Raw genomic sequence first — 55278 nt, 5'->3', positions numbered from 1 at the left:
CGTTTGCGGTGTCGTTTGCGGAAAATTCACCTGCTCTAAAACATGTTTTGATAGTTGCTTGTTTATAACCGAAACCGTTTGCATTAATAATGACCAATTGAAAATTAAGGTATTTTATTATCTTTATTTTTTATCAGCTAATAACGAGTCCATAAAGCAAGGTATGAAGTCACAACCCATCACCATAAAAGATATCGCCCGAATACTGGGCATCTCACCCTCAACAGTTTCAAGAGCCTTAAAAGACCATCCCGATATCAGCCCGAAAACCAAGCAATTGGTGCAAACTTTTGCCGAAAAGGTAAATTACAGACCCAATGCCTTAGCATTAAGTTTAAGAAGCAGTAAAACAAATACGATCGGTATTGTTATACCCGAGATTGTTCACCACTTTTTTTCAACGGTTATTAGTGGCATCGAAGATGTGGCCTACGGCCGGGGATACAACGCTATTATCTGTCAAACCAACGAAAACTACCAACGTGAAGTGATAGATTTGCAAGCCTTGGTCGATAACCGCGTAGATGGTATTTTAGTATCAATGAGTAAAAACACGCATGAGTTTACGCATTTTGAAAACCTGAAAGAAAATGGTGTTCCTGTAGTCTTCTTCGATCGTATATGCGAACAGATAAATTCTGACCGCGTTATTGCAGATGACTTTGAAGGTGCACGTATAGCCACTAAACACTTAATAGATAAAGGCTGCAAAAAAATAATGCACCTGGCAGCTCCACAACATTTATTAATTGGTAAAAATAGAAAAGAAGGTTTTACCAGTGCCTTAAAAGAGCATAAATTACTTAGTGATGATCGTTATATAATAAAGTGTGACACACGCGAAGCTGTTTTTGCAAAAGCTGACGATATTATTCGTCTGGCACCAGAGGTTGATGGTATTTTTGCCGTGAATGACAGTACGGCCATTGCAGCCATGCAAATCCTTCAGCGCAACGGTTATTCAATACCGAAGGACATAGCAGTTGCAGGCTTTGGTGATGGCCCTAATGCCAACATCGCCTTTCCTCCCCTTACAACGGTTGAACAGAAAGGCTATGATATTGGCCAGGCAGCTATGCGTTTACTAATTGGACATATCGAAGGATCTGTGGAAGATGAAGAATTTGAAACCAAAATATTCACACCGGAATTAGTGGAACGCACATCGTCGCAACTGGGGCATGATGCCAGGTAAACCAATGGAAAACTTAAGTCTTTAATTAGTTTGTGCACTTACCTCATGTCTAACGACATCCGATGTATCTAAATATCAAAAGCTTTTTGAAGTGGCAATATATTCTGCTAGTTACCATTAACGTAGCAACATTGTTCCTGCAATGCAATAAACTCATAGTAAAGTCATATTAAACTCATATTAAATTCGAATTTAATTGAGTCTACTTCGTATTTAATACGAGTCAAATATGATATAAGTTTGGCTTTATCCCAACCTTAGCAATACGAAGGTAGGTAGCTGTTATAGTATTGATTCATAATTTGCTTTCATTTTATCAGTTTCCTCTCAGATGCTAACTTCACCCAATGACTAGCCATTTCAAGACTTTTACAAACACATTTTATATTACTAGGTGAAAATCACCTTTCAAATTAAAACCCACCGAAAACGTTTGCAGAAATCTCATCATAACTTTTTTCACATTTCAACAACACCGCAATAGTATTTCCGCAAACGTTTGCAATAGGTAAAAGCACTGATTTCAATACCAATAGAGACAAACACCGCAACTTAATTGCTTGACAGCATTGTTATTTTTATCTTAAGTTTGCATTGGATTTAATTGAAAAGAGACTTACTGTTATACTATCGTATGACAAAATGGCTTTTCGGCCATTTTGCTCATTACGTGAGATAATGCCGACCTACAATTAAAGGCTTCAATAGCATTTAAAATTGAAGACTCCTTAATTGAATTTTGGTATTAATATCTTTTACAACTGCTTGCACGGTCGTTGCGGGCGTATAGGTGTATTATTTTCCACTATTAAGTTTAGAATATGATTTTGTACACATTGCAATGGTATTGTGAAGCTTTGTACATTTGATATTCTTAATTAAATAAACAGCGTAATATGAAAAAGATGCCTCATCTATCCTTTTGGCAGATCTGGAACGTCAGCTTTGGTTTTCTGGGTATCCAAATGGGTTTTGCACTACAAAGTGCTAATGTTAGTCGTATTTTATCAAACCTCGGGGCTGATTTGCATGCCTTACCACTATTTTGGATTGCTGCACCATTAATGGGGCTGATAGTTCAGCCAATTGTTGGTTCGGCCAGCGACAGAACCTGGAATAGACTAGGGCGCAGAAGCCCTTACATCCTTGCAGGAGCAATTATCGCAGCTCTTTCAATGTTTTTAATGCCTAATGCATCAATTGTAGTGGCCATTATGCCAGTTCTGCTGTTCGGTTTAATAATGTTTGCGCTAATGGATGGGTCATTTAATATTACGATGCAACCGTTTAGAGCATTGGTGGCCGATATGACGCCGCCTGAACAACGCAACCTGGGGTATTCCACTCAAAGCTTTTTGATTAATACGGGCGCCGTTATTGGTTCTATTCTGCCGTTTGTACTAACTAATTCATTGAACATATCTAACACTGCTCCTGCAGGTCAGGTACCACCATCGGTTATCTGGTCATTCTATATTGGAGGAGCCGCCTTGTTAGGGTCTGTGGTATGGACGGTAATCAAAACGAAAGAATACCCACCGGAAGAATATGCTCAATACAAAGGACTTGAAAAAGAGCCAAAAGCAGATCCTCAGTTTAAAGGCATCATTGGCTTCTTCCGCTTAATGAAAATCACACCAAAAACAATGGTTCAATTAGCCGTTGTTCAGTTCTTCAGCTGGTTCGCTTTGTACATTATGTGGGTCTATTTTACCCCGGCAGTTTCGCAGCATGTGTGGGGTTGCGAAATTGGTGATAGCTCGTCTCAGGCAGCACAAGACGCAGGTGACTGGGTTGGAATCCTGTTTGCTGGCTATAGTTTATTCGCCGCCATATTTTCGGTGGTGATGTCAAAACTAGCCACTAAAATTGGTCGTAAAACCGTTTACAGCAGTGCTTTATTTTTAGGTGGATTAGCATACCTGATGACCGTATTACTGCAAGGCGGAGATATCGTTCATTTAAACCTGTTATTTACAGAAGTCAATGTGCCATCCAGCGCCGTTATGTGGATGATTCCAATGATCGGAATTGGTATTGCCTGGGCAGCCATATTGGCGATGCCATACGCTATTTTATCCGAATCATTACCTGCCGACAAAATGGGTGTCTTTATGGGCATCTTCAACTTTACAATTGCCGGACCACAAATCATTAGTGGATTAGTTGCCGGCTCTATTCTAAAACATGTGTTTGAAGGAGAAGCTATTTATATGGTTGTTGTGGCAGGTGTCTGCATGCTTCTTGGAGGCATTTCAGTCTTTTTTGTTAAAACAACATCTCAGGAACAGACTAATTAAAAATCACTTATGGGACAGATTAAAGCTTGCTTATTTGATTTAGATGGTGTTATTGTTGATACAGCAAAGTATCATTACATAGCATGGAGGGAACTGGCCGCGGAGCTTGGCTTTGAGTTTACCGAAGAAGATAATGAACGCTTGAAAGGCGTTAGCCGAATGACTTCACTTAATATTTTGCTCGAAATTGGAGGTGTCACATTAAGCGAAGATGAAAAGCTTCGTTTAGCCGAAAAGAAGAACGAAAACTACAGAACCTTCATCTTAAAGATGCAACCAGATGAGATTTTACCTGGTGCCGAAGCATTTTTAAAAGAGTTAAAAACCAAAGGCATCAAAATAGCCTTAGGTTCTGCCAGTAAAAACGCGATGACCATATTGGATCGTTTGCAATTGACCAACCTGTTCGAAGCCATTATTGACGGCACAAAAGTAACGGAAGCAAAACCTGATCCTGAAGTATTTTTAAAAGGTGCCGAAGCATTAAGTGTTAATCCTGATGAATGTGTGGTATTTGAAGATGCCGAAGCTGGTGTTGAGGCTGCACTAGCCGGCAACATGCGCTGTGTAGGCATAGGTTCACCTGATGTTCTGGGAAAAGCAAACCTGGTTGTTGATGGTTTGCACCAGATGAACTATGAAAAACTAATGGAACTAAACTAATTAGTCGCGTTTTTGATGAGAAGTGGCAATGCCACCAATTGAAAATCTTAAACAAATTACAATGAAGGAGTATTTAAAACACGATGAGTGGTGCATTATAGAAGAGGGCTTCAACCCGGAAAACCATCAATCTTCTGAAAGTATTTTCAGCCTGGGGAATGGTAAAATGGGTCAAAGAGCCAACTTTGAAGAAACCTATTCAGGACCATCATTACAAGGAAGTTATATTGCTGGCATCTACTACCCGGACAAAACACGCGTAGGCTGGTGGAAAAACGGTTACCCTGAGTATTTCGCAAAAGTATTAAACAGTCCAAACTGGATTGGTATTGATGTGCAGGTTGACGGTCATTATTTAGATTTATACACCTGCAAAACAGAGAATTTTAAGCGTACCCTTAATATGAAAGAAGGGTATTTGTTGCGCGAATTCACGGCCACCATGGATGATGGTAAAAAAATTGCCGTTACCGTTAAGCGCTTCTTAAGTATGGCTGATACTGAAAATGGCGCGATTCGCTATTCTGTAACGCCACTTAACTTCGATGGTAAAATTGCTTTTACCGCTTACCTGGATGGTGATGTGGAGAACGAAGATTCGAACTACGATGAAAAGTTTTGGAACATCATCGACATGGAAGCCCACGCTGGTGAAGCTTACCTTGTCACTGAAACAAAAAAACTAGGCTTCCGTGCCGGCTTTGGAATGAAGATAGCCGCCAGCATTGGTGAGTCGAAATTAAATATTACACCTGAAGTTCTGAAAAAAGAAAATTGGGTGGCTAACCGTATCGAACGCACGGTTAAAGAAGAAGAGTGTTTTACAATTGAAAAGATTGCCGGTGTAACAAGCACGCTTAACTATTCAAAAGAAGAACTGCTTGATGCTACCAAAAAAGTAACGGCTGCAGGTTTCAACAAAGGGTTTGATACTCTATTGACTGACCATATTAAAATGTGGGCTGATAAGTGGGTATTAAGTGACATCAAGATTAAAGGTGATGTAGCTGCCCAGCAAGGTATCCGCTTTAACATCTTCCACCTCAACCAGACTTACACCGGAGAAGACGAACGCTTAAATGTAGGTCCTAAAGGCTTTACTGGCGAAAAATATGGTGGCACAACCTACTGGGATACAGAAGCCTACTGTGTACCATTCTTTATTGCCACAGCTCCGTCTGAAGTGACACGTAACCTATTGGTTTACCGTTACAAGCATTTGGAAAATGCCATCAAAAATGCCGCCAAGCTTGGTTTTAAAAATGGCGCTGCTCTTTACCCAATGGTAACCATTAATGGCGAAGAGTGTCATAACGAGTGGGAAATCACTTTTGAAGAAATTCACCGTAATGGGGCTATTGCTTTTGCCATCCACAACTATATCCGCCACACTAATGACGAAGCGTATTTAGCAGAATATGGTTTGGAAGTACTGATGGGTATTTCACGCTTCTGGAGCCAACGTGTTACCTTCTCTGAAGAACGTCAGAAATATGTGATGCTGGGCGTTACCGGACCAAACGAGTACGAAAACAACATCAACAACAACTGGTACACCAACAAAATGGCGGTTTGGTGCCTTAAATATACCACCGAAGCTTTAGCGAAGGTGAAAGCTATGGATGCTGCCCGCTATGACGCAATTATTTCTAAAACATCGTTCAACTACGATGAAGAAGTGAAGCGTTGGAACGACATCATCGAAAACATGCACTTTCCATACAACGAAAAGTTGCAAGTGTTTATGCAGCAAGATGGTTTTATGGATAAAGAGCAAAGACTTGCTTCGGATTTAGACCCGGCTGAACGCCCGATTAACCAATACTGGTCATGGGACCGAATTTTGCGTAGCTGCTATATCAAGCAGGCCGATACACTTCAGGGCATCTATGTGTTTGAAGAAGAATATGACCTGGAAACCATCAAGCGTAATTTCGAGTTCTATGAGCCTCGCACAGTACATGAGTCGTCATTATCACCTTGTGTACACTCTGTTTTAGCTGCTAAAATTGGCGATTACGATAAGGCTTACGAAATGTATCTGCGTACTTCACGCCTGGATATTGATGATTACAACCATGAAGCTCACGAAGGCTTGCACATTACCAGTATGGCAGGTACGTGGATGTCGATTGTTGAAGGGTTCGGCGGTAAACGCGTACATGATGGACAGCTCTTTTTAAACCCAATTATCCCACAACAGTGGCAAGAGTATTCATTCCGTATTTCATTTATGGGCAATGACATGGAAGTAGTTGTTAACAGCAAGCAAATAACGATTATTTCACATGCTCAAAATGAAATTACACTTAAAGTTTACGATCAGGAAGTTAAAGTTGCACCAGCACAATCAAGCACTATAGCAACTAAATAAATTCTATCCAATTATCTTAATACTTAAAGGAGCCTTGGGGCTCCTTTTTTTGTATTTCATTATCATCTACTTGCATTAGTTTAAGACATTCTCTAATTTGTAATGTATCCCTCATGTACATTCACAATTAGACGACTTTCTATGTTTATACGATTATTTATATCGGTTGGTTTACTTATTACAACCTTGTGTCAGGCACAAAAACTTTCTATCTCGCCTGCTAACTGGTGGGTACAAATGAAGACCGATAAACTGGTTCTTGTTGTTGAAAATGCCCCAATAGGCATATCCGATATAAGCATCAACAATTCAGAAATTGAACTAATTAAACATTACCCTGCGGCCAATCCTGCATTTCACTTTATTGAAATTGAAATTCCATATGATATTAAAGCCCATACAGCTAACATCGTTTTCAAAACCGACTTCGCTGCTTCAGTTTCATATCCCTTTAGAATTTACAAGCGAAATGAACGTAATCCTGCTCAAAGCCTGAGTTCGAGCGATGCCATCTATCAGCTTATCCCCGATCGTTTTTGCAATGGCAATAAAAAGAATGACAACATCATGTCCTACTTTGAGAAGAAGGATCGCTTGAATCCTACTGGCATACATGGGGGCGATATTAATGGCATCCTATCGAAGCTGGATTATATAAAGGATTTAGGATGTACAACACTGGAAATTCTACCAGTAACAGAAAGTAATCTGATGATGAATTCGTATAAACGACTGGCGTCAACGAATTTTTACAAAGTTGATGAACGACTGGGTAATATCGGATTATATAAACAACTTATAGACAGCTGCCAGAGTTTAGGACTAAAGTTTATACAATCATTTGTGTTGCACCAAATTGGCAACAAGCATCCTTATTTTCAGCAAATGATTGATACAGATTTTTTCCACGGCACCACATATGATTTCAACAGCCCGCTACCTGACTTTAGCGTTCTGACTGACCCCTATAGCCCTGAATCAGTAAAGAAAGCAAACCGCCAATCCTGGAACAAACCAAACTTTCCCACTCTTAATCAAGAAAACAAACTGGTTCGTCAACTATTGATCCAACAAGTGATTTGGTGGATAGAAACAACCGGCTTGAGAAATTTAAAAATTGAGCAAGCGGCACGAAATACACCTCAGCTTATTAAAGAGTTATACAGTAGTTTAAACCTTGAATACGATGATTTAACGCTTGTAGTTGATAATCAATCGCCAACTAATCAAGGTATTTATTGGGAAAATCTTACGCTGGACCTTCCAACATTTATAGTTAATTATAATTACCCAAGCATACTGTCGAATGCCTTTTCTCCATACGAGGATGCCACAAAGGGTACTGCCGCGCTGCATAAAATGCAACTTCAATTTGCCCCTTCCGACCTTTTGCTAAATATCAATTTACTTGATAATCATCTACTAAACAGAGCATATACCAATGCCGATAGTGATCAAGCTCAATTGGTGATGATGCTTGGTCATTTGCTATGCTCACCTGGCTTACCTTCAATTTATTACGGTACCGAATGGCAGATGAAAGGCTTTAAAAGTAAAGGAATCAGTAACCTGGCTAAAGACTTCCCCGGAGGCTGGATGAATGATAACACCAATGCCTTCACCGGCAAAGGGATGAGTGAATCACAAAAACGCTTTTATTTACAGATGACAAAACTGCTTAACTGGAGAAAAGAAAACCCTGATCTGTTTACTGGTGAGTTCATCCACTTATTGCCTCAAAGCGATATTTATGCCTTTGTTAGAAAAAGCAGTGAACAGACTATATTGGTAATTATCAACAACTCAGCCAATACAACCTATCATTTTCAGGAGGATGATTTTTCAGACATTATTAACAATTATAATCGTTGTACTGATTTAATAACTGACGATATCTACCTCAAGTTTAAGGACATCATCGTTCGCAACAAATCAATTGCGATTCTAACACTTCAAAAATAATAAATACAGCTTGCGCGTCATTGATAGTTTTGACCTTTTAGGGCGCTTGATTGAATCTTTCGGAGCATATTTTTGTTTCAATTATAATGACTTTTGCTGCTGTTACAAACGCAAAAGAACACTAATATGAAGACAAAACGAAACAGTGTATTGAGTAAACAATACCACGAAGATCAATTGGTACATATATTAACTTCATACCGCTTTACGGTTGACCGAATCAGAAAGATAATATCAAATCCCAGTTTCTTAAAGGCCAAATAGTTACAACAGAGCCAACTGGAAATATCAGCCATTCTTTACCAAATGCAAAAACTAGGATGGCATGTGCCAGTTTTAAAAGGCTGACTAGTACCTTATTAATTGGAAGTATTCCAAGGTTTTACGAAATAATAGCGAGTGCTAGAACAGGCTAAATCAGGGATGCTATTTGTCCGAAACACTCGCTATTCACCAGAAAAATAATACTAAATCGAACCAATAATCAATCGAATTAGCAGAACAATTATTGTGATTGCAACTACACCAATCCATGTATTGGAGAAGTGTAATCCATCTTGTTGTTTATTGGTTATTTTTTTTATTGTGTTCATCGTTACTTTTTTGATTTGTTTGAGTTAAAACCACTGCAATTGCAAGTAATACATCAAAGCTCCCATAAGATAGCCGGTAAGAGCAATCCAGGTAATTCGACGCAGGTACCACATAAAGTTTATTTGTTCAAGGCCCATCGCTGCCACACCAGCGGCCGAACCAACTATCAATAAACTTCCGCCTGTTCCGGCACAATACGCGAGAAATGTCCAGAATGTACCATCTTGTATAAAATGGATAGCAGAACCTGTAGCCCCAGCTATTTCAATATTATACATTCCCATTGAAGCCGCTACCAGGGGCACGTTATCTACAACTGATGAAATCGCACCAATTAATAGGTTGATGACATAGATATTGTTAACCGATTCATCGAGCCACTGTGCCAATAAATCAAGATGACCTGCTGATTGCAATGCCGCTACAGCGCTTAACACGCCCAGAAAAAACAATACCGTTGGAATGTCAACTGCCTTAAGCGCCGCTGTAACAGTTAGTGTACGCTTGTCTTCAGCACTGCGTTTTTTCAGGTATCTGTCAGTCATTATCCACATAACCGACAAACCTAAAAGCATACCCATATAAGGAGGAAGGTGAGTTATGGTTTTAAAAATCGGTACAGACACAAGAGCGAGCGTTCCCACTACCAGCATAAACACCTGTTCCTGATGGGTGGTAAAAGCCTGCGTTTCGTTCGATGGAAGTATTGGTTTAATGGTATTGCCTTTCACAATAAACAAGCTAAACAGAGCCGTTGAAACCAACATATTAACAAAACTGGGAATAAACAACGAACCTACAATATGAGCTGCTGTTACCTGACCACCAATCCATAACATAATGGTGGTTACATCACCAATAGGCGACCAGGCTCCTCCAGCGTTGGCCGATAGCACAACTACACTCGCAAAAATCCATCGATTCTCTTGTTTACTTATGATTTTGCGCAAAACCGTAACCAAAACAATGGTGGTAGTCAGGTTATCCAATGCGGCCGACATGAAGAAAGTCAAAAAGCTGATTATCCATAATAAACGGGTAACATTACCACCTCCAATGCGGCTGGTAATAATTCTAAAACCCTGGTATTTGTCCACCAACTCAACAATCGTCATGGCTCCTACTAAAAAGAAGAGAATAGAAGCAATCTCCGACAAGTGATGAAACAATTCATGATGGGTAATGAACGAAAGCATATTAGTTCCGCCCGAAGCTTTAAAATTCACCCATGAAACACTGGCTTCTCGCGCTAAAATAGACTCTCCCCCTAGCGCATAAATCATCCATAGCAATGCACCAATCAACAATGCAGAAGCCGCTTTATTGATATGGTTGACATGCTCAAACACAATTAAGCTGTAGCCTATTACAAAGACTACCAACATTAAAAAAAACATCATGATATGTATAAATTAGATTTTTGTCATATGACCAGATCAGCCTATGACAGATGCAATAATTAATCATTAGAATCATTAACGACCAGACAATTGTCTTTACGTCAAAGCTCCTTTAACAATTACTAATTAAAATAAGCTTATAAACAAAAAGGAGGCGAGTTATCTGACTCGAAAAGAATAAAACTGGCAGACCCCAGCTTTCCTCGACGGCAAGTAATTTTCAAACCTAATTGACCATCAATTTCCGAAAAAAGGAAATTATGAGTCAATCTTAGTTTATTAGAATCGTCTTTTAACTCTTCAGCATTTAAGATTTCTAAATCAGAACTGAAGGTGTTACATTCGGAAATATATTCAATATCACTCTTGTATCCTCTTTCATCACTACTTTGCATAGCAACAGCAGAGGTATTTACAATACCTCCTGCCAAAAGTATGAACAGAATAAAGAATCGCAACATGAAAGATCCGCATTAGATTTTAAGGGCGCAAAAGTAGAACAATTTTATAAATCGATATTCGTTTTGAACTTTATTTTTTAGTGAATTACAAAAAATATAACCTCATCATTTTTCGTTTGAAACTTTTTCGTCGTTATGCTGTTTGGCTTTTGGGAAACAAGCAAAGCAATGAAAGCAAAATACAAGTTCTATCCTTCAAGCAGGCTTTTAGCCGAAGCTTTTTTAGGAACTATTGCCATGAATGATCTTATTCGCATTGTTGAACAACAGATGCAACACCGAGAGTTTAGAGGTATCGACAAATCATTATCCGATATCAGAGACGCAGATTTTACACTTAGCCTCGAAGAACTTAATGCTTATATAGATGAGCTCAAAACACTGATGAAAGAGCAACCATTGAGGTGGGCGATTGTAACCGACAACCCCAATTCAACTGCTTTATCAATGCTTATAAAACAAGATCCTTTCTTCGACAACAGAGTGCAAATATACAATACCGTTAGCTCAGCTCTGCAATTTTTAGGAGTTGACATTGCTCCTAACCATCTCATACGCAACCAATACTTTACGGTAGAATAGTTGTCGTATCAGAACGCCTCTCTCATTAACAAGACTGTTTCTGGAAGATAAAAATTTGCCTAACAATCAATTTCAATTTTATTTTTGTGGTATGCAAGGTAAAACAAATTACATATCATATTTTAAATGGATTGGCTGTTATTGGCTGGTCACCCTTGTTTTTATTAACAACACAAACGGACAGGAACTGGCCGATTCCATCAACCTTGTTTTGCAACATCGGATCATTGAAAACGATACATTACCACATATTAATCTACAGGAAATACCCGTTATTCCACCCTATAAATTTAAAAACAAACGACACAAACGGCGCTATGGCAAAATGGTACGAAACATAAAGAAGGTACTGCCCTACGCCCGAAGCGCCGGCGAAAAAGTAAATGCCATCAATGCTCATTTATCAACCTTAACAACAGAAAAAGAAAAGAAAGAGTATCTGAAACAAGCCGAAAAAGAGCTATTCGATGAATTTGAAGCTCCCCTTCGTAAGTTAACTTTTTCCCAAGGCCGCTTGCTCATTAAACTCATCAATCGCGAAACAGGCGATACAACCTACGACTTAATTAAACAATACAAAGGTGGTTTCACAGCATTTTTCTGGCAAGGTGTTGCCCGCTTGTTTGGCTCCAACTTAAAATCTGAATATTATAAAGATGGTGACGATCAAATGATTGAACACATCATTTTATTAATTGATAATGGCATCATTTAATCTGGTTTTCTAAAAAGTTTGTAGTCGGCAATCTTTACTATCTTTAAAGCCCAAATTGAATTGAATCAATGACAGCATCATCATATCCATCCAAACTATTGGAAAGTGCCGTAAATGAATTTGCCAAGCTTCCGGGCATTGGCAAAAAAACGGCTCTGCGCCTGGTTTTGCATTTGCTTAAACAAGAAAAAGAAATGGTGTTTAAGTTTGCTGATACCATACATCATATGCGCCAGGAAATAATGTATTGCAAGAGTTGCCACAATATATCAGACAGTGAGATTTGTGATATCTGCGCCGACACCAACCGCGACCACAGTGTTATTTGCGTTGTTGAAAGCATCCGCGATGTGATGGCGATTGAAAGCACACAACAATTTTCGGGTATCTACCACGTGCTAGGTGGTGTTATTTCGCCAATGGATGGCATTGGCCCCGATGACCTAACCATAGGACCTCTGCTCGAAAAGATTCAATCGGGAACGGTTAAAGAAGTTATCTTTGCTTTGAGTACCACCATGGAAGGAGATACAACAAATTTTTATCTCTATAAAAAGTTTGAAAAATACGATGTTCAAACCACCACCATTGCGCGTGGTGTATCCATTGGCGATGAACTTGAATATACCGATGAAGTAACGCTTGGCCGCTCTTTAGTTAATCGACTTCCTTTTGAAAAAACATTATAACATGACATCAAAAAAAGCACTAAAACAAATAAAGCTCATCTATTTCATCATCTGTATATTACTGGGTGTTTTTGCTGTGGCATCATTCATTTTTGTGACACTTAATGGCCCTGTATATATCATGGATGCTGCAGGTCAGAATAATTTAAAATCGCTCATCATTATACTTGCATTGGCGGGTATTCCTGCGTCCTATATGTTCCATAATCGAAAAGTGAAACAAATAAATAAAGAACAACAAGCCCACACTAAACTACAACAATTCAGGACGAGCTATTTTATTAAAATAATGACACTTGAAGGTGTAACCTTGTTAAGCCTGTTAAGCTATTTGATGATTGGCAACATTAACCAAATGCTGGTTTTTGGTTTGGTGTATCTTTTCTTGATACTCAACTACCCGAAACAAAGTAGTATTTTGAGTGAATTGGAAATTAACAAATCTGAACTTTAACCTAACCATATATGATAATCGCTGTTGATTTTGACGGAACCATTGTAGACCATAAATACCCGGCCATTGGTAAGGAAAAGATATTTGCCTTTGAAACACTTAAATCGCTCCAGGACAAAGGCCATTTGCTTGTTTTATGGACTATCAGAACAGGCAAACAGCTTGATGAAGCCGTTGAATTCTGCAGAAAAAGAGGCCTTGAGTTTTACGCGGTTAATCGCACACACCCCGAAGAAGAGATGAGTGACGGAATTAGCCGTAAAGTAAATGCTGATATTTTTATTGATGATAGAAATGTTGGTGGTTTTATGGGCTGGGGCGAAATATGGCAGTGGATTAACAAAGAAGCTCCTAACACAGAAAAGGATGCTTTTAAAGAGCAATACCAGAAAGCCCAAAGGCGTACATTGTGTGGTTTTTTGAAATCTATTTTTTGCAGAGAATAACATTTTCAGATAATACGCGTTCATAAATAATGATCATCGGGTATTTATGAACAAGGTAACTTTTGACTTATCAATAATTATTGTCAGCTATAACGCTGTTGACTTTTTAAAACTCACATTAGAATCGGTTGAAAAAGCCATTTCAAATGTTAATGCCGAAGTATTATTGATCGATAACTCAAATGACAATACTTTAAGACGTATCGTTGCTAATAACTATCCCTTTGTTAGGCTTATTGAAAATGAGGAAAACCTTGGTTTCGCAAAGGGAAACAACCTGGCTTTAAAACAAGCCAAAGGTAAACTGGCACTTTTACTCAACCCCGACACTATTGTGCCTGAAGATGCTTTCATAAAAATAATCAATTACTACAGTGAATATCCTGAAACTGGTGGTTTGGGCTTTAAAATGATTGATGGCAATGGTCAATTTTTATTAGAATCTAAGCGTGGGTTTCCCAGTCCGTCAGCATCCTTTTTTAAGCTGTTCCGTTTTCATAAGTTTTTCCCCAACTCTGAAACCATTGCCAAGTATTACGAAGGTCATTTAGATAATAACACCGAACAGAGTGTTGATGTGCTTTCGGGTGCTTGTTTGGTTATTCCGAGAACCAAAAACAATGACTTAACTTGCTTGGATGAACGCTATTTTATGTATGGCGAAGACATCGACCTTTCGTATCGACTAAAACTTGAACACGGAAATAACATTTATCTGCCGCAAATAACCATTATTCACTTTAAAGGTCAAAGTACACAAACTACCCCCAAAATCATCTGGCACTTTTATAATGCTATGTGGTTATTTTATAAAACTCATATTAAAGCCAACAAGTCATTTTTCGCCACAAGCTTTATCAGATTGGGAATAATATTACTGACTCAATACAAAATTTTCTTAACAAAATTTGATCGGTCGAAATCAGGTAGTGCAAGGCTGCCTTACTTTAGTTCTGTTCAATTAATTTCAAAAGATAATAAATACATAAAGATGATTGAGCAACAACTCAAATCGACTATTACAGTTACACATCAGCACAAACAATCATCAAAAAACCAACTTACTATATTCGATTTTAACTACATCACATACAAGCAAGCCATTGAGCTAATGAGTGGAAACGATGGTAGTTATGGCTTTTTAACCAAAAATCAGAAGTCTCTTATTATTTGTCAAAACCCAAGTGAAAAAGGAATAGTCATTCATCTTTAATAATTGACCACTAACCAAAAGCCCACCCCTTTCTTTATTATTCGCTTGCCTGTCCGCAATCATTTTTGCAATTTTATGAAAATATTTTAGCCATTGACAAATAACCTCACCATGGTAAGAAATTTGATTATTATCCTTTTATGCTGTTTTATAAGTGTTGCTGAATTATCAGCAAAAAAACCCAGAAAAAAAGATATTGTCCCAATTGAAAATCAGATGCTAATAGACAATTTCAAAAAAGCATCCGAACTGATTATTCAATTGCAAAAGCGATATCCGGAGGATCCGTATTTACAGTTATTGCAAGGCATCTGCTACCTGAATATTGATGGCAAAACAAAAGACGCCATCAAACCTTTAACAAAAGCTAAGCAACATTATGGTGTATATTCTAAAAGGAATGATAATGCCATTGAAGCCAATTATCACCTTGGCTTGGCTTACCACCTGGATCATCAGTTTGAGCAAGCACTAAAACTTTTTGAGGTATTGAAAGATACAATACCTGTGAAACGTGAAAACATTCACAAACAGTTAAATCAACAAATCAATTATTGCAACAATGCCATTGCGCTTAAACAAAATCCGGTTGACTTTAGAATAACCAATCTTGGACAAGCCATCAATAGTGAGTTTGACGAACATAGCCCTATTATATCAGGCAATGAAGATCTACTTTTATTCACTTCAAATAAACATGGAGTTGCAAAAAAAAGCAAGGCTGATGGCTTATATACCGAAGATATCTACTCCACCCAATGGCGCGAAGGAGCCTGGCTTCCGTCTGTCAATGCAGGTCCAACAATCAATACCGACGGCTATGATGCTACTTGTAGTTTAAGCTCCGACGGCAAAACAATGATAACTTATCGCAACCATGGCAATGGTGACTTATATGTATCAGAACTTAAAGATGATAAATGGAGCACACCTGAAAAACTGCCGAAACCAATCAACAGTTCATATGAAGAATCGCATGCCAGCCTCTCGCTCGATGGTAACACCATTGTATTTACCAGCGACAGGCCTGATGGTATTGAGGGAAAAGATATTTACATTGCTCATAAATTGCCGAATGACGAATGGGGTAAAGTACTTTTACTCAATAGAAATGTTAATACCGAATTAAACGAAGAAAGTCCGTTCTTATCACACGATGGCCAGACCTTATTCTTTGCTTCGGAAGGACATAATTCAATGGGAGGCTTTGACATTTTTAAATCAGTGAGAGATGAAAATGGCCAATGGCAACAACCAATTAATATTGGTTACCCGATTAATACGCCAGGCGATGATTTATTCTATATTCCTACACTTGATGGACAAAGAGTTTATTTTGCTTCTGAGCGACCCGGCGGTTATGGCCGATCGGATATTTATATCATCGAATTTCCGGTAACCGACGAGCGAACGTTGGCAGTGGTTTCAGGCTTTTTATTTACCGAAGATGGACTTCCTTCCGTTAACTCTACAATAACGGTCACTAATAAGAAATCAGGAGAACTAATAGGTAACTACAAACCTCAAACTAACTCGGGCAAGTACACCATGATTATCGCCACTGGCATTACCTATGAGATGACCATCAGCACACCTGGTATGATAAGCATTTCGAAAGAAATTAACATACCCTATCGTGCCGACTATAAAACACGAGCCAACGCCAGTTATTTAGAGCCAATGGTACTGAAAAAAGAGTAAAACTAACAGTCCTCTGCACTCCATCGGTCAATAATAGACGATGGTTCATAAAAAATTAAATCTGAACAAGCGTTAGATGCACATTTTTAACTATTTTGCGAAGTCAAATTAAAACCAAACATTAAGTACATAAGGTATGTTACAACCAAACGCACTAATCGTTGCATTATTACTGTTTATTTCTCAGTTAACCCTGGCTCAATCTGACACTAAAGTTGATAATAAAAAATTCAATCAAGCTGTTAAGTTAGCTGATGATGAAGCCTTTGGTGAAGCCATTAAATTATTCTCTGAAATTCTAAAGGATGATCCGGAGAACGTACCAGCATTATACAACATTGGCAACTGCTACCTCAACACATCTGACGGACCTGATACGGCGATTGTGTACTTTGACAAAGCCTACAGCATACTTGAAGAAGATGAGAGAATTGGGGATATCGGCGTAGATATTCAACTATCAATTGGTAAGTCGCAACAGTATTTATTGCAACATGAAAAAGCCATTACAACATACGAGAAACTCATTGAAATATTACCGGCCGAAGACGACCTGTTGCGCCAGGAAGCCATGCGTGAGATTGAAGTGTGCGAAAACGCTATTGAACTGATGCAATCGCCTGTTGAGTTAAAAGTTAAAAATCTGGGGCCAAACATCAACTCAAAATACGACGACCACAGCCCTATGATTTCGGCTGACCAAACATCTTTGTTTTTTACTTCACGAAGAGCATCCAGCTACAGCGAGTTGTTATTTGACGGGCAGTATGCCGAACGTATCTATTCGGCTAATAAAGAAGAGACAGGCTGGTCAAAAGCAAAATCGTTGCAGGAGCTTTTTAAAAAACCCGGACACGAGGCGGGTGTTGGCTTATCTGCTCAGGCCACCGAATTAGTGATTTATCGTAATGATGTTGACGGAGCTAATCTATATATCAGCAACTACGACGGCTCAAATTGGAGTGAACCAATGCAGATGGTAAGCCCAATTAATTCGAAATATGACGAAACACACATGACTGGTACTGTTGATAAACAAACGGTTTATTTTACCAGTAACCGTCCTGGTGGCATGGGTGGTTTTGACATCTATCGCCTCCGCCGCCTACCTAATGGCGAGTGGGGAAAAGCTGAAAACATGAAAGCATTCAACACGCCATACGATGAAGAAACGCCTATGCTTCACCCTAACGGCAAAGTAATGTACTTCAGCTCAGAAGGTCATAATTCTATGGGACAATTTGATATTTTCTACTGTGTGATGGATGATGATGGCAATTGGGGCCCTGTGCACAATATTGGCTACCCGATTAACACCCCTGACGATGACTTCTTCTTTGTTCCAACAACAACACCAAACATTGCCTATTATGCCTCGGCAAGATATGATGATAACTATGGCGGTTCGGATATTTATTTAATTGAATACCAAGAACCGGAAATCAACCGTTTAGCTGTTTTCAAGGGCTGTATTAACTCAACTAACGATGCCCCGATTGAAAATGTTGAAATTACGGTAACCCGCCAAAGTGATGCTGAAGTTATTGGTAATTACAAACCACACCCCGGAACCGGAAAATACATTTTGATATTGGAAACTGATGAAAAATACAATGTAGAATACTCTGGGCTTGGTTTCGACAAGCAATCAAAAACAATTGATGTAACGCGAGAAATGACTTATAAAAACTCGAGCCAGGCCAGTAATATTGATGATGTGATGATGGTAGCAGTTGCTCAACCTGAACCCGAAACAACAGCGTTGGCAAGTACATCAACACCACCTACTCAATACGATACTTCTGATGGTATTCCATATTACACTATCCAGATGCTGGCACTTAAAAAGCCTGTTGCTGACTACAATGTATTTGTTGATTTGGAGCATGATTTGATTAAAGAATACAAGTGTAATGATGGTTTCTATCGCTACTCATATGGTGCATTCAAAGGCTTTAAAGCAGCTTTAAAAGGCAAAGACAAGGTATTAAACACCGGCCTTTGGTCTGATTGCTTCGTAAGGGACATTAAGCAATACGACGGCTTAACTGAAAACACAACTACAGAATAATGACAACTGATGAAATTGCCTTAAGAGCATTGGAACCAGAAGATATAAACCTGCTTTATGAGTGGGAAAATAACATGAAGATTTGGGAGGTGAGCAATACGCTCACCCCTTTTTCTAAGCACCAGTTGGTAAAATACATTGAACAGGCTCAACTCGATGTTTTTCAAACCAAACAACTTCGATTAATCATTGAATTAGAACTGTCGAAAGAGGTATTGGGCATGATTGACCTCTTTGACTTCGATGGCTTTCATCAGCGTGGTGGGGTTGGTATCATCATCCATGAGAATCATCGCCAGAAGGGATATGCTTTTGAAGCCCTGAAATTATTCTCTGATTATTGCTTCCAACAATTAGGGCTCAACCAGCTTTATGCCAATATATCCATTAACAACAAAGCCAGCATTGCCTTATTCGAAAAAGCTGGATTTAAATTGGCAGGCGTTAAAAAGCGTTGGCGAAAAACAAAAGATGGTTTTATTGACGAGTGTTTATACCAACTTTTAAGATAGATTACACATACACTTCCTCTGCTTTTGGAATGGCCTTCAAAAGCTCATAATTACCCATTTCATCGATTAATTTCGCACAATAGTGCTGCATACCATTTGTTACAATCAGGTAATCAACCTTAAGCTTTGTATTGTAACGAGACGCCTGATTGAATACAGCTCTTGTAACAGCCACCTCAGGAGCTTTACATTCCACTATAATCCTGGCTTTTCCCCGCTTATCATACAATACAATATCAGCCCGCTGACTTAAGCCATTTACCTTCACCAGCATTTCAACAGCTACCAGTCCAGCCGAATAACCCAGTCCTTTTAGCAGGTAGTGAATAAAGTGCTGACGCACCCATTCCTCTGGCGTTAGAGCAACAAACTTCTTTCTCACCTCATCAAACACCTGAGTTTTATTGCCTGCTTGTTTAGTTCGAAACTGCACGGGTGGCAGGTTAAGCTTTTGCATGTACTCCTTTTTTTTCAACAAAATAAATCAATTTAGCCAGAAAAAGTTACCTTAGCGTGAAGAATAAAATTTAGCTTCTCGCACTTTATTCCCACCTGTGCCCGGCTATTATGCTTTTGCACTTAACCTTAAAAAAAATTCCTATGAAGACTAAAAAAGAAATAGTTGATAACTGGCTACCCCGCTATACCGAAAGAAAGCTTGAAGATTTTACTCCATACATCCTTTTAACCAACTTCAACCACTATGTGGAGTTGTTCTCAGAATGGTACGATGCGCCAATTTTAGGCAAAAATGGCAATATGCCCAACTGCAGTGCCAATGGCATCACCATCATCAACTTCGGTATGGGAAGTCCCAATGCAGCTACCATGATGGATTTATTAAGCGCCATCTCCCCTAAAGCGGTGTTATTTTTAGGTAAATGCGGTGGTTTGAAAAAGAAAAATGAATTGGGTGATTTTGTTCTTCCAATTGCAGCTATTCGAAGCGATGGTACATCTGATGATTACCTGCCGCCTGAAATTCCGGCTTTACCAGCCTTTAGTTTGCAGCGTGCTGTTTCAAGTGCTATTCGTGATAACGAGCTGGATTATTGGACAGGAACGGTTTTTACCACCAACAAACGCGTGTGGGAATACGACGAACGTTTTAAAAAATACCTGGAAAAAACGCGTGCCATGGCCATTGATATGGAAACAGCTACTATTTTTACAGTCGGTTTTTATAATCATATACCAACGGGTGCTTTATTGCTTGTATCGGACCAGCCAATGATTTCAACAGGAGTTAAAACATCGGCCAGCGATAAAGTGGTGACTGAAAACTATGTAGAAAAACACATTCAGTTAGGTATTAAAGCCCTGTCGACCATTATGAATGGTGGCAAATCGGTGAAGCACCTAAGGTTTGATAGTTAAGAGAGATAGTCGATGACTTTTGAGCAGATTTTACAAGAACTAAAACAAAAAACATATCGTCCCATTTATTTTTTAATGGGCGATGAAGGTTATTTTATTGATGAAATAACCAACTACATTGCCAATAATGTGCTGACAGAAGAGGAAAAAGGTTTTAACCAAACGGTTCTGTACGGAAAAGATGTGGACACAACCGAAATTATCCATGCAGCGCGTCGTTTTCCTATGATGTCGCAACATCAGGTAATTATTGTAAAAGAAGCTCAAAACATTCCAAAGATTGAGGATCTGGAAGTTTATGCCAACAACCCGCTCACCTCAACCATTTTAGTGATTAACTATCGCTATAAAACACTGGATAAACGAAAAAAATTCTATAAAAGCGTTGCTAAAAACGGCGTTTTATTTGAAGCCAAGAAGCTTTACGACAACCAGGTGCCTCAATGGATAAATGGCTACTTAAAAACAAAAGGTAAGTCTATAGAACCAAAAGCTTCAGCCTTGCTTACTGAGTTTTTGGGCAGTGACTTGTCCAAAATAGCACATGAATTAGACAAACTTGAATTAGCCATAGGCTCATCGGTTCAGACCATAACCTCTGCTCACATTGAAAAAAACATTGGTGTAAGCAAAGATTATAATAATTTTGAATTGCAAAAGGCTGTTCTGAACAAAGACGTAGCCAAAGCCAATAAGATTATCCTGGCCTTTGGTAAAAATCCTAAGGCCTATCCCATTCAGATGACAACAGTAACACTGTTTGGCTATTTTCAAAAGTTACTTGCCTATTACTACTTGCCTGATAAATCAAAAAATTCGGTTGCATCAGCCTTAAAGATTAACCCATTCTTTGTAACTGATTATACTGCCGGAGCACGCAATTATCCCGCTCGAAAAGTGGTTCAAATCATTAGTCTTATCCGAGAATACGATATGAAGTCAAAAGGATTTGGAAGCTCTACAACGGAATCAGGAGAGTTATTAAAAGAGTTGGTTTTTAAAATTATGCACTAAATTTTAATGATTAATTATTAATGGTAAATGATTAATGCAATCAACATTGATAATTAATCATTTACAATTAACCATTAGATATGGATATTTCAATTATTATCATCATCGTTATTAGTTTAATTAGCATTGCGGGTTTTAGCCAGCCCGAGCTGATTTACAAATACCAGTTTAATGCCTGGCAGATTAAAAACCGCAAAGAATATGTGCGATGGATAAGTCATGGGTTCTTTCATGCTGATTGGGTACACTTGTTTGTCAACATGTATGTTTTATTCTTCTTTGGTGGATCTCTACTCTATAGCTTTAAGTGGTCAATTCCTGTCAATAGTAACATTGCATTTCTTATATTGGTTTTTAGTGCTTTCGTAATTTCTAGTTTAAAATCTTATTTAAAAGAACAAAATAATTACAATTATAATGCAATTGGTGCATCAGGAGCTGTCTCTGCTGTGGTTTTCGCGAATATTCTTTACGACCCACTTGCGATGTATGGTTTCTTCTTTATCAGAAAACCTATTCTACCAGCAATACTATTTGGGATTGGGTATCTTATATATTCAGGATATATGAGCAAGAAGAATGTTGACAATATTGGTCACGATGCGCATTTTTGGGGTGCCGTTTATGGCTTTGTGTTCCCCATCTTTCTTAACCCTTCATTATTAGTCCGCTTTTTTAACGAATTACTATCTATTTTATAATCATATGAATAAAGCAGTTTTCATCGACAGAGATGGAGTTATTAACAACGACGAAGGCCATTATTACATTTATAAAGTCAAAGACTTCAAACTGAATCCAGGCATTATTGAAGGGTTAAAACTATTACAGGATGCCGGGTTTAAACTATTTGTTATCACAAACCAGGGAGGTGTTGCCAAAGGCGAATACACCGAAGATGATGTAGAAATGGTGCACGGCCATTTTCTGCAGATGATGTTCGATAACGACATTCGCATTACTGACATCTATTATTGTCCGCATCACGAATCGCTTGAAGCATGTGACTGTCGCAAGCCACAGCCGGGAATGATACTACAAGCTATGGAAGAGCACCAAATAGACAAGAACAATTCCTACCTTATTGGCGATGCTGACAGGGATGTGGAAGCCGGTAATGCAGCCGGGCTTAAACAGAGCTTTAAGATTGAAAAGAACAGCTCCATTATCGATGTTTGTAACACCATCATCAAACTTTAATGGATCAAGAACTGTACATATCGCTCAATGGCATTCAAATGCAGGCCGACAAAGCCGTGCTTAATGTCAATAACCGTTCTTTCAGGTATGGTGATGCCTTGTTTGAAACCATTCGCTGCATTCAGCAAAAACCCATGTGGTTTCACGACCATTACCAACGACTGATTAATGGCATGAGCCTGTTACAGATGGATATTAAAAGTCTTCCTCCGGCCACTGTGCTGGAGGAACACATATGCGCATTGATTCAAAAAAACCGCTTATTTGGTGATGTTCGAGTACGTCTAACTGTTTTTCGCGAAGATGGTGGTTTGTACGCGCCTGCTAATAACAAAGTACAGTGGCTAGTTGAAGCATCTGCTCTTAACACCCATAATTATGAGCTAAATACCAAGGGCTTGTTAATCGATATTTTCGAAGACGAGAAAAAACCACTGAATCGATTTGGGCAATACAAAACAGCTAACGCCCTATTATTTATACTGGCTGGCTTATTTAAACAAGAGCAGGGTAAAGATGATGTCTTAATCATTAATTCCAACAACCAGATTATTGAAGGTCTGGCATCCAATCTGTTTTGGGTCAAAAACAATGAATTTTATACGCCACTGCGTTCATCAGGCTGTGTTAATGGAGTGATGCGCAGACAAATTATTCGCTTGTTGCGAGACAATAACTGGCCAATTCATGAGGTGAGTGGAACTGATTACGATACCTTATTACAAGCCGATGAAATATTCTTAAGCAATGCGATTCAAGGTATTCAATGGGTGGTTGGCTTAAGAGATAAACGGTATTTCTGCAAATTAAGTAAGAAAGTTAACCGCTTACTTGTTGAGGCAGCGACTAGTTATACGAAGGATTTTCAGGAAAATTAGTCCAGGCTTTAAACACATCGCCCAACCCTTCCATAGCCTGTTTCCAGATGTGGTCAATATCATCATCCATTACCATATCATCAGAGGTATCAGCAACAATCCATGATTCTTCTTCAATTTCATTCTCCAACTGTCCGGGCGACCAGCCTGAATAACCTGCAAAAAACTTGACCTGTGTATGATCAGCAATGCCCGTATTAACCAGGTTCTTAATCACTTCGAAATCACCACCCCAATAGAGGGTATCTGTTATTTTTACCGAATCGGGTACTTTATCGCCAAGGGTATGAATAAAATACAAGGTATTGGACGCCACCGGGCCTCCTACATACAGTTCGCCTTTAAAATTGAACAAGTCTTCAATCACCTCATCCGGATATAACTCCGAAGACTTATTCAACACGAAACCCACTGCTCCTTCTTCGCCATGCTCGGTTAAAATAACAATCGATCGACTAAAGTAAGGTCCCTGCAAAAAAGGTTCTGCAATCAAAATGCGTCCTTTTGCTGGTTTTAATCCGGGCTTCTGTCCTTTGAATATGTCAAAATCTAAACTCTTCATGCTGTCAACTTCTAGTTTAAATGTAACACTTTTAATTTAAGTTTGTGAGTATAACAGCAGTCATTCCTCAATAAAAACAGGCCATTCACCAAAGAATGCCAGATTTAAACCACTCATTTACTTACCATTGACTTTTTCGGACCATTTATCTTCATAAGCAAAACTTAATATTAAAACACTTTAAAGTTTATTAATTCAACAACATATTAGGCCTTGTTAGTCAAATATTATTAACTTGTTTCTCATTGTCACATTATCACAAATCAAACCAGATCTAATCGTTCAATTATGATTTCTAAGCGTTGTGCTTTTCACCTCTCATTGCTCCTGTTTCTATTACTATCCTTAACTCATTCAGCATCTGCCAATAATCAGCATAGTCATATAGAGCTACCTCCTGCTGTGATGAAAGGTGTTTCATCCACCATTCGAATTATTGATCCTGATGCATCTGAAATAACGCAACCACAACTTTTGATTAATGGTGTCAGGCGCGAACTCCGAAGCGACGAGCAGGGACTCTATTTTGAATATACTTTCAATGAAGCAACTGAAATACAATTAATACAACAAAACCACGTAGAAAAAAGAGGGGTAACGCCTATTCCTTTGTGGTTATCCATTCTTCCGCCCCTAATTGCCATTCTCATGGCCTTAATTACCAAAGAAGTGTTTTCCTCGCTTTTTATTGGTTTACTTATTGGCACATCCATCATTTATAAATATTCTGGTATAGGCTTGTTTGTAGCACTGTTTAAAGGTGCTTTTGCTATAATAGACACCTACCTAATGCAAGCCTTACTGAGTCATGAGCACTTATCCATTATTATCTTCAGCATGCTAATAGGAGGTATGGTAACACTCATATCATTGAATGGAGGCATGAAAGGCATTGTGAATATACTGTCGAAATATGCCAGAAATCGTCGTTCGGGGCAGATGATTACCTACCTGATGGGCTTATTGATTTTCTTTGATGACTATGCGAATACCCTTGTTGTTGGCAACACCATGCGTCCGGTCACCGATAAACTGAAGATATCGCGCGAGAAACTGGCTTACCTGGTAGATTCCACCTCAGCCCCCATTGCTGCCATTGCTTTTATCACCACCTGGATTGGAGCCGAACTAAGCTATATTCAACAAGGCATCAGTGAAGTTGGGCTTGAGTCATCGGCCTATTCTGTTTTTCTTTATTCTCTAAAGTATTCATTCTACCCAATATTAACTTTACTTTTTGTGCCAATATTAATTTGGCAAAAGCGGGACTTTGGGCCAATGCTTAATGCAGAAAAACAAGCCATACAAACACAACTTGACGATATTAAAAAGAAAGGGCGTTCACCACAGATAATGAAGGAGCTGGAAGTAGCTGAAGACGTGACACCACGATGGTTTAATGCGGTGATTCCTGTGTTAATTGTAGTATTGGGCACACTTGCTGGTTTAATTTATACCGGTTGGGATGTTAGTATATGGGGCGACCAAAGCCTGAGTTTAACCACCAAGCTGTCAAAAACCATTGGTGATTCAGATGTGTTTAATGCCCTCATCTGGTCATCCCTTGCCGGTGTGTTTGCAGCCCTGGTGCTCACTACCTCTCAAAAAATACTTAACCTAAAGGAAAGTATAGAAGGGCTAATTAATGGTTTTAAAACGATGTTTCATGCCATTTTAATACTGGCACTCGCCTGGTCGCTGGCCCTATTGACTGATCATTTACACACAGCCAAATTTATAACAGGCATTCTGACTGCTATTAATATTAGCCCTGAGTTTATCCCGGCACTGACATTTGTTTTTGCAGCAGCTATTGCCTTTAGTACAGGTTCGAGTTGGGGCACCATGGCCATTATCTATCCTCTTATACTACCGGCTATTTGGAAAATTGGACTTGAAGCAGGAATGGATACCGATGAGATTCTACCTTTGTTTTACAATGCCGTATCGTGTGTATTGGCCGGCTCAGTATTGGGTGACCACTGCTCACCCATATCAGACACAACCATCTTAAGCTCGCTGGCTTGCTCATGTCATCATATTTATCACGTAAGAACACAAATGCCTTATGCTCTTTTGGTGGGAGCTATAGCCTTATTAGTTGGCACCTTACCATCAGCTTTTGGAGTGCCAGTACTCGTTTCTTATTTAATGGCCGGAGGCATACTATTTGGATTTATCCGCCTGAAAGGGAAAGTAGTATAAGAAAACCATAGATATAAGATAAAAGACTTTGGACTTAAGAAAATACACTTACATAGTATCTACATTTTGTCTTTCGTCTAATATCTTATGTCTATTATCTATTCGTTAATATATCGCCGGGAAACGCTTCGGATCTGACTCTGCCATTAAAGCATAAATGGCTTCATAAACATCCTCTGCATTCGGATTACTGAAATAGTCACCATCGGTGCCATAAGCAGGACGGTGATCTTTGGCAGTTACTGTTTTTGGCGAAGCATCTAAATGATAAAAAGCACCATGCTCTTCTACTACTTTGTGCATCATAAAAGCCGTTGCTCCACCTGGCACATCTTCATCGAAGAACACAACCCGGTTGGTTTTCTTCACTGACTCTAGTATGACTTTATTGACATCAAATGGCAATAAGGTTTGTACATCAATCAGCTCCACGGACACCCCAATCTCGGCCAACTGCTTCACTGCATCCTGGGCTATACGCACACATGAACCATAGGTAACCAATGTTACATCTTTACCTTCTTCAATGATTTCAGGAACACCCAAAGGCACTTTGAACTCACCTATGTTTGACGGACGCTTTTCGCGCAAACGGTAGCCATTTAAGGGTTCAATAACCAGTGCCGGATCATCTGCCGACAAAAGTGTATTGTAGAAACCTGCCGCTCTGGTCATATCACGGGGCACACAAACATATACACCACGAATGGAATTGATGACCATGCTTAAAGGCGAACCACTGTGCCAGATGCCTTCCAAACGGTGGCCTCTCGTTCGTACAATAACCGGTGCTTTCTGTCCATTTTTAGTTCGGTAACGCGTTGTAGCCAAATCGTCACTCATGGTTTGAAGCGCATACAGTAAATAATCGAAATACTGAATCTCGGCAATTGGACGAAGACCGCGTAATGCCATTCCAATTCCTTTACCTAAGATGGTTGTTTCGCGAATGCCTGTATCGCGAACACGCAAATCACCATATTTCTCCTGCATGCCTTCCAGCGTTTGATTCACTCCTCCCAAAAAGCCTGTGTCTTCACCAAAAGTCACCACCTTAGGATTGTTAGCAAATATATGGTCGAAGTTATCGCGTAAGATTTCACGTCCCGGGACGGTTGGTGCATCTTCATCAAAAGCAGGCAAAACAGTCACTACCTTCAAGGCTGAGTAATCATCTTCGCTATACAACCATTTACTGTAGTTCTCCCATCCCTGGCCAAAATATTTTTTCACCCAAGCCTTCAATTGAGCTTTCATCGAATCTGGCTTTTCGCAAGCTGCACAATAATGGCGTAACACCTTTCGCGCAGCACTCAATATTTCCTTTCGATTAAGCGACAACCCAGACTTTAGCTGTTGAACAATCCCATCAATTTTATCCTGTTTTATTTCATTACAAATACAAGTTTTCCGGGTAATAATATCCAACAGCTCCTGTCGCTCCGTCTTAAAGGCATCATTAAACTCCTTGAAAGCTTCCTTCTGGGCTGCTTTTACTTCAGCCACTGCCTCCTCTTCTATTACATCTAGCTCTTCAATGGTAGCCAGTTTACTCTCAACCATCCACTGACGCATCTGCACCAGTCCATCATAATCTTTTTCCCACTGCAGGCGTTCGGGCGACTTATAGCGCTCATGCGAACCACTTGTTGAGTGACCTACAGGTTGCGTCAGTTCTTCCACATGAAATAACACTGGAACGTGCTCTTCGCGGCATCGCTTAATACCTTCTTCATACATCTGGCACAGGCCGGCATAATCCCAGCCTTTAGCTGTATAAATCAGCATTCCTGTTTTATCTTTTGCACTTTTTTCAAAACCTTTCAGGGCTTTACTGATGCTTTCTTTGGTCGTCTGAAATTTCTTCGGCACCGATATACCATAACCATCATCCCAAACCGAAACAGCCATGGGGATCTGCAGAACACTAGCCGCGTTTAAGGTCTCAAAAAAGTGTCCTTCTGAGGTGCTGGCATCTCCAATCGTTCCAAAAGCCACCTCGTTACCATTAATACTAAACTGGTCGAATTGCTTTAAATCAGGATTATTGCGATATAGTTTTGATGCCATGGCCAAACCGACTAATCGTGGCATTTGGCCTGCCGTTGGTGAAATGTCAGATGACGTACATTTTATATCAGTCAATCGCTTCCAGTCACCTTTTTCATCAATGGTGCGTGTGCCAAAATGGTTGTTAAATGAGCGCCCTCCATTATCAGGGTTCAACTCTGTTCGTGTTTCACCATATAGCTGTGCAAAAAACTCCTTTGGAGTCATCATACCTGCAGCTAAGATAAAGGTTTGATCCCGGTAATAGCCCGACCGCCAATCACCGTTTTTAAATTGCTTGGCCATGGCAATCTGGGGGATTTCTTTACCATCGCCAAATATTCCGAATTTAGCTTTACCTCCCAGCACCTCTTTACGCGCCAGCAAACTCATATTACGGCTAACGCAGGCTACTTTATAGTCGGTAATCACTTCATTCTTAAACTCAGCAAAACTGAGTTCATTGCGTTCAAATGACATATAAATGATTTTTTACTGTTTTTAGTTGCTATGACACAAATCTAGTAAGAATGTGCCATTATTTATTGGGCAACTATCAAACATATGAAGCATGTGCTTTGTTTGCTTATTACCTTAAGAAAGTTTAAATACGAATTAGGGTAATGTAAATTTTAGTAGTTTTGTACCGAATAAAAAAAGGGAAAGATTATGTGGCCAGTTATATTATTAAGCATCGTTTTAATGGGCATTGTTTTTGTGTTGATGGCAATCAGAATTCTTCTGCAGAAGAATGGGAAATTTCCAAATTCGCACATAGGTGGTAACAAAGCATTGAACGAAAAGGGCATTTATTGTGCAACAACGCAAGATAAATTGGCCCGAAAAGAAGCATTGAACATTAAGCCTTTGAAGCTGGATGGTGAATATGAAAGCAGAACAACAAGTTGTTAAAATATTAAAAGAGGTTTTCACATTGAAAACCTCTTTTTTGTATGCTATCAAAAATGATTATCACTAGCATAAGAAAAGAGGCTTCCAACAATGGTAAACCTCTTTTTTCCACTCATTACACCCAAACCCAACACATCATATTTTATCTGTCTTAATCAGAACCTTCACCTTCTTCATCTCCATTGTAATTATTTTCAATATATATCTGCCAGGCCAATCGGTTAATTACCTTTTTTGACAAATAGAGCTCTTTCATCGAGTCAAACAATGAGGACAGTACTTCTTGCGAATCACCGATCAAATCAGAAAGCAGAATGGGTGGTTCATCACTCAGCATTATCTGCAAATCCCTGTTTTTGTTCATAAACAAGCAATTGACACTTGTTGGCGTTTCGCCCTCGGATATAATTACCTGTACAACAGCATCCTCTCGCAATTCATCGTTTTTATATACAACATACACCAGCTGATTCTCTTCATCAAGTGTTTTCACAATACGTACATCTCCCACCTGAATCTCATATTCAAATTGCAAATTAGGATTCCCCCCAAGCAGATTAAGGCTAAAAGCTACCATTTCGCTGAATAAGGTATCCGCTTCTGCATTCTCCAAACGGTATCCAACTTTAATGGTATCACCAAATTGAGTATCGACAACGATAAAATGGTCATCTGTAAACCCAAATTTGGAAGATGTTTTGGCATCAAACAGACCGTTACTTTCTTCATCAACCCATAATTCACCTGCATATTCCTCATCAACATCAAAGCGGGTGGCCAAATGATAATTATGCCATAACAATCTCTTATCTATCTCATAGACAAACTCCGAAGTACTTATCATCAAATTATTAACGAATGCCTCTTCCGAGCTATGTTTAAACAACTGGCTTGGCTCTTTTACCTTTTCGAAAGGCAGGTGAATAATAAACCAGTCACTATCATCAATTCGCTGAAAAAAAGATTGGCAGGCTACATTATTCTGCGCAGGAGCTTCTTCAACTTCCGGTGCATACTCATAAACACCTTTTATGTCGTCGAGGTAGATGTTTATTCCGGGCGCATCATCCTCAACCGCACTTTTATTAGTGGCTTCGCGAACAAACAAACCATAGGCCTTAGAACTTTCAATAGCTTTCACAGCCTCGTCAATTTCATAAGCTCCTACGTCAATAGTCTCAGCCAGACTTAAGGGTTCAATTGTTGAATCTACATTTTCATTGGATTTCTCACAACTCCCCAATAGCACACCCAGAACAAGGAGTATACATCCTACACTTGCATTTCTTTTCATGAGTCAATGGTATTATTTGGTTAAAAATTTCGTTCCGCTTTCTCATTTTGAAACTGCAAGTTATAACGTGAATCACTCGTTGTCAAGAATATATTTTGAAAATCCTTTACTCATTTTCACTTCATATTCATCGTCCTCTCCATCCAATATAAAATAAGCCTCTAGTTCATTGTTTTGCTCAACCAGAGCTAGGCTTTTTTCATATCCGAGAACCATAAAAGCAGTAGCATAAGCATCGGCTGTCATGCAATCGGGAGCTAAAACCGACACACCCAATAGGCGGTGACTAACCGGGTAGCCAGTAAAGGGGCTAATAGTGTGGGCATATTTTTTACCTCCTTTTATATAGAAGTTACGGTAATTGCCCGAAGATGCTAAAGCAACATCGGAGATGCTAATAATTTCTTGCAACTGGCGATTGAGCACCTCTGGGTCGTCAATGGGTTTATCAATGCCAACCCGCCACTTGGTCTGTTTCGGGTTAAAGCCTTTCACGCGCATTTCGCCTCCAATTTCCACCATGTAATTATCAACACCAAAGGATTCCAGCACTTCGGCTACAACATCAACCGCAAAGCCTTTGGCAATGGCACTTCCATCAAGCATAATCTGCGGTTTATCTTTAACAATTTTATTATCAACCAGTCGCACCATATCCATGCCCACATATTGACGAATAGAATCAATGGCAGCATCGGTGACACTATCTTTTTTTGAGAAACCAAAACCCCAGGCATTGACCAATGGTGCTACCGTCATATCAAAAGCGCCATCGGTCGCCTCTGTTATAGCTTGAGCAGCCTCAAACACCTGGCGAAAATAAGTATCTGTCTCAACTGATGTATTGCGGTTGATTTTACTGATCATCGACTCTTCTTTATAGGTCGACATAGACCAATCGAAGGCATTTAAGGTACTTTGTATGGTATCGGATAAATCCTGGTCACTTTCATAGGTCATGTGATAGATTGTACCAAAAATAAGCCCTTCGGTGCGGATATATTCTTTTTGAGGTTGACAGGCAATTACTGAAATGGTTAAGAATGCCAATGAGACGATGTGTTTGAATTGTTTCATGAGGAATTGTTTTTGGCAAAGGTGAGAAATACCTATTCAAATACAATGTTTCAATTTAATTTTCTGGCAGCAATTTAATCAAGTGGCAAATTATAGACTCCGGATAATAGTATCCGCTCATCCGGTTTAATGTTTTTAACTTCAATAAAACCATTGAACTCATCCCCCCGATTAAGCTGCTGCTTCTCCAGATAATAACCTTTATCATTTTGTTCTTTAACAACAAAATAGTAACTATCATTCCCCTCTTTAATAACGGATTGCAAAGGTAATCCAAGTGCTTCCTTATGACGCGTTATAACCTGAGCCTGCACATATGATTTGTAAATTAAGTTTTGCTTTTGCATTGAATCTATTGTTGCCCGACACTCAATTGCTTTTGTATCATCTTGCACGCGCCTGGCAATTGTAACAAGCCTGGCCGAATTAAACTGCTGATTGCTATTGGGCAGGCTAAACTGTACTTGACATCCATTGGCTAACTGTGGAATATCTTTTTCAAAGACTGATAAAACTAGCTGCAAACGACTGGCATCAACAACTTCGGCAATCAACTCCTGTTGCTCCACATATTTCCCCAATACCACGTTAAGTTGTGTCATTTCGCCATTAATGGGCGAAACCAGGGGATAAGTATTGGCTATTTTACCTTCTTCAATTTTAGTAATATCCAAGTTTAAACGTTGTAACTGCTGCCTGTAGGCATTATAATCAGTAACCGCCTGCTGGTACGCACTCTCAACATTCAGAAACTCTTTTTCACTACCAATATTACTCTTATAAAGTTCTTTGGCTCGCTCATAATCAGCGGTAATTTTCTTCATTTGTGCCAGTGTACCAATGTATTGCTGCTGAAGCTCAATAAGACCAGCTGAAGAAATTAAAGCAATTACTTCGCCTTTTTTTACCTTTTGACCTACAATTGCCTGCACTGTTTCAACGTGCCCCGGTAAAAGCGTATTTATCTGAGCCACTCCATTGGGTTGTGCTCCAATATGACCGTAGCAATTAATTCCACTTTGAAATGTCATTAGCTTTGCCTGCCCTATTTGCATATGCTCGGCTTCAAACTGTTCTCTTGTAATATAAACCAAACCATGAGCCTTGTCTTCTCCTTCATCAGATTGCTGAGTTGAAGGAGTACACATCCAGGAACCTGACGCCAACAAAATAATTATTAGCGCTTTGATTATTAATTGTTTCATAATATCATCTATTTAAATAGGTCGTAGTTTTATTGAAGGTAGTTTATTTCCAAAACCAAATGGTTGTATTGATAAATGTTTTCGTAGTAATCCTGCACTAATTCCAAAGCATTCTCCATAGTCATGATAAATTGCATGGCATCCATCTCACCAAGCTCATAACTGCGCTGGGCTGTTTTTATCATGGTTAAACTTAATTCTCGTCCTGTCTCTTCAAAAAAGGTGATGGACTCCTGGTATTTGAGCAATTCTGTTAGAAGATTTTTATACCGACTCGCCAGGTTCCTGCGGTAATATTCCTGCATTTTCTCATTTATATCCAATCCAATTTTACGGGCATTTATCCGTGCCTTTTGTCCTCCAAAAAACAATGGAATTGACACCCCAACATATACACCTGAGTATTGGCCAGCATCTGCATAATTGTTTGTACCGCTGTAATACCCAATAGAAAGATCGGGCAGCAACTTATGTCTTTCGACACGCAACATTGCATTCTGATGTTGTTGCTGCTGCACTATACCTGCCAGCACCATGCTCTGTTCCGGTCGGTAAGCTTTTATTTGCAAGGTGGGAAGAGCCTGAAACGGCACATATAACGCACTGTCAATCATAACTAAATCACTTAGTTGAGTCTCAGCCACAGCCAAATCATAATTTATTTGTTTTAGAAGTAACGACACACGCTGGTGTTTGGCCAAGGCATTGAGTTTTTCAACATTACCGATATCGCCTTGTGCAAAACGTGCTTTGGCATTAGATGAAAAATTGGCATACACACTATCAACTCTCAGTAAAACCTGGCGTTTGTTTTGATAATAAACAACTGCATAATAGGCTTGTGTTACTTCCTTTGTTAGCTGCAAAAATTGTTTTTCGTATTCCTTCTCCACCAACTGCGTTTCAATGTTATTGGCTTTTTTTTGCACCCCATATACGGTGGGAAAACGGAAGCTTTGCTCCACACCCAACACGTATAAAGGATGCCCGTTGGCTGCGATATTATTCTCATCTCTATCGTAATACAGTTGTGTTTTATCTATATCATATGCGGTGGATGCCAACTGTTTACTTTCATCTATTCGCAAACGATAAGCAGATAGTTGTTTGTTATTTTCGATAGCTAAATCAATAGCCATTTGAAGGCTGACTTCGTTTTTTTCTTTATCCTGTGCCATTAAGGAAGTAGTGGCTAATGTCACCAGCAACAGAACCGAAGTACCATTTCGTATTATCCGAAACGGAAACATAGCAATGCGCTTGACATTATAAAACAATTCAAACAACAAGGGCAGGGCCACCATTGTCAACAGCGTAGAGGTCACCAACCCACCAATAACAACCGTGGCCAGTGGACGCTGCACTTCAGCCCCAGCTCCCGACGATATAGCCATAGGCAAGAAACCCATGGCAGCCGCTGAAGCCGTTAGCATTACCGGACGTAACCTGTCTTTTGTTCCCATAATTATCAGTGTTCGTATATCACTTGTGTTTCCGTTGAGTTTTAATTCTTTGAGGTGCTCTATTAAAACGATACCATTTAAAACTGCTATACCAAACAGAGCTATAAAACCAATACCAGCCGAAACACTAAAAGGCATATCGCGCAGCCAAAGCGCCACCACTCCTCCAACTGTTGACAGGGGCACTGCCGTAAAAATCAACAGGGCATCACGTAAGGAGTTAAAAGCAAAATGGAGAAAAATAAAAATGAGAGCCAAAGCCAAGGGCACCGCAATAAATAATCTTTGAGTGGCATTCTTAAGGTTTTCAAACTGTCCGCCAAATTGAATATAATATCCCGGCTGGAGCGATACATATTCATCAATAAGATTTTCTATATCAGCCACTACCGACTTTAGGTCACGGTTACGCACATTTACACTCACAACTACCCTGCGACTGGCATTTTCTCTTGATATTTTTGCAGGTCCCTGTCCGACACTAATCGTTGCCAGCTCTTTCAGAGGTACCAGCTTTCCGTTATTAAGTGGCACCATCAGCTTTTCAATATCAGCCAGCTCCTGCCGGTTTTGTGGAGAAAGACGCACCACCATATCGAAACGCTTTTCACCGTCGAATACAACACCAGTCGACTCGCCACCAAATCCCATGGTTAGATATCTGTTTAAGGTGGCAATATCGGCTCCATAATAGGCTATTTTATTACGGTTGTACACCACGCTCATTTGTGGTAGACCAACTGTTTTTTCGAGGATAATATCTGCCGCTCCCGGCACATCTTCTATCAACCGCTTAATTTCATTGGCTTTTGTATCCAGATAATTCAAATCCTCACCAAAAATCTTAATCGCGATATCGGCCCTCACACCTGTTATGAGCTCATTAAAACGCATTTCAATAGGTTGGGTAAACTCATACTCAACCCCGGGGATAATGCTTAATGCCTCTTTAAACTTGTCGGCCAGTTCCTCTTTTGTATCAGCCGAACTCCAATTGCTCTTGGGATGCAATTTAATTATCATATCAATCTCTTCCATCGACATGGGATCGGTTGGCACTTCTGCAGCCCCTATGCGACACACAATCTGATTAACCTCCGGGAACTTTTCCATTAAAATTTGCTCCATCCTGGTTGTCATCTCAATCGTTTTTGATAAAGAAGTTCCTGTTTTTAATACGGGCTGAATTACAAAGTCACCTTCATCGAGGGTGGGCACAAACTCACCGCCCATTTGCCCAAACAAGACTCCGGTGCCCACTAAAGCCAAAAACGCCATTCCAAGAATTAGCTTTTTATGACCACAAGCCCAGTTTATCACCGGCTCATAAGTTCGATAAGCTGCTGACATTAAAAAAGTCGTCAACTTGTTTTTCTTTGTTTTTTCGGGTTTAAGAAACAGCGAAGCAGCAACCGGTAACCATGTCAGACCCAAAAGCATTGCACCAATTATGGCAAAACTAAATGACAGTGCCATTGGTCGGAACATCTTCCCTTCAACACCAGTAAGTGCCAATATTGGGATAAAAACTATCAGAATAATAACCTGGCCAAAGATGGCTGAATTCATCATTTTTGAAGCTCCTTTATTGGTCAATTCATCCATCAACGATTGCCTGCCTGAACTTTCTCCATTTTCAAAAACCGCTTTTTTACCAGTTACCTGGATGACAATGAACTCAACAATGATAACCGCACCATCGATAATAATACCAAAATCGAGTGCTCCCAGACTCATCAGGTTGGCATCCACACCAAATATGTACATCATCGATAAAGTAAACAATAACGACAACGGAATCATGGAGCCGATAACCAACGCTGAACGAAGATTGCCAAGTATCAAAAAGACGATCAAAATAACAATAATACAACCAAATACCAGGTTCTCAATCACCGTTAAAGTTGTTTTGTTTATTAGCTCACTTCGTTCTAAAACCGGGTTGATAAAAACGCCTTCAGGCAAGCTCGATTGTACTTCTGTCACGCGTTGTTTAACAGCTTTAATAACCTCTTTTGAATTAGCATCTTTGAGCATCATTATCTGCCCCAGAACCTTTTCACCTGTTCCGTTGGCTGTTATTGCTCCATACCGGTTAGCATGCCCCAATCGCACTTCGGCAATATGATTGATAAGAATTGGAACACCTTTGTGAGTGGTCACCACTATCTGCTTTATATCATCTACTGACTTCACCAATCCATCTCCGCGGATAAAATAGCTTTGGTTAGTTTTTTCGATATACGAAGCGCCAGATATACTATTATTTGCTTCCAGGGCATTAAAGACATCCATCAAGGTTAAACCGAGACTGGCTAATTGTGTTGGGTTAACAGCTATCTCAAACTGTTTTAAATAGCCTCCCCAGCTATTAACTTCTACCACTCCTTCTATACCGGAAAGTTGCCGTGCTACAATCCAATCCTGAATAGTACGCAGCTCCATTGCAGAATAGCGCTCTTCGTATCCCGGTTTTAAATCCAGCACATATTGATAGATTTCGCCCAGCCCAGTAGAGATTGGTCCCATTTCGGGCTCACCAAAACCTTGAGGTATATTGGAGGTAGCCGATTTTATTTTCTCAGCTATTAATTGCCGGGGCAAAAACGTGCCCATTTCATCTTTAAATACAATTGTCACCACCGACAAACCAAATTTCGAAACAGAACGTATTTCTTCAACTCCCGGCAGATTAGCCATCTCCAGTTCAACTGGAGCCGTAATAAACTGCTCTATTTCCTGGGTGGATAAGTTGGATGATGTAGTGATAACCTGTACCTGATTATTGGTTATGTCAGGCACTGCACCAATAGGAATATTCATTATTGAATAAAAACCAGCCCCAACAATGGTGAGGGTAAATAATACAACGATCAATTTATTTTTAACGCTGTATGCAATTATTTTACTAAGCATAGTATCCGATTTATACCTTATAACAAGGCCTATTTTGCACTCAAAGCGGCATTAGCTGTTTAGCCAATGTGATAATCAGGCTATATATAGCCAGTACAATGGGCAAGGCGAGCCCCGAAGTGGATAAATCGTATAAAAAGGATGGTAAGAAATCGGGATATTGACAGTATACCCGTTGATGGTCAGTCTTCTTGAACAGACTTTAGGAATACGAGGCAGATTCCCGATTGTGTAACTAATGTAGCTCGCAGCTTTTCCTTCGTTAACTAACTTCTTATCAAACTTATAATCTTCTAAATGATGGCAACCTGTATCACTGGTTATTGCCACTTTCAATAAATCGAAGAAAGAGTAATCGACAGAAGTGCTAAATTGAGACAAAGCAATACTGTTCTGATGCGAATGCGCAAAAGATGAATGTCCCAGAATAATAAGTAATACTGCTGAGAATAGTATTTGTTGTACCAATTTCACTAACAGTATAACAGCAGATGTAGGTTAAAGTTTACTATGATAAAAAAAACAGAGGTTTGTATCCTAAGATGCATGTCCAACAAGAATACAAACCTCTGCTTACCAAGTACAAGAATTACAACCTATCGATTGTAGGTATATCTCACTTTATTCAGCGTTTCACTCTCTTTTACCGGACTCAGACGGAAACTAAATGAATAATTACCGGCTGGCACACGATATTGCGGATGTGCCTGTGCTCGCCAACCCCAAGTCGTATCGCCACCCACACCCATGTGCTTGTGATCGATACAGACCGATATTTCATCGCCCGGCACTATATCTGTACCGTGCGCCATATCGCGCTGTCCTCTGTGTTCTAATTGCTTGAAATCAAACTGCTGCACATTAAATGCTAATGACTGGTCCGCCACAATCAACACTCCTTCGCCAGCTTTATCCGTTAGGCTAAACCAGTTGACATCCTCCTTAAGACCTGTTTCCTGCGAACGCACATAAGAATAGTACTGTTCCCATACTTTTCCATTATACACTCCCTTTTTCATACCTGTTTTGCGATCTGCATAACTTTCAAGCGGACCGCGTCCATACCATTGCAGGTTGTCATAATCAGCTGATAGCTTAAATGCTAAGCCAACACGCGGTAGTTCAGGTAAGGTGTCGTTAATCGCATAATCAGCAGTGATATTTACATCTCCACTTTCGTATATCTCATAACGGGTTGTAACATAGGAGTCAGCTTGACTTAACATCTGCTTTATTTGCACTTCAACACGATCATTCAACTTGTTCACCTTTGTTTCTGTGGCTTTCCAGCTTGTATTTTTCCATGATGCACACTTAATATTCATGCCCCAGGCTAAATCATTTTCGGTTGGTGCACGCCAGAAATTTGGCTGAAGGGGCGCCTTTAACAATGCTTTTTCGTTAACTGTCCACTGTGCTAACTCACCTGTTTGCTTATTAAACACCAACTCATTTTGTGAATTAGAAACAATTATATTCGCCTTCGTCTCTTTGACCTTATAACTATTTTTCGATGTATTAGCTATTTTCTTGTCAAATGATTTGATAACAAACTGGTCCCATCCCATTTCATGTCCTTTATTAACCAAAGCAGAAGCTTGCTTCTGACGAATGTGGAAGGTCAGCAAATATTCGCCACCTATCTGCTTATTCAATGCGCCATAATCAATTGAAAATGCGGCTTTTCCCTGCGGTGCAACCTTAGGCATTGCAACGGATTTCGTTACTACTACATCGTCATAATAACTAATGGTATAGCTTAATTCCCATGCATCAGTACCTATAAAGTTGAAACGGTTCCAAAGCTCAAACTCTCCTTTGGTAGCATCTACTTCCAAAATTTTTAATGGCTGATATACCTTTTTTACTTCGTAGATATGCGGGTTAGGAAGTCGATCACTAGTAACCAGGCCGTTGGCACAAAATGATGAATCGTTGCTTATACCCACATAACCCAAATCACCACCGTAGGCATAATATGGGTTACTTTCATCGTCTTTCACGGTAAAAGTTTGGTCGGCCCAGTCCCATATAAAGCCACCTTGCAAGCTCGGCTCACTATCAATCAAATCCCAGTACCCTTGCAAGTTACCAACCGAATTACCCATGGCATGTGCATATTCGCACAGGATATAAGGCTTTGTGTAATCGCCCTCAATATATTCGCGCATCCAATCAATGGTGGCATACATTGGTGCAGTAATATCAGTATGCTCCTTTGAGCGTGCCTGCTCATACTGAACCGGACGCGATGTATCGCGCGATTTAATCCATGCCGATGTCTTCTGGAAATTAATGCCATCTCCGGCTTCGTTACCCAATGACCAAACAATGATACTCGGATGATTTTTAGTACGCTCCAACATACGTTGTGTACGATTCAAATGCGTGGCCAACCAGGCCGTATCTTTTGCCAATGATTCTTTCCCATAGCCCATGCCATGCGATTCGATATTAGCTTCATCCACCACATACATGCCATATTCGTCGCACAACTCGTACCAGCGAGCCATATTGGGATAGTGCGATGCGCGAACCGCATTAATGTTATGCTCCTGCATAAGACGAATATCTTTAATCATATCTTCTTCTGTTAACACGTTACCATTAACAGCGTGGTGCTCATGACGGTTGACACCACGTATCGTGACAGGCTGTCCATTAACCAACAACTGACGGTCTTTAATCTCAGATGTTCTAAACCCAATACGACGAATAGTTGACTCCAGTACGTTCTTTTTAGCGTCGTATAAAGTAATGCGCAGGTCGTATAAGTTTGGTGTTTCAGCTGTCCATGCTTTTATAGTAGAAATTGGTTGGTCCAAAGCCAGGGTTACATTCTTTTGCGAACCTTTAAGCGTTTGCCTGGCTGAAGCCATTACTGTTTTTCCTTCCAGCAGTTCAAAACCAACTTGTAGTTTTTCATTGTTGGCACGTTGTAGCTCTACCTCCACCTTTAATGTTCCATCCGAATAGTTATTAGTTAAACCAGCGTGCACAAAGAAATCGCGTATATGATTAGGCGTTCGCGCAACTAAATACACATCGCGTTCAATACCGCTCATTTTCCACATATCCTGATCTTCGAGGTAGGAGCCGCTGCAGAAACGATATAACTCAACAGCTAAATCATTCTCCCCCTTTTTCAGATATGGTGTTATATCAAATTCCATAGGCGTTTTAGAACCTTCGCCATAACCTACTTTTTGTCCGTTTATCCACAAATACATAGCCGAATTAACTGCACCAAAATGAATGATCACCTGTTTACCATCCCAGCTTTGAGGTATTTTAAACTGACGCTTGTACGAACCAACCGGGTTGTGATCAACCGGCACAAATGGCGGGTTGGGCTCAAAAGGATAAGGCACATCAGTATATATAGGCGCCGAATAGCCTTGTAATTCAATGTTACCGGGCACTTTTATATCATCCCAGTTACTAACATCGTAATCCGGCTTATAAAAGTTCTTTGGACGTTTGCTAGGAGCAACCGACCAGTTAAATTTCCAGCTACCATTTAATGACTGATAACGTTCTGACTGTTGCCAGCTATTTGCCTGTGTTTCATCCGGATTATCATACACATAAAATATGGCATGCGGCTCCAGCATATTAATAGCAAACACATTCGGGTCTTCCCAATCTTCCATTTTTTGCCCATGACTTATTTGGGTTAAACTAAAAAGTAAAAGTATAGATAGTATTCGATTCATTGAATTATATTTTTAAAGTTTTCCCGCTGATTTCGCTGATTAATGCAGAAATGTATCTATTAAAAAGATTGTCTTTGTCCTAAATGAAACAATTCTTTTCTGCGTACTTCTGCGCCATCTGCGGGAAATAGCATTTTGTATTTGTCTTATTCCTTATTTTAAAACAACATTAAAATGTGTGCAGCACTCCAACTAAAGTGATTGGCATTCAAACCTTCTTTAGTCAAAGGATGATAGTTTTCACGAATGGGTTCCTGCGTATGCGCCAGGCCTAAGGCACTCTCCACCATTTTTTGAGCCATCTGTTGAGCTTCGGCTTCAAACCCATAGTTGTGCATACCAACAATACCAAAGTAAGCCTGATCCAACCAGACAGGACCTCGCCAATATCCTTTCTCCGGATTAAACTTGCTATGAGCAGCACTTAAGGTGGGAAATGGCATAGGCGTATTGAAACGCTTGCTATCCATAATTACTTTTACTACTTCACCAGCCTGTTCTGCTGTAGCAACCTTGTTGTAGAGAGGTGCCCATCCTTCCGGCCCCTGAATCTGTATCTTTTTCTGGCTCTTCAACTCTACGTCGTAATAGTATCCATCTTCGGGGCAATACATCACCTCCTGAATCATTTTAGTTAATTCAGTAGCCTCCTGTCCATATTTTTCTTCATTCTCAACATCGCCCAATACCCTGGCTATTTTCTGGATGTATCGTTTTTCTTGCGCCAGGTAGGCATTTAAATCAACCGACTCCTGATTAATTGAATAGGCACCTTCGTCATTTTCAATGATCACAGCATCGTCAAAACGAACAGCATTATCCATTCCACTCTCCCAGGCAGCTGCTATTCGTGTGCCATCGGTTGAACCATATTCGCACAAGCCGTTTCTATCATGATCGCGGTTGCTATACCACCACGCATGATACTTCAGTAATTTTGGGTATAACTCTTTCAAAAACTCAATATCCTGTGTTTCCTTATATACTTCATAAATACACCAACCAGATAATGGAGCTTTGGTATTTCGCCAGTTAACACCTTCAATACTTAAGTCCCTGAAGAAACAATCGGCAATCATGCCTGCTTCATTCTGGTAATCGTACATGGTACGTATCTGATCTTTGGCTAAGTCGCCTTCGTAAGGGGCTATTGCCACAGCGTGTTTCCACGAATCCCAGGCCCAAAGTCCCTGAAAATAGGGAGCTGAATAAGATGGCACTATGCCCTGATGAAATATATCACCAGCTGCACTTCTCCAATTATGCATTAAGGTTAACAATGCTTTTACGCCAAGTTTGTCATAGGTTTTAATATCCAATAGAGCATTATCCGAGCCTTCTAACAATGTTGTTATATAACCATTCCAGCGTGTCTCATTTTGAATAAATAATGCAGCCGATTTTTCAACAGCTGCCCTATTTAATGCTGTATATTTTCTCAATTCCTCCTGATTAAAAGTATATGAGAAGGCAGCTGAAATGGTCAGCTTCTTATCTTTTTTTAATTTACGCGGAGACTCGTAAACACTATAGGTACTGTCGTCAACCGAAATCTCATCGCCATTAAATAATAATTGTGCTGTTTCGGTATCGTTAATGCCAATTTTTATCGACTGCTTACCTGCATCAAACGACTTAAAAACATTAGAAAAAGCACTTCCCTGCCATCCTAATTGCAATTCTCGATCAGGTCCATTATTGAGTAGGTCTGCTGTTATCAGCGTACTTCGTTCATTGATGTTAAACAAATACAGGTTTACTTCAAGCTCTTTGATTACAAACGACTGTTTTAGCAATCCCGGGTAAAATGTATTAGAAACCAACCTTGCCTGAGACAAATCCCAGACATTACCATTTTTCGCATCTTTTATTTGCAAACCAATAAGCGATGGCCCAAGCCAGAAACTTTGCTGCTGTCTCATCAGATAAGGCCCTACAAAACTTCCAATTTGTTCTTTATTGTCATCTTTTATAAGGCTAAACGAATGCCAGGTACCCAAATCGGAAAAGGAAGAGACGCCGTATTGCTGAGGCACTTTGATGTTACCTTTTACATCCAGCACATCAGGATAAGAGTAGCGATTAGGTGTTGATTTTGGTTGACTTTGACACGATAGCAAAACAATAGCCATAAAAAGGCCAGTGATTATTTTTTTCATTACTGATTGTATTGATGTTGATAGATTTTCACAGTGCTAAATAGCGGAGTTAATGTGAAAAAGTAAAACCATAAGCCTATACCCAATCTATACAAAATAACAAACAGCCATTATTTATTATACAACAAGTAGTTACAACACACAAATCTTTCGCAATGAGTACTAAAATATAAGATTTGTAGAGGCAAAACTCTACATCATTCAAGATGGTTTAAAAGAAGCATCTAAAAACGAGACGCATGACAATGTAGTTACGCAAATCCTTTTCTCGAATAAATTCCCTTCTCTCCTCTCATCGGTCTTGTATCAAAATACCTAGAGCTTCATTATAAAATCCTTGAGTTGAGTTCCTTTTTCGATGTTGAGTTTTTTACGCAGTCGATAGCGACTCATCTCAATTGATTTCACTTCGACGTGGTATTTGTCAGCCAGCTCTTTTGATGTTAAGTTATTGCGGATATCAAGCACCAACTGAACATCTTTATCTGTTAATGCCGGATACTTCGATTGAAGACGATACACCAACTCCTTCACCAGATCTTGTGATAAATTGGTTGAGTCAGAATATTGATTAAAGGCCTGTTCAAACTTCAGCCAGGCATTTTTCACCTCCTGCGACGATGTTTTTCCCACATCATCTCCCATCTTTTTCACCAATTCGTTACGTTTCGAAATGGTCAGGGCTAAAGATTCTAAGGCCTCATCTTTATAAGCCAGCTTATTACTCAACACTGCCTGTTGAGCCTCTTTCTTTTCCAGCTCCTGGCTTAAAAGTTTTTGACGTAATAAGGAACGTTCGGCTTTCGACCTGAATACATAGTAAAAAACACCTATAATAATAACTGATAAACTAATACCCACAATAATCAGTACTTGCCTGTTAAAGGCAATCTGTTGCGCTTGTGCAATAATGAGTTCATCCTGTTTAATCTTTTCATTCTGCACTTCAATAAGGTGGTTCATCACGTCCTGAACACCTTTATTATTTATCTTTTTATACAGCTGAATGTATTTATCCTGATAGTGATAGGCCATTTCCAAACTGCCGGCAACGCGTTCATATTCGTAACGAACCTGGTAATACTCAACCAAACTAAAACTATAAGCTGTCTGATGACTAATCAATTCGGCTTTATCCAGATACTCTGAACACAGGTTATATTGATGAGTTCTCAGATATACTTTTGCCAAAAGTGAATAATTCTCCAAAAGTCCGGCAGCCTCACCAGAACTGTTATCGATGGCATTTAAAAGAAAGGCTTCCGCCTTCTTCCAATCTTCGTAGTTAATATAAACGATGGCCATGTTGTTTTGCACTGTCGACAAGAGTGACTTATCCGCATCAGGATTCATAGCAAGAGTATGCACCGCTTTCTGAAAAAAACTTAATGCTTTTTGATACTGACCGGAGCTTAAAGCATCTAAACCCAGGGCATTGGTATAAACCACTTCATTATGTATATCGTCCCTTTGCTGTGCTATATCCAGGGCTCTCTGATGATAAGGTACAGCGTGCTGATAATTCCCAATATCGAAATATATCCATGCAATGGTAGCCAGTATATCCTGATGTAATCGACTGGTATCAGCAGCTTCAAATAACTCTTTTCCTTTTAACCCATAAAATAAGGCCGTATGGTACTCGTGCTTGTACAAATAAGCCTGTGCCAGATTCCAGAAAACCTGTGCCTTCTGCTCTATATCATTGTCCGTTATTTCAGTCAATACTTTTTGAGCGATAAGAATGCTGCTATCCGGCTTAATCTCCTGCAGTTTTTTTGCCTTAAGAAGGTTTTGCTGCACAGTTTGTCCATTGAGTGTTGAGAGTAGCCCTAAATAGATTAAAATGGACAAATATACCTTCATAGCCTCGTTTTAAATTGAAAACGCAATTTAACGAATAGTGGTTATAAAAACGCAAAGGATGTCATCTTTACTTATAGCGTGTAAATATAGATGCCATCCATAGAAAGTTAGTTTATCTTAAATAAAACTCTGCGTCTCTGCTTTCAAACAAAAAAATGGCGTGAATTCCTCCACGCCATTGTTCTATTATTTATGATCCAAAATCATCAAAGTCAACCATCTCATCCGGCACTCCTAAATCGTACAGCATTTTGGTTACTGCATCGTTCATCATCGGAGGTCCACATAAATAGTATTCGATATCTTCCGGCTCTTCATGCTTGCTTAAGTACTCGTCATGAATTACCTGGTGGATAAAGCCTGTAGCACCTTCCCAATTATCTTCTGGCAATGGCTCAGAAAGAGCAATTGTAAACTTGAAGTTCGGGAACTCTTTCTCAATCTTACGGAAGTGATCTTCGTAGAAGATTTCTTTACGCGAGCGTGCTCCGTACCAGAAAGTAGCCTTGCGACCTGTTTTCAAGGTGTGGAACAAGTGGAAGATGTGCGAACGCATTGGCGCCATACCAGCACCGCCACCAATAAACATCATTTCACGCTCTGTTTCTTTAATAAAGAACTCACCGTAAGGACCTGAAACGGTTACTTTATCACCTGGCTTGCGCGAGAAGATAAATGAAGAACAAACCCCTGGGTTAACCTTTTGGAAGCCTCCTGCTACGCGATCCCATGGAGGAGTAGCAATACGGATGTTCAACATCACAATGTTACCTTCTGCAGGGTGGTTAGCCATTGAGTAGGCACGATACGTTGGCTCCGGGTTTTTCATCTTCAAATCGAACATGCCAAATTTCTCCCATTCGCCGCGGTATTCTTCTTCGATATCCATGTCTTTGAAGTCCACATCAATCTTAGGCACATCAATCTGGATGTAACCACCCGATTTAAAGTCTAAGATTTCACCTTCTGGCAACTTCACTACAAACTCCTTAATAAAGGTAGCCTGACCATCGTTAGATACCACTTCACACTCCCACTTTTTGATACCCATCACTTCGGCAGGGATCTGCATGGTCATGTCTTCTTTTACTTTTACCTGACAAGCTAAACGCCAGTTATTGGCCTGCTCTTTACGGGTGAAATAACCGGTTTCGGTTGGTAAAATAGAACCTGCACCACTATCCACCTGACAGCGACACATGGCACATGTACCACCTCCACCACATGCTGATGGTAAGAAGATTTTATTGCTTCCTAATGCCGAAAGTAAGGTCTGACCTGGCTCTACAACCAACTCTTTCTCTCCATCGTTAATATTGATGGTTACTTCACCTGATGGCATCAGTTTTTTCTTAGCGTACAACAGAATAGATACCAAAGCAAGGATTACCAAAAGGAAAATCGCAACACTGGTAAAAATAACCATCGTACTATTTACTGCTAATAATGTCATTTTTAATTCGTTTTACTTTTTTACAACTGAATTCCCATGAAACTCATAAATGCGACACCCATCAATCCGGTTACAATAAAAGTAATACCTAAGCCACGCAATGGAGCAGGTATGTCTGAATACTGAATCTTTTCGCGGATGGCAGCAATACCAACGATGGCCAATAACCAACCAATACCCGAACCAACGCCAAATACGGTTGCTTCGCCAAGGTTGGCATACTCGCGCTCCTGCATAAATAATGAACCACCTAAGATGGCACAGTTTACAGCAATAAGCGGTAAGAAGATACCCAGTTGTGAGTAAAGAGCAGGTGCGAACTTCTCAACAATCATCTCTACCAACTGCACCATCGATGCGATAACAGCAATAAACATGATAAAGCTTAAGAAGCTCAGGTCAAACTCCGCAAAAAGCGGTTCCTGAACACCTAATAAATTATCTAACCATACCAAAGCACCTTCACTTAATACATAGTCGTTAAGCAGGTAGTTAACCGGCACGGTAATACTTAGAACAAAAGTCACAGCCAATCCAAGACCGAAAGACGTATTCACGGTTTTTGATACTGCCAGGTATGAACACATTCCGAAGAAATATGCAAATACCATGTTATCAATAAAGATTGACCGGATAAATATATTTATATAATCCATTTTTCTTCTTTTTTACAATTACGATTCTATCAAATCTTTATTACGTGAACGCTGTACCCAGATGATGATACCTACCACAACCAAAGCCATTGGAGGCAAAATCATAAAACCGTTGTTGGCATATCCCCATTCATAGAAAACATCAGGTATAATCTGCATAGCGCCAATACCTGGTAAAGTCAGGAAGCCTGTTCCTAACAATTCGCGGAAGAAAGCGACTACAATCAGAATAAAACCATAACCGGCTCCATTACCAATACCATCCAATACTGAAGGCCACGGTTTGTTACCCAAAGCAAAAGCTTCGAGGCGTCCCATGATGATACAGTTGGTAATAATGAGCCCTACAAACACCGAGAGCTGCAAACTCACCTCATAGGCAAAGGCTTTTAATACCTGGTCAACAATAATTACCAACGATGCTACAACCACCAACTGCACAATAATACGAATACGTGAAGGAATGGTATTACGCAACAACGATATAATTAGGTTTGAGAATACTGTTACAAACGTTACAGAGATGGACAATACAATTGCCGGCTCCAATTTAACTGTCACCGCCAAAGCAGAACAGATACCCAGCACCTGTATGGTAATGGGGTTTTGTGCTCCCAGAGGAGTTGTTATCAGCTTCAAATTCTTAGCTGAAAACAATGCTTCTTTTTCACTACTCATCGTCACAATATTTTAGTTCTTTAAAAACTTTTCATAACCTGTCAGGCAGTCTTTCAACATAGTACCTACACCCACACTGGTAATCGTACCACCTGAGATACCGTCTACTTTGTGAAGGTCGCCCTGCGACTGTCCTTTTTTCACCACTTCAATAGAGGAGAAAGCACCGCTTTGGTCAAATAATTGCTTGCCGGTAAAAGGCTTTTGGAACATGTCAGTTGTAATTTCAGCCCCTAACCCTGGCGTTTCACCTTTATGACCAAAAGTAGCACCATAAACGGTGTTCTTGTCCTCGTCTAAAGACACATAACCCCAAATTGGGCCCCAAAGTCCCTTTCCACGCAATGGAATAATGTACTTGGTTTGACCATTATCCAACTTACACATATAAATAGGGTAAGCTCGATCCAAACCGGTTTTCTTAACTTCTTTTGCCATGTCAACAGTAAAGGCATCACCTTCCACCTTTTCTCCATTAACGTTAATGACAAAAGCATTTTCACCAATGTAATTCTCATATTTCTCTTCAGCATCAGCTGCTGTACTCTCAATCTGTACCGACTTCAGGATGTCCATTTTTTTGGCAACAGCCGCATTTTCATCTTGAAAAGGTTTTAACGATTGTGCTAAGAAAGCCAAAATGGCCGCTACCACAATCACCATAACAGATGCGTACAGAAACGTATATGTATTTCCTTGTCTATCCATTTTACTAATTATTTAGGCAGCTACTTTAGCTCTTTTTAAACGACGTTTGATATTTCCTTGTACCACATAGTGGTCAATCAGTGGTGCAAATGTGTTCATCAATAAGATGGCCAACATAACACCTTCCGGGTAAGCCGGGTTAAATACACGAACCATGATGGCTAACATACCAATCAGGAATCCGTAAATCCACTTACCTTTTTCAGTACGGGTAGCCGACACCGGGTCAGTAGCCATAAACACAGCACCAAAGGCAAAACCACCTAATAATAAGTGATGAACGGCATCTACCTGCATTAATTCGTTGGCCCCCCACAGGTTGAATAATAATCCCATAATGTAACCACCTGCAAATACAGAAGTCATAATTTTCCAGTTTCCAATACCTGTATAGATAAGGATGATGGCACCAATTAAGATAGCCAAGGTTGATGTTTCACCTATTGAGCCAGGAATCATACCAACAAAGCTATGCCAAATATCGAAGGCACCACCGTCGGCAAATTTTGCCATGTTACCGCTGGCTGCATCACCAAGAGCAGTCGCTCCCGAGAAACCATCTACAATGCCTTCGCCTTTAGATAAACCTGACACCCACACTTTGTCACCCGACATTTTTGAAGGGTAAGCAAAGAATAGAAAGGCACGTGCTACCAAGGCCGGGTTCCAGATGTTCATACCAGTTCCACCGAATACCTCTTTACCGATTACTACGGCAAAAGCAGTTGCAACAGCAACCATCCAAAGTGGAATATCAACTGGTAATACCAAAGGAATTAACATACCCGATACAAGAAAACCTTCCTGCACCTCGTGGCCACGTATTTGAGCAAACATAAACTCAATACCCAAACCAACACCGTATGATACAATAACGATAGGCAATACTTTTAAGGCTCCGTGTCCAATCATTTCCCAGAATGATGCATCAACACCTAAAGATAAAAAGTGCTGATAGCCTGTATTCCAAATACCAAATAGCAATGCCGGAATTAATGCCTTCACAACAATTGCCATGGTACGCTTCAAATCAACCGCGTCACGCACGTGAACCCCGTTTTTGTTCGTTGTATTCGGAACAAAGAATAAGGTTTCCAGCGCATCGTAGGTCGAATGAAGTTTCTCAAACTTCGCGCCCTTCTGAACGTGAGGTTTGATGTTATCAAATAAATTTCTTAACGCTTTCAATGTACTATAGTTTTATAGTTATTAGTCAGTGGTCAGTAATATTTAACTACTCACTACTGTCTTTCGACTACCGACTAGCTTAACTCTTTAATCATTAAATCAATACCCTTACGCAATATTGCCTGAAGTGGCTGCTTTGAAGTACATGCAAACTCACAAAGAGCGATGTCTTCTTCGGCCAATTCATAAATACCCAATTGCTCCATCTTATCGATATCTTCAACTAAAATAGCTCTGAATAAAAATTCAGGGAGGATATCCATTGGTAATACTTTATCGTATTCACCTGATACAACAAAAGAACGCAGGCCTCCATGCATGTTAGCATCTAAGCGGTATTCTTTCTTTTTACACATCCAGCTATAGAATGAACGTGACAGACTGAATTTACCGAAACCAGGCATTGCCCATCCCATAAACTCATAATAATCACCTTCAGGGATAACGGTTACTTGTGAATGGTAAGCACCCAAGTAACCATCTTCTTCAATGTGTGTTCCGGTTAGTACATTACCACTGATATAACGTAGGTTATCGTCTGTTTTAACATTGTTTTTCACCAATGTAGAGATGCTGGCGCCAACTTTTGTGCGGTAATACCCTTTCTTTTCCACTTCGCTACCGGCCAATACTGCAATGCGGTTAGCATCATAAATACCTTCAGTAAATAATTTACCAATAGCAACAATTTCCTGCGGCTGAGCAACCCAAACTACCTCGCCTTTGTTAATAGGCATGGTGTGGTGAATTTGAATACCAACATTACCAGCCGGGTGTGGGCCATTGAATGCGTGTACTGTTACACCATTTAAGTTGTTGAAAACTTTTGAAGCAGCATCGTGCTGAACTCCTACATGCACATTGTCGCACAATTGTCTGATCGCATCAATACCAGCTTGTAAAGCTTCCTCCTGACCCGAAAGGACAAAATCCATATCCGGTGCTAAAGGAGCAGTATCGAAACCAGAGATGAAGAAGGCTTTGGGCGTTTCATTAGCATCTGCAATCACGTCATAAGGACGCTTGCGAATGAACGGCCACAAACCTGCTGCCTGCAATTTTTCAACAATTTGTTCTTTTGATAGGTCTGCTGGCTTAGCGGTTTCAAACGACTCTTTCTCATCTGAACCATCAGCCTTTACGACTACTTCAAGGATTTTACGGCGCTCGCCACGGTTAACCGCAGCCAACTCTCCACTTACCGGAGACACAAATTTTACTTCAGGACGATTCTTGTCGAAAAATAAAACTGTACCCGCTTTCACCTTGTCCCCAACTTTTGCAACCATTTTAGGTACCACACCATGAAAATCGGTTGGTTTCACTGCAAATAGCTCGGGTAATTCAGCCTGTCCAAAAACTTTGTCGGCTTTGCCGGCAAGTTGGATATCAAGACCTTTTTTGATTTTTATTACCTCTGACATGTTTGAAAAACGGTTTTTTTATTTTTACGCGCAAAAGTACATAAATTTATCACTAATCCATATATATTGCGTTTGCAAAACTTGAAAAGACATGCTTTATTTTAATAAATTTAACTATCTAGATATTTCACAAGAACATATACAATCACATATTGCTCGTAAAACGCTTAAGTTTCAAGTGCTTTTCATGCTATTCATCAGCTATTCGGTATTAATTATTGCTAATAATCCTGTACAAACAGCATCAAGCATTAAAACCGTTCAACTTTATAAAAAGGGGTGGAACATGTCCTACCCTATCATTAACCTTTATCCGCAAGAGCAACTGACATTGGAGTTTGATGACTTTGCCTATGATTCCAAAAATTATCAATACAGCATTATTCATTGCAATTCGAACTGGGAAGAATCTAATTTGATGCAAACCGAATATGTGGATGGTTTTATGCCCAATGCCATACAAGACTACCAGTATTCGTTTAACACCACTTTCGACTATATTCATTACACGCTGGATTTTCCCAACGACGATATTCGCTTAAAACTATCGGGCAATTACCTTATTAAAGTGTTTGAATTGGGCGATGAAGATAACCCGGTTTTGGTGCGTCCATTTTATGTGACTGAGCAGATGGTGAGCATTTTTCCACGTATTAAGTACACGTCCAACGCTAATTTCAGGGAGTCGATGCAAGAGGTGAATTTTACCGTTCAGCACCCTAACTTCAGAATTAACAACCCACGCGATGAGTTAAAAGTGGTGTTACAACAAAATGGCCGCTGGGATAACCAGATTGATGACTTAAAACCGTTGTTTATCCGTAACGAAGAATTGGAATACTCTTATAACCGCGAAAACCTGTTCGACGGTGGCAACGAATATCGCTGGCTCGACATCAGAAGCACACGCTTTGCCCCGGAGCATGTGCAATCCATCAACTTTTTTGATCCGCATTATCATTTTACCTTATTCCCCGATAAATTACTCAGCCGGAAACCCTATTTCTACCGCGAAGATTTTAATGGTAAATATTACATCGAAGTAAAAGAAAATCGCGACCCGATTATTGAAGCCGATTATGTATATGTTCATTTTAAATTACCAGTGCAGGCGCCATATGTAGACGGCCATATCTATGTCACTGGCGGTTTAAACGACTGGCAGCTGAACGACAACAACCGCATGGAATATAATTTTAACACCCACACCTACGAATTAACCATGCTATTGAAACAGGGCTTTTACAATTACCAATATCATTTTTTGGAAAACAACTATCAACAAGCCGAAGTGGAGCGCTTTGAAGGTAATTTTGGACAAAGCGAAAACGACTATATCATCTATGTGTATTACCAAAGCGTGAGTGACAACTACGAGCGATTGATAGGAGTAAACATCTCTAATTCACTGAAGTATGCCGTAAGCGGAAAATAAAAGCTTATGTCTGGAGCTTAGTGGAAGGGCACATAATTTACTTTTAACATATTGCTTAGAAAAACCAAGAAACAAACTGCTCTCCCCTTTCCTTTGTCTGGTATACCCTTTTTTGAAAGGTGAAAAAGCATTTGCAGTTTAGCACAAAAAAAAAACAAATTAAGAGTTGTTATAAAATACCTAAGAATCAAGTCCACCACCTTTGTTCTGTACCATACGTGAAAATTTTCAACTCCGAATCCCGGTGATTATTATTCAAATTCATTTCAAACCCTGACATATTTCATGTACATCGGCTTTTTTATTTCATAGATTTGTTTTTATCAGATGATTTGGATGAATATCCAATAACTAAAGTCAGGTTTGACTAAGTAATAAACCAAAAAAAATAAAATCTATGCCAAAAGGAATTTTTAATGTGCCGCCGGCTGTTAATGAGCCAATTAAAAGCTACGCACCAGGAACACCTGAACGTGCCGAGCTAAAGGAAATGTTAAATAAGCTTCGTTCTGAAGAGCTGGACATCCCCATGTTTATTGGTGGTGAAGAAATCAGAACCGGTAATAAAAAGCGAATTCATCCGCCTCACGAAATCGCACATACATTAGGTCATTACCACCAAGGTGATGAAACGCACGTACACATGGCTATTGACGCTGCTTTGAAAGCACGTGAGCAATGGGTTAACCTTAGTTGGGAGCACCGTGCCTCTATTTTCTTGAAAGCAGCTGATTTATTAGCTGGCCCTTATCGCCAGTTAATTAACGCCGCCACCATGTTAGGTCAGTCAAAGAATGCTTTCCAGGCCGAGATTGATTCAGCTTGTGAGTTAGCTGATTTCTTCCGTTTCAACGTACAGTACATGACCGAAATCTATGCTGGTCAGCCTGAGTCAGCTCCTGGTATCTGGGATCGTGTAGAATATCGTCCGCTAGAAGGATTCGTATTTGCCTTAACGCCATTTAACTTCACTTCTATCGCGGGTAACCTTCAAACAGCACCTGCCATGATGGGTAACGTTACTGTTTGGAAACCATCGAAAACAGCTGTTTACTCTGCTTATTTCTTGATGAAATTATTTAAAGAAGCTGGTGTACCTGATGGTGTTATCAACTTAGTTTATGCTTCGGGTCCTGTGGCAGCTAAAGAAATTTTCTCTCACCCTGATTTTGCAGGTTTCCACTTTACCGGTTCTACAGGTGTATTCCAAAGCACATGGAAAGCCATTGGTGATAATATTGAAAAATATAAGACGTATCCACGTATCGTTGGTGAAACTGGCGGTAAAGATTACATTTTGGCACACAAATCATGTGATGCCAAAGGTGTGGCTACCGCTATTGTTCGCGGTGCTTTTGAATACCAGGGACAAAAGTGTTCTGCTGCTTCGCGCGCTTATATGCCAGCTAATCGCTGGGACGAAATATTTGGCTATGTAAAAGAGCAGATGAAAGAAGTGAAAATGGGGCCTCCTGAAGATTTCAGCAACTTTGTAAATGCTGTTATCGACGAGACTTCATTCGACTTATTAGCGGGTGCTATTGACGAAGCTAAAGAAAGTAAAGAAGCAGAAGTGATTATAGGTGGTGGACACGATAAGTCGGTAGGTTATTTTATTGAGCCAACCATTATCCAAACAACCAATCCTAAGTATCGCACCATGGAAGAAGAGTTGTTTGGCCCTGTTTTGACTATTTACGTATACGACGATAACAAGTTTGAAGAAGCAATGGATATCCTTGATTCAACTTCGATGTATGCATTAACTGGCTGTATCTTCGCTCAGGATCGTTACATTATTGAGCAGGCGACTAAGCGCTTGGTTGACACAGCTGGTAACTTCTATATCAACGACAAACCAACAGGTGCCGTTGTTGGCCAGCAACCATTTGGTGGTTCGCGCGGTTCGGGCACGAACGATAAAGCAGGTTCGGCAATTAACTTAATGCGCTGGGTTAGCCCACGTACCATTAAGGAAAACTTTGTTCCGCCGCACGATTTCAAATACCCATTCTTAGCGGAATAGGTCTTTAATAACAGAACGATAGCCCCGATAGCTATCGGGGATTAGAATATAAGAAAGGCTTCTCAGATGAGAAGCCTTTTTTTGAATCACTTTTGATTCTTGTAACATTTGTAATTAAGCACTTACATTTGTTGTATAATTAGAGAATAGTTTTGAGAGCGTGTAAAAACTGTTTGGTATAGCGTCGGCGAGTGCTGGATATATACCTCACAAACAATAGCTCATAAATGGTTTCATGCTCATCTTTGTTTTTGTAATTGGCGTAGTATCGGGCCAGTTCAGCCAGATAAATTGGGTTAGAGCTAACCTGTTGCATATTCCGCAAGCCTTTATGATATTGAATTGGCTTGCCAAGTTTAATACGATTTAAATCAACCAAACTATATTCAAAATGCCTATCACCAACCTTTTTTATCAACACGTTAGTTCCATTAAAATCTTTGTGATAAATACCCTGTGAATGCAAACCATTGGTCATAAAATTA

45 protein-coding genes (1 of these 45 cut by a window edge) are annotated in these 55278 nt (G+C 39.8%); 24 read left to right on the top strand and 21 right to left on the bottom strand.

Annotation, left to right across the window (positions count from 1 at the left end; all coding sequences use genetic code 11):
* The 6 genes from J1N10_RS14765 to J1N10_RS14740 all read left to right on the top strand — a co-directional run.
* The coding region (locus J1N10_RS14765) for a substrate-binding domain-containing protein (protein ID WP_262327497.1) at positions 1–1195 on the top strand (1195 nt) is incomplete at its 5' end.
* An 896-nt stretch (positions 1196–2091) separates the two neighbouring features.
* The gene (locus J1N10_RS14760) at positions 2092–3495 is read left to right on the top strand and encodes an MFS transporter (RefSeq protein ID WP_262327496.1); all 1404 of its coding nucleotides are present in this window, start codon (positions 2092–2094) and stop codon (positions 3493–3495) included.
* A 9-nt stretch (positions 3496–3504) separates the two neighbouring features.
* Positions 3505–4158 carry a beta-phosphoglucomutase gene (gene pgmB / locus J1N10_RS14755; RefSeq protein WP_262327495.1) on the top strand — a complete coding sequence of 218 codons (654 nt, stop codon included), beginning with the start codon at positions 3505–3507 and terminating at the stop codon, positions 4156–4158.
* 61 nt (positions 4159–4219) lie between these two features.
* On the top strand, positions 4220–6532 hold the full coding sequence (locus tag J1N10_RS14750; protein ID WP_262327494.1) for a family 65 glycosyl hydrolase domain-containing protein: 2313 nt from the start codon (positions 4220–4222) through the stop codon (positions 6530–6532).
* A 141-nt stretch (positions 6533–6673) separates the two neighbouring features.
* Positions 6674–8494, top strand: coding sequence for an alpha-amylase family glycosyl hydrolase (locus J1N10_RS14745; RefSeq protein ID WP_262327493.1), 1821 nt, complete (start codon positions 6674–6676; stop codon positions 8492–8494).
* A gap of 126 nt (positions 8495–8620) precedes the next feature.
* Entirely contained in the window at positions 8621–8758 is a 138-nt protein-coding gene (locus J1N10_RS14740) for a hypothetical protein (protein ID WP_262327492.1), read from the top strand.
* Positions 8759–8961: 203 nt separating this feature from the next.
* Here J1N10_RS14740 and J1N10_RS14735 read toward each other — a convergent pair whose 3' ends face one another.
* The 3 genes from J1N10_RS14735 to J1N10_RS14725 form a co-directional block, all read right to left on the bottom strand.
* A complete protein-coding gene (locus J1N10_RS14735; RefSeq protein ID WP_262327491.1) occupies positions 8962–9087 on the bottom strand; it encodes a hypothetical protein in 126 nt (41 codons plus the stop codon).
* Between the two features lie 24 nt (positions 9088–9111).
* Positions 9112–10488, bottom strand: a complete 1377-nt coding sequence (nhaD, locus tag J1N10_RS14730; RefSeq protein ID WP_262327490.1) for a sodium:proton antiporter NhaD — start codon at positions 10486–10488, stop codon at positions 9112–9114.
* Between the two features lie 137 nt (positions 10489–10625).
* Positions 10626–10949, bottom strand: coding sequence for a hypothetical protein (locus tag J1N10_RS14725; protein WP_262327489.1), 324 nt, complete (start codon positions 10947–10949; stop codon positions 10626–10628).
* 168 nt (positions 10950–11117) lie between these two features.
* Between J1N10_RS14725 and J1N10_RS14720 the strand changes: the two genes are divergently transcribed.
* The 9 genes from J1N10_RS14720 to J1N10_RS14680 all read left to right on the top strand — a co-directional run bounded on the left by J1N10_RS14720 (position 11118) and on the right by J1N10_RS14680 (position 19332).
* The gene (locus J1N10_RS14720) at positions 11118–11531 is read left to right on the top strand and encodes a hypothetical protein (RefSeq protein WP_262327488.1); all 414 of its coding nucleotides are present in this window, start codon (positions 11118–11120) and stop codon (positions 11529–11531) included.
* A gap of 91 nt (positions 11532–11622) precedes the next feature.
* A complete protein-coding gene (locus J1N10_RS14715; RefSeq protein WP_262327487.1) occupies positions 11623–12246 on the top strand; it encodes a DUF4294 domain-containing protein in 624 nt (207 codons plus the stop codon).
* 68 nt (positions 12247–12314) lie between these two features.
* Complete coding sequence (gene recR, locus J1N10_RS14710) at positions 12315–12935, top strand: recombination mediator RecR (RefSeq protein ID WP_262327486.1); 621 nt, start codon at positions 12315–12317, stop codon at positions 12933–12935.
* Between the two features lies 1 nt (position 12936).
* Positions 12937–13389, top strand: coding sequence for a hypothetical protein (locus J1N10_RS14705; RefSeq protein ID WP_262327485.1), 453 nt, complete (start codon positions 12937–12939; stop codon positions 13387–13389).
* An 11-nt stretch (positions 13390–13400) separates the two neighbouring features.
* On the top strand, positions 13401–13835 hold the full coding sequence (locus J1N10_RS14700) for a BT0820 family HAD-type phosphatase (protein ID WP_262327484.1): 435 nt from the start codon (positions 13401–13403) through the stop codon (positions 13833–13835).
* Between the two features lie 46 nt (positions 13836–13881).
* Positions 13882–15048, top strand: a complete 1167-nt coding sequence (locus J1N10_RS14695; RefSeq protein ID WP_262327483.1) for a glycosyltransferase family 2 protein — start codon at positions 13882–13884, stop codon at positions 15046–15048.
* 216 nt (positions 15049–15264) lie between these two features.
* A complete protein-coding gene (locus J1N10_RS14690) occupies positions 15265–16749 on the top strand; it encodes a hypothetical protein (protein ID WP_262327482.1) in 1485 nt (494 codons plus the stop codon).
* Positions 16750–16885: 136 nt separating this feature from the next.
* The gene (locus J1N10_RS14685) at positions 16886–18820 is read left to right on the top strand and encodes a hypothetical protein (RefSeq protein ID WP_262327481.1); all 1935 of its coding nucleotides are present in this window, start codon (positions 16886–16888) and stop codon (positions 18818–18820) included.
* Positions 18820–19332: a GNAT family N-acetyltransferase gene (locus tag J1N10_RS14680; protein WP_262327480.1), complete on the top strand. Its 513-nt coding sequence runs from the start codon at positions 18820–18822 to the stop codon at positions 19330–19332. The genes J1N10_RS14685 and J1N10_RS14680 overlap by 1 nt, the downstream gene beginning before the upstream one ends.
* 1 nt (position 19333) lies before the next feature.
* Here the strand turns inward: J1N10_RS14680 and J1N10_RS14675 are convergent, their stop codons facing one another.
* Positions 19334–19789, bottom strand: a complete 456-nt coding sequence (locus J1N10_RS14675; RefSeq protein WP_262327479.1) for a type I restriction enzyme HsdR N-terminal domain-containing protein — start codon at positions 19787–19789, stop codon at positions 19334–19336.
* Between the two features lie 143 nt (positions 19790–19932).
* Between J1N10_RS14675 and J1N10_RS14670 the strand changes: the two genes are divergently transcribed.
* The 5 genes from J1N10_RS14670 (at position 19933) to J1N10_RS14650 (ending at position 23801) form a co-directional block, all read left to right on the top strand.
* Positions 19933–20709 carry an AMP nucleosidase gene (locus tag J1N10_RS14670; protein ID WP_262327478.1) on the top strand — a complete coding sequence of 259 codons (777 nt, stop codon included), beginning with the start codon at positions 19933–19935 and terminating at the stop codon, positions 20707–20709.
* Positions 20710–20721: 12 nt separating this feature from the next.
* Positions 20722–21723, top strand: a complete 1002-nt coding sequence (gene holA, locus J1N10_RS14665; protein WP_262327477.1) for a DNA polymerase III subunit delta — start codon at positions 20722–20724, stop codon at positions 21721–21723.
* An 80-nt stretch (positions 21724–21803) separates the two neighbouring features.
* Positions 21804–22424 carry a rhomboid family intramembrane serine protease gene (locus tag J1N10_RS14660; RefSeq protein WP_262327476.1) on the top strand — a complete coding sequence of 207 codons (621 nt, stop codon included), beginning with the start codon at positions 21804–21806 and terminating at the stop codon, positions 22422–22424.
* Positions 22425–22428: 4 nt separating this feature from the next.
* Positions 22429–22923: a D-glycero-alpha-D-manno-heptose-1,7-bisphosphate 7-phosphatase gene (locus J1N10_RS14655; protein WP_262327475.1), complete on the top strand. Its 495-nt coding sequence runs from the start codon at positions 22429–22431 to the stop codon at positions 22921–22923.
* Positions 22923–23801 (top strand): aminotransferase class IV, encoded by an 879-nt coding sequence (locus tag J1N10_RS14650; protein ID WP_262327474.1) that lies wholly within the window; start codon positions 22923–22925, stop codon positions 23799–23801. The genes J1N10_RS14655 and J1N10_RS14650 overlap by 1 nt, the downstream gene beginning before the upstream one ends.
* Here the strand turns inward: J1N10_RS14650 and J1N10_RS14645 are convergent.
* The gene (locus J1N10_RS14645) at positions 23770–24363 is read right to left on the bottom strand and encodes a YqgE/AlgH family protein (RefSeq protein WP_262327473.1); all 594 of its coding nucleotides are present in this window, start codon (positions 24361–24363) and stop codon (positions 23770–23772) included. The genes J1N10_RS14650 and J1N10_RS14645 overlap by 32 nt on opposite strands.
* 288 nt (positions 24364–24651) lie before the next feature.
* Between J1N10_RS14645 and J1N10_RS14640 the strand changes: the two genes are divergently transcribed.
* Positions 24652–26568: a Na+/H+ antiporter NhaC family protein gene (locus tag J1N10_RS14640; protein WP_262327472.1), complete on the top strand. Its 1917-nt coding sequence runs from the start codon at positions 24652–24654 to the stop codon at positions 26566–26568.
* Between the two features lie 105 nt (positions 26569–26673).
* Here J1N10_RS14640 and J1N10_RS14635 read toward each other — a convergent pair whose 3' ends face one another.
* Positions 26674–29097 (bottom strand): alpha-ketoacid dehydrogenase subunit alpha/beta, encoded by a 2424-nt coding sequence (locus J1N10_RS14635; protein ID WP_262327471.1) that lies wholly within the window; start codon positions 29095–29097, stop codon positions 26674–26676.
* Positions 29098–29286: 189 nt separating this feature from the next.
* Here J1N10_RS14635 and J1N10_RS14630 point away from each other — a divergent pair, with 189 nt between their 5' ends.
* Positions 29287–29529 carry a hypothetical protein gene (locus J1N10_RS14630; RefSeq protein ID WP_262327470.1) on the top strand — a complete coding sequence of 81 codons (243 nt, stop codon included), beginning with the start codon at positions 29287–29289 and terminating at the stop codon, positions 29527–29529.
* A gap of 151 nt (positions 29530–29680) precedes the next feature.
* Here J1N10_RS14630 and J1N10_RS14625 read toward each other — a convergent pair whose 3' ends face one another.
* The 14 genes from J1N10_RS14625 to J1N10_RS14560 form a co-directional block, all read right to left on the bottom strand.
* Positions 29681–30823 carry a hypothetical protein gene (locus J1N10_RS14625; RefSeq protein WP_262327469.1) on the bottom strand — a complete coding sequence of 381 codons (1143 nt, stop codon included), beginning with the start codon at positions 30821–30823 and terminating at the stop codon, positions 29681–29683.
* Positions 30824–30895: 72 nt separating this feature from the next.
* Entirely contained in the window at positions 30896–31900 is a 1005-nt protein-coding gene (locus J1N10_RS14620) for an FAD:protein FMN transferase (protein WP_262327468.1), read from the bottom strand.
* Positions 31901–31974: 74 nt separating this feature from the next.
* Positions 31975–33105, bottom strand: a complete 1131-nt coding sequence (locus J1N10_RS14615; protein ID WP_262327467.1) for an efflux RND transporter periplasmic adaptor subunit — start codon at positions 33103–33105, stop codon at positions 31975–31977.
* A 29-nt stretch (positions 33106–33134) separates the two neighbouring features.
* Positions 33135–37484 (bottom strand): CusA/CzcA family heavy metal efflux RND transporter, encoded by a 4350-nt coding sequence (locus tag J1N10_RS14610; protein WP_262327466.1) that lies wholly within the window; start codon positions 37482–37484, stop codon positions 33135–33137.
* Between the two features lie 75 nt (positions 37485–37559).
* Positions 37560–37952, bottom strand: a complete 393-nt coding sequence (locus J1N10_RS14605; protein WP_262327465.1) for a hypothetical protein — start codon at positions 37950–37952, stop codon at positions 37560–37562.
* Positions 37953–38080: 128 nt separating this feature from the next.
* Positions 38081–41200 (bottom strand): glycoside hydrolase family 2 TIM barrel-domain containing protein, encoded by a 3120-nt coding sequence (locus J1N10_RS14600; protein WP_262327464.1) that lies wholly within the window; start codon positions 41198–41200, stop codon positions 38081–38083.
* Positions 41201–41358: 158 nt separating this feature from the next.
* A complete protein-coding gene (locus J1N10_RS14595) occupies positions 41359–43359 on the bottom strand; it encodes an MGH1-like glycoside hydrolase domain-containing protein (RefSeq protein WP_262327463.1) in 2001 nt (666 codons plus the stop codon).
* A 315-nt stretch (positions 43360–43674) separates the two neighbouring features.
* A complete protein-coding gene (locus J1N10_RS14590) occupies positions 43675–45225 on the bottom strand; it encodes a tetratricopeptide repeat protein (protein ID WP_262327462.1) in 1551 nt (516 codons plus the stop codon).
* 190 nt (positions 45226–45415) lie between these two features.
* Entirely contained in the window at positions 45416–46678 is a 1263-nt protein-coding gene (nqrF, locus tag J1N10_RS14585) for an NADH:ubiquinone reductase (Na(+)-transporting) subunit F (RefSeq protein WP_262327461.1), read from the bottom strand.
* A 20-nt stretch (positions 46679–46698) separates the two neighbouring features.
* Positions 46699–47334, bottom strand: coding sequence for an NADH:ubiquinone reductase (Na(+)-transporting) subunit E (gene nqrE, locus J1N10_RS14580; RefSeq protein WP_262327460.1), 636 nt, complete (start codon positions 47332–47334; stop codon positions 46699–46701).
* Positions 47335–47352: 18 nt separating this feature from the next.
* A complete protein-coding gene (locus tag J1N10_RS14575; RefSeq protein ID WP_262327459.1) occupies positions 47353–48012 on the bottom strand; it encodes an NADH:ubiquinone reductase (Na(+)-transporting) subunit D in 660 nt (219 codons plus the stop codon).
* A 12-nt stretch (positions 48013–48024) separates the two neighbouring features.
* Positions 48025–48720 carry an NADH:ubiquinone reductase (Na(+)-transporting) subunit C gene (gene nqrC / locus J1N10_RS14570; protein WP_262327458.1) on the bottom strand — a complete coding sequence of 232 codons (696 nt, stop codon included), beginning with the start codon at positions 48718–48720 and terminating at the stop codon, positions 48025–48027.
* Between the two features lie 12 nt (positions 48721–48732).
* On the bottom strand, positions 48733–49908 hold the full coding sequence (locus J1N10_RS14565; protein ID WP_262327457.1) for an NADH:ubiquinone reductase (Na(+)-transporting) subunit B: 1176 nt from the start codon (positions 49906–49908) through the stop codon (positions 48733–48735).
* 74 nt (positions 49909–49982) lie between these two features.
* Positions 49983–51332: a Na(+)-translocating NADH-quinone reductase subunit A gene (locus J1N10_RS14560; RefSeq protein ID WP_262327456.1), complete on the bottom strand. Its 1350-nt coding sequence runs from the start codon at positions 51330–51332 to the stop codon at positions 49983–49985.
* Between the two features lie 91 nt (positions 51333–51423).
* Here J1N10_RS14560 and J1N10_RS14555 point away from each other — a divergent pair, with 91 nt between their 5' ends.
* Complete coding sequence (locus J1N10_RS14555; RefSeq protein WP_262327455.1) at positions 51424–52767, top strand: type IX secretion system plug protein; 1344 nt, start codon at positions 51424–51426, stop codon at positions 52765–52767.
* A 397-nt stretch (positions 52768–53164) separates the two neighbouring features.
* Positions 53165–54793, top strand: coding sequence for an L-glutamate gamma-semialdehyde dehydrogenase (pruA, locus tag J1N10_RS14550; RefSeq protein ID WP_262327454.1), 1629 nt, complete (start codon positions 53165–53167; stop codon positions 54791–54793).
* Positions 54794–54932: 139 nt separating this feature from the next.
* Here pruA and J1N10_RS14545 read toward each other — a convergent pair whose 3' ends face one another.
* Positions 54933–55278, bottom strand: partial view of a lipopolysaccharide kinase InaA family protein gene (locus J1N10_RS14545; RefSeq protein WP_262327453.1) — the end only. The gene runs 419 nt beyond the window's last position; only the last 346 of its 765 coding nucleotides appear in the window; the start codon falls outside the window, past its right edge; its stop codon occupies positions 54933–54935.

It is taken from the genome of Carboxylicivirga litoralis (assembly GCF_025499605.1).
In the GTDB taxonomy this organism is placed as follows: Bacteria; Bacteroidota; Bacteroidia; order Bacteroidales; family Marinilabiliaceae; genus Carboxylicivirga; species Carboxylicivirga litoralis.
The sequence above is the reverse complement of the archived record's forward strand: the minus strand, read 5'-3'. Positions and strand labels throughout refer to the sequence as shown.

Coding starts and splice junctions, on each gene's coding strand:
- J1N10_RS14760 (WP_262327496.1), top strand. CDS start 2,092: ATGAAAAAGATGCCTCATCTATCCTTTTGGCAGATCTGGAACGTCAGC.
- pgmB (WP_262327495.1), top strand. CDS start 3,505: ATGGGACAGATTAAAGCTTGCTTATTTGATTTAGATGGTGTTATTGTT.
- J1N10_RS14750 (WP_262327494.1), top strand. CDS start 4,220: ATGAAGGAGTATTTAAAACACGATGAGTGGTGCATTATAGAAGAGGGC.
- J1N10_RS14745 (WP_262327493.1), top strand. CDS start 6,674: ATGTTTATACGATTATTTATATCGGTTGGTTTACTTATTACAACCTTG.
- J1N10_RS14740 (WP_262327492.1), top strand. CDS start 8,621: ATGAAGACAAAACGAAACAGTGTATTGAGTAAACAATACCACGAAGAT.
- J1N10_RS14735 (WP_262327491.1), bottom strand. CDS start 9,087: ATGAACACAATAAAAAAAATAACCAATAAACAACAAGATGGATTACAC.
- nhaD (WP_262327490.1), bottom strand. CDS start 10,488: ATGATGTTTTTTTTAATGTTGGTAGTCTTTGTAATAGGCTACAGCTTA.
- J1N10_RS14725 (WP_262327489.1), bottom strand. CDS start 10,949: ATGTTGCGATTCTTTATTCTGTTCATACTTTTGGCAGGAGGTATTGTA.
- J1N10_RS14720 (WP_262327488.1), top strand. CDS start 11,118: ATGAAAGCAAAATACAAGTTCTATCCTTCAAGCAGGCTTTTAGCCGAA.
- J1N10_RS14715 (WP_262327487.1), top strand. CDS start 11,623: ATGCAAGGTAAAACAAATTACATATCATATTTTAAATGGATTGGCTGT.
- recR (WP_262327486.1), top strand. CDS start 12,315: ATGACAGCATCATCATATCCATCCAAACTATTGGAAAGTGCCGTAAAT.
- J1N10_RS14705 (WP_262327485.1), top strand. CDS start 12,937: ATGACATCAAAAAAAGCACTAAAACAAATAAAGCTCATCTATTTCATC.
- J1N10_RS14700 (WP_262327484.1), top strand. CDS start 13,401: ATGATAATCGCTGTTGATTTTGACGGAACCATTGTAGACCATAAATAC.
- J1N10_RS14695 (WP_262327483.1), top strand. CDS start 13,882: ATGAACAAGGTAACTTTTGACTTATCAATAATTATTGTCAGCTATAAC.
- J1N10_RS14690 (WP_262327482.1), top strand. CDS start 15,265: ATGCTAATAGACAATTTCAAAAAAGCATCCGAACTGATTATTCAATTG.
- J1N10_RS14685 (WP_262327481.1), top strand. CDS start 16,886: ATGTTACAACCAAACGCACTAATCGTTGCATTATTACTGTTTATTTCT.
- J1N10_RS14680 (WP_262327480.1), top strand. CDS start 18,820: ATGACAACTGATGAAATTGCCTTAAGAGCATTGGAACCAGAAGATATA.
- J1N10_RS14675 (WP_262327479.1), bottom strand. CDS start 19,789: ATGCAAAAGCTTAACCTGCCACCCGTGCAGTTTCGAACTAAACAAGCA.
- J1N10_RS14670 (WP_262327478.1), top strand. CDS start 19,933: ATGAAGACTAAAAAAGAAATAGTTGATAACTGGCTACCCCGCTATACC.
- holA (WP_262327477.1), top strand. CDS start 20,722: ATGACTTTTGAGCAGATTTTACAAGAACTAAAACAAAAAACATATCGT.
- J1N10_RS14660 (WP_262327476.1), top strand. CDS start 21,804: ATGGATATTTCAATTATTATCATCATCGTTATTAGTTTAATTAGCATT.
- J1N10_RS14655 (WP_262327475.1), top strand. CDS start 22,429: ATGAATAAAGCAGTTTTCATCGACAGAGATGGAGTTATTAACAACGAC.
- J1N10_RS14650 (WP_262327474.1), top strand. CDS start 22,923: ATGGATCAAGAACTGTACATATCGCTCAATGGCATTCAAATGCAGGCC.
- J1N10_RS14645 (WP_262327473.1), bottom strand. CDS start 24,363: ATGAAGAGTTTAGATTTTGACATATTCAAAGGACAGAAGCCCGGATTA.
- J1N10_RS14640 (WP_262327472.1), top strand. CDS start 24,652: ATGATTTCTAAGCGTTGTGCTTTTCACCTCTCATTGCTCCTGTTTCTA.
- J1N10_RS14635 (WP_262327471.1), bottom strand. CDS start 29,097: ATGTCATTTGAACGCAATGAACTCAGTTTTGCTGAGTTTAAGAATGAA.
- J1N10_RS14630 (WP_262327470.1), top strand. CDS start 29,287: ATGTGGCCAGTTATATTATTAAGCATCGTTTTAATGGGCATTGTTTTT.
- J1N10_RS14625 (WP_262327469.1), bottom strand. CDS start 30,823: ATGAAAAGAAATGCAAGTGTAGGATGTATACTCCTTGTTCTGGGTGTG.
- J1N10_RS14620 (WP_262327468.1), bottom strand. CDS start 31,900: ATGAAACAATTCAAACACATCGTCTCATTGGCATTCTTAACCATTTCA.
- J1N10_RS14615 (WP_262327467.1), bottom strand. CDS start 33,105: ATGAAACAATTAATAATCAAAGCGCTAATAATTATTTTGTTGGCGTCA.
- J1N10_RS14610 (WP_262327466.1), bottom strand. CDS start 37,484: ATGCTTAGTAAAATAATTGCATACAGCGTTAAAAATAAATTGATCGTT.
- J1N10_RS14600 (WP_262327464.1), bottom strand. CDS start 41,200: ATGAATCGAATACTATCTATACTTTTACTTTTTAGTTTAACCCAAATA.
- J1N10_RS14595 (WP_262327463.1), bottom strand. CDS start 43,359: ATGAAAAAAATAATCACTGGCCTTTTTATGGCTATTGTTTTGCTATCG.
- J1N10_RS14590 (WP_262327462.1), bottom strand. CDS start 45,225: ATGAAGGTATATTTGTCCATTTTAATCTATTTAGGGCTACTCTCAACA.
- nqrF (WP_262327461.1), bottom strand. CDS start 46,678: ATGACATTATTAGCAGTAAATAGTACGATGGTTATTTTTACCAGTGTT.
- nqrE (WP_262327460.1), bottom strand. CDS start 47,334: ATGGATTATATAAATATATTTATCCGGTCAATCTTTATTGATAACATG.
- J1N10_RS14575 (WP_262327459.1), bottom strand. CDS start 48,012: ATGAGTAGTGAAAAAGAAGCATTGTTTTCAGCTAAGAATTTGAAGCTG.
- nqrC (WP_262327458.1), bottom strand. CDS start 48,720: ATGGATAGACAAGGAAATACATATACGTTTCTGTACGCATCTGTTATG.
- J1N10_RS14560 (WP_262327456.1), bottom strand. CDS start 51,332: ATGTCAGAGGTAATAAAAATCAAAAAAGGTCTTGATATCCAACTTGCC.
- J1N10_RS14555 (WP_262327455.1), top strand. CDS start 51,424: ATGCTTTATTTTAATAAATTTAACTATCTAGATATTTCACAAGAACAT.
- pruA (WP_262327454.1), top strand. CDS start 53,165: ATGCCAAAAGGAATTTTTAATGTGCCGCCGGCTGTTAATGAGCCAATT.